This window comes from Cronobacter dublinensis subsp. dublinensis LMG 23823, from assembly GCF_001277235.1.
In the GTDB taxonomy this organism is placed as follows: Bacteria; Pseudomonadota; Gammaproteobacteria; order Enterobacterales; family Enterobacteriaceae; genus Cronobacter; species Cronobacter dublinensis.
The window spans coordinates 3,603,528-3,661,050 of sequence record NZ_CP012266.1 but is presented as its reverse complement, the minus strand read 5'-3'; the positions used below and the strand labels follow the sequence as shown (position 1 = coordinate 3,661,050).

Here is a 57,523-nt window from a genome sequence, read left to right as displayed (position 1 = left end):
AGCCGCCTTCTACCTGATGCGCGGCGACCGCGCCGCCCCATAAAAAGTCTTTCGGTAATTTAAGCTGTTTCATCGAGTCATCTCATCGAAAATGAATATTAAAGTTGATTAATAACGATAAATTAATAGAAGCTGACAGCGAGTCTAGCAAAGGGAATACAAAAGTCACGCTATAACAAATAGCGTATGGCGTGACTTGTTACAAATGAAAAACAGGATGTTTTTTTATGCCAGTTTTTTCGCCAGTTTGCGGCCGAGCGTTTCGAGAATATAGATGACGGGGATTTGCGTGGTAATGTCGTACACGCCTGCGATGCGCGTTTGCGGGACATGCCATGAGAGATTGAAATCAGCAAGCTTCGCCAGCGACGAGTTTTCGTGGCTGGTGACAGAGAGCACTTTGCAGCGGTGCAGGCTGAACTGACTGGCGAAACGCAGGATCTCTTCGGTCTCGCCGGAGACGGAAAGCACAATTGCCAGCGCGTTCTTCGCCATATCGTTAGTGACTGGAAAATAAGGATCGTCAATATGATTACTGAATTTCCCGACATTTGAGAAAAAACGCGCGCCATATTTCGCCAGCGCGCCGGATGTGCCCGCGCCAACAAATATAATTCGCTCTGATTCGAGAATAATATCTACTGCTTCTTCAAGTAACGCATCGAATTCATCATTATTGACGCTACGGAAAAAACTAATAATTTCGCTGGCGCCAAAATTCGCCTGCTGCGGTTCATTCTGCTCCAGATATAATTTAAAACGCACGCGGAATTCGGAATAGCCTTCGCAATTCAGCTTGCGGCAGAAACGCAGCACCGTGGTAGTAGAAACGCCCGCTGCGTCCGCCAGTTCGCGGATGGTCATGTACATCACTTTGTCGCGGTTTTTGACCACAAAATTATAAACCATCATCTCAAGATTATTGAGGCTGGCGACAGCGGAGTGGGTAAACATCGTCACGGCGGAACATCCTTTGGTTAATGCTTTCGGGCTCCGGCGCGGTTTTTAAGCGGCGTCGGTTCGTTCATGCTGCCATAAATCGCGGCGGCGCGCGCCACTCTTTATACCCCGCAATGGCGTCTGCCTGCCGCCCGGCTTATGATGGGCCTTTACGTTAACTAAAGACGCGCCATGAAAAACGACATCACTTTTTACTCCCGCTTTCAGCAGGACATTCTTAACGGCACCAAAACCATCACCATCCGTGACGCCAGTGAATCACACTTCATGCCGGGCCAGCGGCTGCGCACCGGGCGCTACGAGGATGACGGCTATTTCTGCACGCTGGAAGTGCTAAGCGTGACGCCGGTAACGCTGGCGCAACTGAATGAAGAACACGCTCGTCAGGAAAACATGACGCTGGACGCGCTGAAAAAGGTCATTGGGGACATTTACCCGGGTCTCGGTGAGTTGTATGTGATTGCTTTTAAAAAGGTTGCCGAATAAAAAACGTGCGTGCGCAGAAGGGCAAAACCGGTGCGGTCTGCCGCTGCGCCAGGCTGTTACGGGCTGTCACAGATTTATTTTAGCGAACAGGTGTTCACTGAAATCATTCTCAGTTAGGCTATGTGGGCTGCGTTTTTTTTATTCAGTTTTACCGGAGTTGCCACATGGTTCGTAAACCATTACTTGCGCAGGGATATTCACTGGCTGAGGAAATAGCCAACAGCATCAGTCACGGAATCGGACTGGTGTTCGGAATTGTCGGGCTGGTGTTATTACTGGTCCAGGCCGTGGACAGCAATGCTGACGTCACCGCCATCACCAGTTACAGCCTTTATGGCGGCAGCATGATCCTGCTGTTTCTCGCCTCGACGCTTTATCACGCCATACCGCACGCGCGGGCCAAAATCTGGCTTAAAAAGTTCGACCACTGCGCCATTTATCTCTTAATTGCAGGCACGTATACGCCGTTTTTGCTGGTCGGGCTTAAGTCGCCGCTGGCGCATGGCTTGATGATAGTTATCTGGGGGCTGGCGCTACTCGGCATCCTCTTTAAGCTCACCATCGCACACCGGTTTAAGGTGTTGTCGCTGGTCACTTACCTGATGATGGGCTGGCTGTCGCTGGTGGTTATCTATCAGATGGTGATGAAGCTCGCGCCTGGCAGCGTGACGCTGCTCGCGGCAGGGGGAATCATCTATTCGCTGGGCGTGATTTTTTACGTCTGCAAACGCATTCCGTACAACCATGCCATCTGGCACGGTTTTGTTCTGGGCGGGAGCGTCTGTCACTTCCTGGCTATCTACCTCTATATCCGCTAACGGCAGCGTTACCGTAAGCGCATCGGTGGGTAGGCTCGCGTAAGACATACGGAATTCCCGCCAGACAGGTGGTTACCGGCCTGGCGGGAATAGTCCATACAATACACGGCGTTTGATGACGCGAAAGCCGTTACGCCTCTTCGAGCGAATAGGGCAGCGGCTCGATGTGCAGCGTGTGCGCGCCGCTCTCTTCACGAACGCGGAACACGGTGTCGGCTTCCAGATCGTTATTCATCACCACCTGCGCCAGCAGACGACCGTCATCCAGTTGCACTGCCGCCAGCACCGTGCCGGTGCGACGCCAGTTCTCGCCCATCTGCATTTCGATATCTTCACCCGCCTCTGGCACGCGGCTGCCTGCCCCGGCCAGAGACCAGAGCGCGCGTTTATTCGCGCCGCGGAATTTCGCTCGCGCCACCATCTCCTGGCCTGCGTAACAGCCTTTTTTAAAGCTGATGCCGCCCAGCGCCTGCATGTTGGTGGCCTGCGGAATAAACTGGTTGCTGTTCGGCGCGTCGATAACGGGCAAACCGGCTTCAATGTCCAGCGCAAGCCACTGCGCGCTCGCGTTCAGCTGCGCTTCGCCACGGAGTTTTTCCGCAAGCTGAGCCGCAGTTTCCTCATTGGTGACTATCAAAAAACGCTCCGCAGGCAGGCCGAGCCACAGGAGCGTGGTGGTGCCGTCTGTCACGCGCTGGTTTTGCTCATCCGGCAGCGAGGCGAAATGGTTCGCCAGCGCCGCGCGCGCCTGGAAACCGGCCACGCCCAGCAGCACCGCATCGTCGGCAGGCGCGAGAGTGACTTTCGAGAAAACCGCATACTTTTTCATTTCAGCCAGTTGCGCGTCGCGCACGCTGCGCCGTTCAATCCAGGCGAAACCGTCACTGTTGCGGAACAGACGCAGGTTGCTCCACATTTTGCCCTTCGCGTCGCAGTGCGCCACCAGCAGATGCTGGTTCTCGCCAAGCTGGGTGACGTCCGCCGTGACCTGGCCCTGAAGATACTTTTCACTGTCCGGGCCGGTTATGGTCGCCAGCGCCCAGTCTTCAAGCGAAATAAGCGTCAGCGGCAGGCGCGCGCTGGCGGCTGGCTGACGGGGAGGAAATGGAGTAAATGCCATAAATAAAGTCCCAATGTGCTATCGCAATAATGGTCCACGCGAGTGGAGAGATAGCTTCATATTGTTAAAGAGCCGCCGGAGTTTGCAAGCCTTTTAGCATCCCCTTTTGTGCCGTTAACGCGTTCTTCGAGACAACTCGCAGGAAAAAATGTCGGTTGCACCCCAAAAGTTATATTCAGGATAACGCCTCGCAATTACTCATATTGGACTCAATGATGTGTGGAAAACGCGTTACACTATCCGCCGTCATTCAACAGTGGTTTAGCAGGTAAGAGACATGGATATTAATAATAAAGCCCGTATTCACTGGGCATGTCGCAGAGGTATGCGTGAGCTGGACATTTCCATCATGCCTTTCTTTGAGCACGACTATGACTCCCTGAGCGAAGAAGACAAACGCGTCTTTGTGCGCCTGCTGGAGTGTGACGATCCTGATTTATTCAACTGGCTGATGAACCACGGCAAACCGGCCGATGCGGAACTGGCGCGGATGGTGCAATTGATCCAACAACGGAATCAGGAACGTGGTCCTGTGGCACTCTGATCTTCGCGTCTCATGGCGCTCGCAGTGGGTGTCGTTGCTGCTGCATGGCGCGGTAGCCGTGATTATTTTGCTGCTTCCGTGGCCGCTGCGGTATCTGCCCGTCTGGATGCTGCTGCTGTCTCTGGTGGTGTTTGACTGCGTTCGCAGCCAGCGGCGTATCAATGCGTTTCACGGAGAGGTCAGCCTGACGGCGGACTATCAGCTACGCTGGCAGGGCGTTGACTGGGAGATCTGCGCGACGCCCTGGATGCTGCGCAGCGGCATGATGCTGCGTCTTCGGCATCCAAAAACGACGCGCAGCCACCATGTGTGGCTGGCATCGGACAGTATGACGGCGAAGGAATGGCGCGATTTGCGTCGGCTTTTACTACAGCAGCCGGTGCGGGGCCGCTGAAGCAGCAGGCAATGCTCAGGAGAAGTGCGTCGCCATTTCGCCGAGGATCTGCTCGCACCAGCTTTCAATGCGGCTATCGCTCAGATCGTACTGGTTGGTTTCATCCAGCGCCAGGCCGACAAACAGCTGGCCATCCGCAATGACAGGTTTTGGGCTTGTAAATTCATAGCCTTCCGTGGGCCAGTAGCCGACAAATTTCACGCCTTTAGGGCTAAGCTTGTCGTGCAGCATGCCGAGTGCGTCAAGGAACCATTCGCCGTAGCCCAGCTGGTCGCCCATGCCGTAAAGCGCCACAATTTTTCCGTCGAGGTTTAACGCGTCCAGTTGATCCCAGATGGCTTCCCAGTCTTCCTGGAGTTCGCCGAAATCCCAGGTCGGAATGCCGAGGATCAGCACATCATACTGCTCCATGAGCGTCGGCGAGTCGTCTTTAAGGTTATGCAGCGTGACCAGTTCAGGACCAATAATATCGCGGATTTTTTCTGCCGCCATTTCGGTGTAACAGGTGCTGGAACCATAAAAAAGACCAATGTTCATAGCGATAACGTCTCATTTCCTATTCTGCAGAACCGCCAGTGTATCAGATCCCGTCTCCAGTCAGGCATAATGCAGCGATGAGGAGCGTATGTGAGGTGGCAATGGAACAGGATTTAGCGCGTATCGAACAATTTCTCGATGCGCTCTGGCTGGAGCGCAACCTGGCCGAGAACAGCCTGAACGCATACCGGCGGGATCTTAAAATGGTGGTGGAGTGGTTGCACCATCGTGGGCTTAGCCTCTCGACCACGCAGAGCGGCGATCTCCAGGCGCTGCTGGCGGAGCGCGTTGAAGGCGGCTACAAAGCCACCAGTACTGCCCGCATGCTGAGCGCCGTGCGCCGGTTGTTTCAGCATCTGTACCGTGAAAAAATTCGCGATGACGACCCCAGCGCGCTGCTGGCGTCGCCAAAGCTGCCGCAACGTCTGCCTAAGGATTTAAGCGAGGCGCAGGTTGAGCGTCTCCTGCAGGCGCCGACGGTCGATCAACCGATTGAACTGCGCGATAAAGCCATGCTGGAAGTGCTATACGCCACGGGGCTGCGCGTTTCTGAGCTGGTCGGATTAACCATGAGCGATGTCAGCCTGCGTCAGGGCGTCGTGCGCGTTATCGGTAAAGGCAACAAAGAGCGGCTGGTGCCGCTTGGCGAAGAGGCCGTCTACTGGCTGGAGCACTACCTTACGCATGGCCGCCCGTGGCTACTTAACGGCCAGTCGCTGGATGTTCTCTTTCCGAGCAACCGCGCTCAGCAGATGACACGACAGACCTTCTGGCATCGCATCAAACATTATGCTCAACTGGCGGGCATCGACAGTGAAAAGCTTTCGCCGCACGTTTTACGCCATGCGTTCGCCACGCATCTGTTAAATCATGGCGCCGATTTGCGCGTGGTGCAGATGCTGCTGGGACACAGCGATCTCTCCACCACGCAAATCTACACGCATGTGGCGACGGAACGATTACGGCAACTTCATCAACAGCACCACCCCAGAGCGTGAGTGCCGAATTTAAGGACACGTTATGAAAAAAACTATTGCGCTGCTCTCCGTTACGCTGGCGGCTTTCTCAGGCTTTGCCCAGGCGGATGACGCGGCCATCAAGCAGTCGCTGACCAAACTGGGCGTGGCGAACGCTGAAATTCAGCCTGCTCCGCTGGCGGGCATGAAAACGGTGCTGACCGAAAGCGGCGTTATCTACGTGACCGAAGACGGTAAACATATCATTCAGGGCCCGCTGTATGACGTCAGCGGCGGGCAGCCGGTCAATGTGACCAACCAGATGCTGATGACCAAACTCAACGCGCTCGACAAAGAGATGATCGTCTACAAAGCGCCGCAGGAGAAGCATGTCATCACCGTCTTCACCGATATCACCTGCGGCTATTGCCACAAGCTGCATGAAGAGATGAAAGACTACAACGCGCTCGGTATTACGGTACGTTACCTGGCCTTCCCGCGTCAGGGGCCGCGCAGTGAGCCGGCAAAAGATATGCAGGCTATCTGGTGCGCGAAAGACCGCAACAAAGCCTTCGATAACGCGATGGGCGGCGGCAAAGTGGCAGCGGCCAGCTGTAATATCGACACCGCGAAACATTACGAGCTCGGCGTGCAGTTTGGGGTACAGGGGACGCCTGCGATTGTCCTGAGCAACGGCGCGATGGTGCCGGGCTATCAGGGACCAAAAGAAATGAAAGCGTTCCTGGATGAGCATCAGAAACAGCTTTCGGCGAGCGGGCAGTAACGAGTGAGCAAACAGACGCAACTTCGCAGGCGTTCGTCAGACGAAGCCATTACCTTGCCGGAGAGTTTACCGCCGCTGCTGCGCAGGCTTTATGCCAGCCGCGGCGTGCGCAGCGCGCAGGAGCTGGAGCGCAGCGTAAAAGGCATGCTGCCCTGGCAACAGCTGTGCGGCATTGAACAGGCGGTCGCGATGCTCCATGACGCCTTGCGTGAAGGGCTGCGCATTATCGTCGTGGGCGATTTCGATGCCGACGGCGCTACCAGTACCGCGTTAAGCGTGCTGGCGCTTCGCGCGCTCGGCGGCGGCAATGTCGCTTATCTGGTGCCTAACCGGTTCGATGACGGCTACGGGCTTAGCCCGGAGGTCGTCGATCAGGCCCACGCGCGCGGCGCGCAGATGATCCTCACCGTCGATAACGGCATCTCATCACATGCAGGCGTTGCGCGCGCGCATGAGCTGGGCATTCCGGTGCTGGTTACCGATCACCATTTACCGGGCGATACGCTGCCCGCCGCGGGCGCTATCATCAACCCGAACCTCGCGGAATGTACGTTTCCGTCGAAATCGCTCGCAGGCGTGGGCGTCGCGTTTTACCTGATGCTTGCCCTGCGCGCGCATCTGCGAAGCGTTGACTGGTTTACGGAAAAAGGCATTCCTGAGCCGAACCTCGCGGAGTTTCTCGACCTGGTGTCGCTTGGCACCGTGGCGGACGTCGTGCCGCTTGATGCCAATAACCGGATTCTTATCTGGCAGGGGCTGAGCCGCATCCGCGCCGGAAAATGCCGTCCCGGCATTCGCGCGCTGCTGGAGATAGCCAACCGCGAGGCGCATCGCCTTACGGCAAGCGATCTCGGCTTTGCGCTCGGCCCGCGGCTCAACGCGGCAGGGCGACTGGATGATATGTCCGTCGGCGTGGCGCTGCTGCTGTGCGATAACATCGGTGAAGCCCGTATGCTCGCGAACGAACTCGACGCGCTGAACCAGACCCGCAAAGAGATTGAGCAGGGGATGCAGGCGGAGGCGCTGACGCTGTGTCAGCAACTGGAGCGTAGCGGCGAAGCCTTGCCGAGCGGCATCGCGATTTTCCATCCTGAATGGCATCAGGGCGTGGTGGGTATTCTCGCCTCGCGCATCAAAGAGCGTTTCCATCGCCCGGTGATTGCCTTCGCGCCAGCGGGCGAGGGCATACTCAAAGGCTCAGGGCGTTCGGTGCAGGGGCTGCATATGCGCGACGCGCTGGAGCGTCTCGACACGCTCTACCCTGGCATGATGCTGAAATTTGGCGGGCACGCGATGGCGGCCGGTTTGTCGCTGGAAGAGGCGCGCTTTCCGGAGTTTCAGGCGCGCTTCGCAGAGCTCGTCAACGCGTGGTTAGATCCGGCGATGTTGCAGGGCGAGATCTGGTCTGACGGCGCGCTCGCCCCGCAGGAGATGACGCTCGACGTGGCAGAAATGCTGCGCGACGCGGGCCCGTGGGGGCAGATGTTCCCGGAGCCGCTGTTCGACGGGCGTTTTCGCATTCTTCAGCAGCGTCTGGTTGGCGAGCGTCATCTGAAGCTGATGCTGGAGCCGGTCGGCGGCGGGCCACTGTTGGATGGCATCGCGTTTAACGTCGACACCACCTGCTGGCCCGATCCGGGTGTGCGCGAAGTGGAGCTCGCCTATAAGCTTGACGTTAACGAGTTTCGCGGCAATCGCAGCCTGCAATTAATTATCGACCATCTCTGGCCCGTTTAGCGCCAGGATGAACTATAAAAGGCGGCGTAAATCCGGTAAACTTTCCGTTTTACGACCGCATTTTGCCCATCTTCATCACTAAAAGATTCTACAGCCATGTTTGAAATTAATCCGGTAAAGAACCGCATTCAGGACCTCACGGAGCGCTCAGACGTTCTTAGGGGGTATCTTTGACTACGATGCCAAGAAAGAGCGTCTTGAAGAAGTAAACGCCGAGCTGGAACAGCCGGACGTCTGGAACGAGCCCGAACGCGCGCAGGCGCTCGGCAAAGAGCGTTCTTCCCTTGAAGCTATCGTCGAGACGCTGGATCAAATGTCTCAGGGCCTCGATGACGTAGCGGGGCTGCTTGAGCTTGCCGTTGAAGCGGACGATGAAGAAACCTTCAATGAAGCGGTGGCCGAGCTGGATCAGCTGGAAGCCAAACTCGCGCAGCTTGAATTCCGCCGCATGTTCTCCGGTGAATATGACAGCGCCGACTGCTACCTGGATATCCAGGCGGGCTCCGGCGGCACCGAGGCACAGGACTGGGCCAGCATGCTGCTGCGTATGTATCTGCGCTGGGCTGAAGCGCGCGGCTTCAAAACCGAAATCATCGAAGAGTCCGAAGGCGAAGTGGCTGGCCTGAAATCCGCCACCATTAAAATCTCCGGCGATTACGCGTTTGGCTGGCTGCGCACGGAAACCGGCGTACACCGCCTGGTCCGTAAGAGCCCGTTCGACTCCGGCGGTCGCCGCCACACCTCTTTCAGCTCTGCGTTTGTGTATCCGGAAGTGGAAGACGATATCGATATCGAAATCAACCCGGCGGATCTGCGTATCGACGTCTATCGCGCGTCGGGCGCGGGCGGTCAGCACGTTAACCGTACGGAATCCGCGGTGCGTATTACCCACATTCCGACCGGTACGGTGACGCAGTGCCAGAACGACCGTTCTCAGCACAAGAACAAAGACCAGGCCATGAAGCAGATGAAGGCGAAGCTGTACGAGCTGGAAATGCAGAAGAAAAATGCTGAGAAGCAGGCGCTGGAAGATAACAAGTCCGACATCGGCTGGGGCAGCCAAATTCGCTCCTACGTACTGGACGATTCCCGTATCAAAGATCTGCGCACCGGCGTTGAAACCCGCAATACCCAGGCGGTGCTGGACGGCGATCTGGATAAATTCATCGAAGCAAGTCTGAAAGCAGGGTTATGAGGAACCAACATGTCTGAACAACAAGCACAAGGCGCAGAAGCGGCGGTCGATCTTAATAACGAACTCAAAACGCGCCGCGAGAAGCTGGCTGCGCTTCGCGAAAACGGCGTCGCATTTCCGAACGATTTTCGTCGCGATCGCACCTCAGACCAACTGCACGCTGACTTCGACGGCAAAGAAAACGAAGAGCTGGAAGTGCTGAACATCGAGGTCTGCGTGGCAGGCCGTATGATGACCCGTCGTATTATGGGTAAAGCGTCTTTCGTGACGCTGCAGGATGTCGGCGGCCGTATTCAGCTGTATGTGGCGCGCGACGATTTGCCGGAAGGCGTCTACAACGAGCAGTTCAAAAAATGGGACCTCGGCGATATCCTGGGCGCGCGCGGCAAGCTGTTTAAAACCAAAACCGGCGAGTTGTCCATCCACTGCACAGAGCTGCGTCTGCTGACCAAAGCGCTGCGCCCGCTACCAGATAAATTCCACGGCCTGCAGGATCAGGAAGCGCGTTACCGTCAGCGTTATCTCGATCTCATCGCGAATGATGAATCCCGCAACACCTTCAAAGTGCGCTCGCAGATCCTCGCGGGGATCCGTCAGTTCATGGTTGGCCGCGGCTTTATGGAAGTTGAAACCCCGATGATGCAGGTGATCCCGGGCGGCGCGTCCGCGCGTCCGTTCGTGACGCATCACAATGCGCTGGATCTCGACATGTACCTGCGTATCGCGCCTGAGCTCTATCTCAAGCGTCTGGTGGTCGGCGGTTTCGAGCGCGTGTTTGAAATCAACCGCAACTTCCGTAACGAAGGCATCTCGGTGCGCCATAACCCTGAGTTCACGATGATGGAACTCTACATGGCGTACGCAGATTACAAAGATCTGATCGAGCTGACCGAATCGCTGTTCCGCACCCTGGCGCAAGAGATTCTTGGCACCACGCAGGTACCTTACGGCGAAGAGACGTTTGATTTCGGCAAGCCGTTTGAAAAACTGACCATGCGCGAAGCCATTAAGAAATATCGCCCGGAAACCGACATGGCGGATCTGGACGATTTCGAGAAGGCGAAAGGCATTGCACAGTCCATCGGCATTAAAGTCGAGAAGAGCTGGGGTCTTGGCCGTCTCGTCACCGAGATCTTCGAAGAAGTGGCTGAAGCGCACCTGATCCAGCCGACTTTCATCACTGAATATCCGGCAGAAGTGTCTCCGCTGGCGCGCCGTAACGACGTTAACCCGGAAATCACTGACCGCTTTGAATTCTTCATCGGCGGCCGTGAAATCGGTAACGGCTTTAGCGAGCTGAACGACGCAGAAGATCAGGCGCAGCGCTTCCAGGATCAGGTGGCCGCGAAAGACGCTGGCGACGACGAAGCGATGTTCTATGACGAAGACTACGTCACCGCGCTGGAGCACGGCCTGCCGCCGACCGCAGGTCTCGGTATCGGTATCGACCGTATGGTGATGCTGTTTACTAACAGCCACACCATTCGCGACGTGATCCTCTTCCCGGCGATGCGTCCGGTGAAATAAACCGTCACGCTGCTCGCAAAGCCGCGCGTTCCGCAGGGAGCGCGCGGCTTTTTCATTTTCGCGAGGCCTGCCGGGTTAGGATGAACGAAACGGAACTGCTAAGATAAGCGCCGTAAAAAAGTTATCGTCTGTCATGAGGAGCCGTTTTGAGCACGGATTGGTCGTCCGCCTTATTAAAAAAGAAAGCGCTTTGCCTTCTGGTTTGCCTGTTTCTCGCCGCCTGCTCCAGCAATAAAGCCGGTGTTTCTAATGCAACCAAAGGAAGCTACAGCGGCCCGACCTATACGGTTAAACGCGGCGACACGCTTTACCGCATCTCCAGGATGACCGGCAGCAGCGTTGGCGAGCTCGCTCGTCTGAACGGCCTTTCTCCTCCTTACACCATCGAAGTTGGCCAGCGGCTCAAAGTGAAAGGCGCGTCGACGCCTGCTAAGAGCTCGACCCGCACCGCTTCCGCCTCGCGCTCCACCCCGGCGAAAACGCTGCCGAAAGTGGCTCCGCCGCCCGCAGGACAACGCTGCTGGCGCTGGCCGACCTCCGGCAAAGTGGTGATGGGCTATTCCGACAGTGACGGCGGCAACAAAGGCATTGATATCGCCGGTAGCCGCGGGCAGCCGATTTACGCTTCGGCAGCGGGCAGGGTGGTCTATGTCGGCAACCAGCTGCGCGGTTACGGTAATCTCATCATGATTAAACATAATGAAGAGTACATCACCGCCTACGCGCACAACGACACCATGTTGGTGAACAACGGCCAGCAGGTAAAAGCCGGGCAGAAAATCGCGACGATGGGCAGTACGGGCGCCGATTCCGTGCGCCTGCACTTCCAGCTACGCTACCGCGCGACGGCTATCGATCCGCTGCGCTATCTGCCGCCGCAGGGCAAATCGCCGTCTTGTTGATGCCTCACCGCCCGTTTGTGCCGCGGGCGGTTGCTTATAAATCCGTCAGTTAGCTTGCCAGGGGCTTGTCAGCGGTCGCCTAACGCCTATAATGCTTAACGCACCTCTTCGCGGGCGTAGTTCAATGGTAGAACGAGAGCTTCCCAAGCTCTATACGAGGGTTCGATTCCCTTCGCCCGCTCCAGAATTCCTTTCAAACCGCACAAAAACGCTTCTGATTATCCCAGGTTTGAATATCAGGCTGACGTTAACTAAGCCCCAATGCATTGCTTATAAATTTAAAAAAGCATCGTTTTATCTTTTTTAGCAGGACAAGATAACGTGCAGGCTACCTGTAGCATTTTAGTTGGTGGCGCATAATCAGCATTCACCGTTGCGCCAGTGTGGACAACCGCCATTCAACCCTCCTTTTAAATCGCAGGCATCTATCGCCCCGATAGAGTGATGATATCGATAAAGCGATTGTGGTATTTAATCGATATTGTGATGATGCATGGCAGATAAAGCGATTAACGCGCCTTCGATATAAGCTGTAAAAGCAACCAAAGCGATAAGCGCGCCGGAAGATAAGCGCGCCCGGCGCAGAGAAGGGTTAACCGTGGAACTTATACGCACGGGACTGGCTGACCAGGACTTTGGCGCGAATATTCAGGCCAGACTCATCAATATCGGTGATGTACCAGGTTTCATATTTTTTGTTATCCGAGATAACCGCCAGACGCTTATGTTGAAGCTGTAAGCGTTTGATATATAGATAGTTATCCAGCGTAAAGATATAGATTCCATCGCCATCGAAAAAATCGACGCTGACGTCAACAAAGATCTGATCGCGCGGCTCGAAGGTGCCGGACATCGAATCGCCATTCACGGCAATCATCTTAATGTGGTCAGCCGGACGGCTGCCGAACAGCGAGCGCGCCTCCTCTGACGAATACTCGATCGATTTGATGGTTTCGACGAACTCGTCGCGGGTGATCACACCACTGCCCGCGCTGGCGCGCACATCGAACACTTCCACGCGGTAGACATCACTGGTGCTGGCCGCGGCAGGTTTGTTTTCCGTCATAAGCGGCTTCATGACGCCCTGTCCATCGGCGAGCCATTCGGCGCTTACGCCGAGTACGCGCGCCAGTGCCACGGTGTTACGCGAGCCATTAGCGCCGTTAAGAAGTTTGTTGACGCTGCTCTGCGCCATGCCGACAGCCTTCGCCAGCGCGCCCTGTGTATACCCTGCGTCTGCCATCGCTTTTGCCAGGCGATCCGAAAAATTCATTATCACGTCCTCGTGGTCTCTCATGTCAGTGTATCGCCTGAGCGATTTTTTAACAATCGATAGATAAGGCTATTGAAAATCGCTAAAGCGATTGATAGAGTGCATTTGTCGACGTCGTAGCGCGTGCAAAAAAGCCTCATCACCGATGCCGCTTTTAGCTCGCCTTGTCGCCGACAACGCGGTATTCAACCACTATCAGCATCGCCTGTGGCTGTAGCGGCCTTTTTATCTTTCTGTCCACGGAAGGAGGCATTTATGCATCCAGGAGAAGGGCATGCCCTGACTTACGGGTGGAGCGTGCTGCTCGGTTTTTTCACTGTGCTTTCGCTTCAGGATGGCGTCTTCATTGTGTGGGCAACACTCAGCGCTTTTTTCACTATTGATACCTATTACGCCAGACGACGCGCGCAACAGGCGCGGCTGGAGGAGGACCGTAAACGCACCGCGCTCCTGCGGTTGTATCTGAAAAGCCCTGGCCCCGGTATTCGTATGCGATGACATCATCGTTTGATTCTGGGGACGCTTTTGGCACAGCCGTATCCAGCACGGATTAATATTTCTTGCTAATGGCACATCTTTATTTTATTGCCGCTTCTTTACAGTAGATCCTCAATTCATCATCCCGTTACGTAACTAACCTCCTGATTGCCGGGCCTGTTTTTCTTCTATAAGCTTTTTCTTTTCGGAGGATAAACATGTCTGTGACTGATGCACTGCTTGCGTATACCCTTGCGGCGACGCTATTAACCCTGACGCCGGGGCTGGATACTGCGCTTATTTTGCGTACCGCGGCGGCGGATGGCGGTAAAAAAGCCGTGCAGGCGGCGCTCGGCATTGATGCCGGCTGCTTTGTCTGGGGCGCGCTGGTGGCGTTTGGTCTGGGGGCGCTGTTCGCGGTGTCTGAAATGGCGTATTCCATTCTGAAATGGTGCGGGGCGGGGTATCTCTGCTGGCTCGGCATTCAGCTTCTGCTGCGCCCGCGCACCACATTTGATACGCAAGACAACAGTAAAGCGCGCGCCAGCAACAGCTTTTTACGCGGTATGCTGGGCAATGTGCTGAACCCGAAAATGGGCGTCTTTTATGTCTCCTTCCTGCCGCAGTTTATTCCGGCGGGACACTCGCCCATGCTCTGGACGTTCCTGCTGGTAGGCATTCATGCGCTCATCGGCACGCTCTGGTCGCTGACGCTTATCGTCGCCACCCGCTATGCGTCGGGCATATTAAAAAAACCGGGCGTGGTGAAATGGATGGATCGCGTGACTGGCGGCGTATTCCTGCTCTTTGCCGTAAAACTGGCATTGAGTAAACGCTGATAGCAACGCCATTCTCGCCACGGTAGTCAGCGTTTTTACCTCCTAAGCTCTTTCTTACATTGATTTATTTTCGCGGCGTCTCATTATTAAAAAATGAGGCGTCGCGCGGCACGGTTTTTACTATGCTGATAGTTAACGTTACTTCTGGCGTGTGCTATTTGCATGGAAACTTATCCACTCCCCGAACGGCCTGAAGAGGCCATTACCCGTCTGATTGCCGCGCTGGAAAACAGCGGCGAGCCGCGCCATTTTGCGAGCGGCGCACCGATTCCCGCACAGCCTGAGAATATTGTCGTAATCCTACAGGGGGCGCTGTCGATGCATCGCGTGATGGACAGTCTGACGATGATAGAGTCGACCCGGCCTCAGCTGCTTGGCGTCACCTACAACAGCCAGTTCAGCCAGCACTTTACGATTAAAGCGGAATCCGCCTGCGAAGCGCGGATCGTTCCCCGTGACGAGTTTGAAGCGGTAATTGAGGCGCAACATCTCTGGCGCGAGTTATTGCAGGTGGTTTCCTGGTATTATGATGTGCTGTACTGGAAGAGCTACCACTTTCTCGGTCGGCAGTCCTATACGCTCATTCGCAACTGTTTAATTGAGCTGGCGGCAAAAGAGGAGCAGGAACGTGACGAGATCAATGCCTGCGATTTTATTCGGAGCAAAACCAATCTTTCCCAGAGTTATATTCTCAAAGTGTTCAGCGATTTAAGAAAAGGCGACTATATCGATATTTCTCGCGGTCGTCTGAAAGCCATTAATAAGCTGCCTGAGCGGTATTAATGGCGGTATCGCGACACCCTGTTTGCCAGGTGCCGCCGCCGCTACTGGCGCGCGGCGCAGATTCCTTGTGATTCCCCTCACCAAATTTTAAACATTTACGAAATCATTCTATAACAAGCGGCTACTATGTCCCGGTTCAATTCCGGAGATAACCATGAAAGATGTCGTCATTGTGGGGGCCGCGCGTACGCCCATCGGCTGTTTTCAGGGCGCGCTGGCGGGCCGCTCTGCGGTGGAGCTCGGCGCGGTCGTCATCGAGGCGCTGCTCTCGCGCACCGGGCTTAACCCGCAGGATGTCGATGAGGTGATCCTGGGCCAGGTGCTGACGGCGGGTGCCGGGCAGAACCCGGCGCGGCAGACCGCGCTTAACAGCGGCCTGCCGTGGTCCGTCTCGGCGATCACCATTAACGATGTCTGCGGCTCCGGGTTAAAGGCGCTACATCTGGCGACGCAGGCTATCCAGTGCGGCGAGGCGGATGTGGTGATTGCGGGTGGCCAGGAGAACATGAGTCGCGCGCCGCATGTGCTGACCGAAGGCCGCACCGGCGCGGCGCCGCAGGATGGTCATATCATTGACAGCCTGGTGCATGACGGGCTGTGGGACGCCTTTAACGATTACCACATGGGCGTGACGGCGGAAAACCTGGCGCGGGAATACAACATCAGCCGTGAACATCAGGACGCCTGGGCGCTGGCTTCGCAGCATAAAGCGCGGGCGGCCATCGACAGCGGCCGGTTTCGTGACGAAATTGTACCGGTGGTGATTGAGCAGTGGGAGGGCGCGCCGCTGGTAGTCGATACCGACGAGCAACCTCGCGCCGACACCAACGCCGAAGCGCTTGCGCGTCTGTCACCTGCGTTTCAACACCTCGGCAGCGTGACGGCGGGCAACGCCTCGTCAATCAATGATGGCGCCGCAGCGGTGCTGATGATGAGCGCCAGCAAGGCGGAAGAGCTTGGACTGCCGGTGCTGGCGCGCATCCGCGCCTTCGCGAGCGTCGGGGTCGACCCGGCGCTGATGGGCATCGCGCCGGTCTACGCCACGCGCCGCTGTCTGGATCGCGCGGGCTGGCGGCTTGACGATATCGACCTTATCGAAGCCAACGAGGCGTTCGCGGCGCAAACTATCTCGGTCGGCAAGCTGCTTGAGTGGGACGAGCGCAGAGTGAACGTCAACGGCGGCGCGATTGCGCTCGGGCATCCGATCGGCGCGTCCGGCTGCCGTATTCTGGTTTCGCTGGTGCATGAGATGGTGAAACGTCAGGCGCGCAAAGGGCTGGCGACCTTATGCATCGGCGGCGGTCAGGGCGTGGCCCTGGCGATAGAGCGCGATTAATTAACCGCGCTTTCCTCCTGCATTTTCCTTTTGCATTTTCATTGTTTCTTTCCTTCCCTTTGTGCGTTGCCGCTGGCGGGCGGTAACGCGCATATCATTGCGCGGCTAATAATCATCAGGGCGTTATTATATCTCCCGAACCGGTTGCCAGGTTGATTATTTAATGGTTTGCGTTAATTCGTAAAATGACGTGCGTGAAAAGCGCGTTGTTATCATTTTATTAAAAACGATTTGTGACTCGAACCGCCTTTTTTCGGCATTTTGCTGGTTTTTTATTGAGCAAAATCACGTGCTTTGTTTTCGTTATTTTTGAAACAAGGTAATACGATCCGGATCACTAAAATATAATTACCTAAAAAATAAAATACAGTTTCATAAAAACGAAACATCATTTTACTTAAGGGTATTTTATGTTTAAGAAAGCACTGGCGCTTGCTGTCCTCTGTGGGTCTACCTTCGCGGTACACGCGGTTACCGTCGATTTACGTCACGAGTATATCGATAGCGGCATTAACGCCGACCGTGTGGCCGTTTCCCACCGTTTTGATAACGGATTCGGTTTTTCCGTTGAGGCGAAATGGAAAACCGGTGGCGACGATCAGTCGCGTCCTTTTAATGAAGTGGTCGGCAATGGCCATGAAGATCAGATTAGCTGGCGCTGGAAGGCGACCGATGCCATCGCCATTACGCCTGCGTTTACCATTGAAAGCGTTGATAGCAAAACGATTTATAAACCTAACATCCACGTGCAGTACAGCTTTGAAAATGGCGTCTACGTGGCTGCCCGCTACCGTTACGAATATACTCGCGTGCCGGAAGGCAAAGACGATGACGATAAAGTGAACCGCGGCGACGCCTGGGTCGGCTTTGCGCTCGGCGACTGGCGTACCGAGCTGAACTATGTTTACGCGCAGAGCGAAGAAGGCTTTACCCGTAATAACGGTAAGAAGTACTCCAACGAATATAACGCCAAAGTGGCTTACAAAATCGATAAAAACTGGTCGCCCTATTTTGAAGTGGGCAATATCGGCGTGAAAGAAACCGATGAGCGTCAGACCCGTTTACGTGTCGGCGTGGCATACAGCTTCTGATATTTTCACCCTCATTTCGCCCCCGCGATGACGGGGGCACCTTATTTTCTTTTGCAATTTCCTGATAGCTTGCTCCTGAGTATAAGCATACCGCCCATGCAGGGGCGGTTTTTTTATGTCCGTCGCCCTTGTGTTATTTCCACATAACCGTGCCGATAGGGCAATTATTATTTACCCGCCGTTTTATTAGCGGCAATACGCGTAAATAAAAAAGCCCTCCAGGAGAGGAGGGCAAGCAGTGATGGAAACAGGACTTTTATTATTATTTAACGCTTAGCATTTCACGCTGTTCGGGCAGTTTCGCGATATAGACCGCAGGTTTGCCGTCTTTATCAGTACTGAAAAGAATGGCATTGCCGTCCGGGGTAAAGGACGGATGCGGATGCGTGACCTGACGACTACCGGCAAACGTATCCCAGGACGTATCGTGACGCGCCACGCGGTAATACGCTTTCTGCGCGACATCAAACACATACAGGTAAGGGTCGTTTTCAATGGTATAGCCGCTCGTGTCTTTTACATCCACCGGCGTGCCGGAACCGTCGCCCACCAGCAGCGTACCGTCGAAGTTGCTCATCAGGTGCGAGCATGCGGGCATTGGCATCACTTCTTCATTGACGCCGCTGTCTGGCAGATAACGATAAATGGTGCGGCCCTGCTGGCCTTTAAGATAGGAAACATAAATCAACGCCGAGCCGTCCGGTACCCAGAATTCATGCGTACAGCTTTCTCCGTCGGCGTGTTCTTTTACCTTGCGCACGTTGCTACCGTCTTCATTGACCATCCACATGCGCGCATCCACCAGATCGTGCGGCCCTTCATGGCAGAACGCGACGGTATTGTCGTCGAACGGGCGGTAAATGGGATGGCCCAGCCAGATTTTCTCTTCGTGGATAGTTTCGCTGGCGCCGGTTTGCAGATCCACACGCAGCAGGCGGCAGTGCGGCCCCTTATGGAAGAAATCGTGGAAGATTTTCCAGTCGCTCAGCGGCACATAATCGCTTTTGGCTATCTCAATGCCGACCAGTTTCGTGCAGTCGCTGTTAGCGACCCAGGTGCCATAGCCGACCCACGCGTCCGGCACGCGGTAGACGTCGCGCTCCGCCTGGGTGGCGAGGTTAACTTCGCGCAGCACGCGATCGTTTTTCACGTAGTAAAGGAATTTGTCGTCCGGTGAGAGGAAGCCGCCAAACGTGTTATCGCCCGCGCCTTCGGTGAGCTGCACGGCTTCGGCCTGTTCCAGGTTCAGCAGGTAGTAGTTCCAGTGTCCGTCGAACTCGCCTGCAAACAGCAGGTGGCTGCCATCGTTAAAAAAGCATTTCTGGTAGAAATAGTTGCGGTGGCAGGTCACTTCCGGTGGGGTTAAACGGGTGATTTCGGCGCCGGTATCCGGGTCGATGCTCACCTGATACTGAAGTTTCACCCGCATGCCTTTGGCCATACTGTGCTCCTTTTATTGCTGGCTGGCGTTCGCTGATTAGGATCTCAAAAACAGAGTCTTAAATTATCAAAACAGCGTTTCAATGTGTGTGATTGCGGACGCACTTTTACCCGGTGCTTTCCAAAAAAAGCGCATTTATGGACATCCAACCGCATAAACATCGGGAAGCTAACGCTTACCTGTTCGTGCTGATGGGGCAGTGCTTCGACGAAACGATGGTTGTTCAGTCTTTATTTATCCTGTTGATATTTATGGCTATGAAAAAAGCGATCAGATGGTGATAGCGCGCCAGACGTGATCGGCTCATCAATTCTGACAATACATTCAATAAAAAATGAAACATTGTTTTATTTAGGATTGAAAACGGGTTTGGCGGAGTTTAAGATGAACACATTGTTGAAAACGAAACGCTGTTTTGCTGTTTGGTTGGCAACCTTTTTTCCCTCCTTATTAACACGCGGTCATTGTGAGATGGCGTAAAGCGACCCGTGCCGGGGCTCCTGAGCGGGGCGTTTTATGGCATCAAACAGCGGTGTTGAAGAGAGGGCGTAAGCGGCGACAGCCTTACCCGGTCACGCCTGCTGAGGCAGGCTCGATTAACAAGGAAACACACATGATTCTGGATGCATTTTCTCTTCAAGGTAAAGTTGCGATCGTTACCGGCTGCGATACCGGCCTCGGTCAGGGAATGGCGCTGGGCCTCGCGCAGGCGGGCTGCGATATCGTGGGCATTAATATCGTTGAGCCGACGGAAACCATCGAGCGCGTTACGGCGCTGGGCCGTCGTTTTCTGAGCCTGACGGCGGATCTGCGTAAGATCGACGCCATTCCTGAGCTTATCGAGCGCGCCGTTGCGGAGTTCGGTCATGTCGATGTGCTGGTGAACAACGCCGGGCTGATCCGTCGCGAAGACGCGATTAACTTCAGCGAGCAGGACTGGGACGACGTGATGAACCTGAACATCAAGAGCGTGTTTTTTATGTCGCAGACCGTGGCGAAACAGTTCATCGCCCAGGGCAACGGCGGCAAAATCATTAATATCGCCTCGATGCTTTCCTTCCAGGGCGGTATCCGCGTGCCGTCTTACACCGCGTCCAAAAGCGGCGTGATGGGCATTACCCGTCTGATGGCGAACGAGTGGGCGAAGCACAACATTAACGTGAACGCTATCGCGCCGGGCTACATGGCGACCAATAACACCCAGCAATTGCGCGCCGATGAGCAGCGCAGCGCCGAGATCCTGGACCGCATCCCGGCGGGCCGTTGGGGCCTGCCGAGCGACCTGATGGGACCGGTGGTGTTCCTGGCGTCCAGCGCGTCAGATTATATTAACGGCTATACCGTCGCCGTCGACGGCGGCTGGCTGGCGCGTTAAGCGCAAGCCAGTTGTGAAAAAGCCTCCCGCGTGGAGGCTTTTTTGTGGGCGGCGTTTAGGGTGGATGCGCGTTGCTTACCCACCCTACGGAATTCACATCGGTTTTTGGTAGGGCGGGTAAGCGAAGCGCCCCCGCCGTTGGCTGAATAACCACGCCATCACACCTTCGCGAGATACAACGCCGGCATGCCTTCCGCATCCGAGGTATAGAGCACCCACTGCTCGTCCGGCGAAAACGACGGGTGCGGGTGCGTCACCTGGCGGTCGCCGTCGAGCACTTTCCATGAGGTGTCGTGGCGGCACAGCGCCCGCTGCGTATTGTCGTGAAGACTGAACAGCCAGATATACGGATCGTTAAGACTGATATCGCCGGTTTTATGCGGCGCGCCGTCGCCCACCACGCGCGAGCCGTCGTGATTGCTCATCAGGTGCGAGCAGGGCGGGATCGCCATCATCTGGCGGTTTTCAAGCGTCGCCGGGTCGGCGGCGTACAGATAGCGCTGCGGGTCGCCCGCCTGATGCGCCACGTAACAGAGCGCCGAGCCGTCCGGCACCCAGAATTCATGGGTGAAACTCTCGCCCGGCCCGTGCTGGCGCACCTGGCGCATTGCGCTGCCGTCTTCGTTAATCAGCCACATGCGCGCGTCGATGACATCGCGCGGGCCCTCGTGGCAAAACGCCACCGTGGCGTCGTCGAACGGGCGATAAATCGGATGCCCCAGCCAGCGTTTTTCCTGCAAAATCACCCGCCGCTCGCCGGTAGTTAAATCGATACGAATCAGCCTGCATTCGGGCTGCGTATAATAAAATTCGCGAAACTTCTGCCAGTCGGTCAGCGGCTGCCAGTCGCGCTTTTTGATCTCAATACCGACGAGCGCGGTGCAGTCGCTGTTCGCGACCCAGGTTCCATACGCCACCCATGCGTCATCCACTTCATACACGACACGCTCTTCAAGGCTTGTCAGGTCGAGCCGGCGCAGTTCGCGCTGGTGTTTCACATACCACAGCGCGCGGTCATCGGCCGATAAAAACCCGCCGAAGGTGTTATCGCCCGCGCCTTCGGTGAGCTGCGTCGCCTCCGCGGCGTCGAGATCCAGCAGGTAGTAGTTCCAGTGCCCGTCAAACGCGCCGCCGAAAATCAGCCTGCGCGCGTCGCGGGTAAAACATTTTTGATAGAAGTAGTTGCGGTGGCAGACGATGTCAGGGGGCGTCAGGCGGATCACGTCGTTGCCGGTGTCGCGGTCGCTGCGGGTGACAAAAGAGAGGGAAATAATGTCGTGTTTAGCCATTGCGCATTCCTTTTACAGGCAAAAAAATACCCCGCCCGTTGGGGCAGGGTAGTGGAGTCAACCGCCTTTAGCGCATCGCGCGTTTCAGGATGCGGTCCGCCTGGCGCTGGAACTCCACGGCGGCGTCTTCAACGGATTTCTGACCGTAATCGATATACTGCAGCGCGGTGCCGAACTGCGACACAATCTGCGGATCGTCAAAGTACGGCGAGACCGCAAGCGTGGTCGGCAGCGACTGCGCGAGTTTCAGCCCGGACACCGACGGATCTTCATCTTTGATAACCCCCGCCCCGGTGAGCTGCGCCACGGCGGCTTTGCTCAGCGGTACGCCGCGCTCAAGGCCAAGCGCCGCCACGCCCTCTTTGCTGTTCAGCAGGAAGTTAATCAGCTGCGCCGCTTCTTTCGGGTTTTTGGTGGATTTGCCGATAGAGAGCATCTGCGCCGGTTTGAAGAACAGGCCCGCGTCTTTCGCCTCCGGCAGCATCGGATAGGCGCCGAGCTCAAGCTTCGCTGGCGGCTTGAGGTTATCGGAGTATTTGGTGATGGTGGAGTTCCACATATAAGTGCCCGCCCATTCGCCCTGGATCCACGGCTTCATTTCATACATGTTGCTCTTGCCGAACGAGGCGTAGTATTTGGTGTCCGGCATTACGTGGCTGTCGATGAGCTTCTTATACATGCCGAAGAATTCGATCCACTGCTCCTTGCTGTACGAGAATTTTTTGGTTTTCTCATCCACCGCAGGAATGTTGTATTTCTGCACCATGTAAGAGTTCAGCAGCGCCAGCACGTCCTGATGTTCCAGCACAACCGGGTAGTACTGTTTGCCGAGTTTCGACTCGAAGGTCTTCCCGGCGGTCATCAGCTCATCCCAGGTTTTCGGGTAGGTGACGCCCGCTTTCTTCCAGGTTTCATTATTGAAATAGAACACGCGCGCGGTCACGGAGATCGGAATGCCGTTCAGCTTGCCGTTGACGGTGGTGGATTTCAGCTCTTTCGGGTCGAACTGGCTTAAATCGATAATGTCTTTGACCTGGTTTAAGTCGTAAAACCCGTCGCCGTTTTTCGAGAAAATCGGCAGCCAGTTCCAGTTCGTCTGCATCACGTCCGGCTCGGTGCCGCCCGCAATCTGGGTGGTGAGACGCGACAGATGGCCGTCCCAGCCGGTGTATTCCGGCTTAACGCTAATCTCCGGGTGCTGTTTGTGAAACTCTTCCAGCGCTTTTAAGGTCACCTGGTGACGGCCATTGCCGCCCCACCAGGACATTCGCAATTCGACGTTTTGCGCCGAGTGCGACGGAAAGGCGCAGAGAGCAAGGGTAGAAGCTAATGCTGTGCTAACGAGGGCTTTTTTCATTATAAGACTCCTGTCAGAGAGAGAGGTTCTGTTCTGTTTTGGCGTCAAAAATATGACACTTATTCATGTCGAACTTAAAATACACCTTGCGGTGAAGGCCCTTTTCAATCATGGGTTTAGCTTCATCGGAAGGGATGCGGCAGGTCATTTCGAAATCTCCGACTTTCAGGTAGACGAAAAATTCGTGACCCATATTCTCCACGCGCACCATCTCGCCGGTGCCGCAGGGTTCGGCGTAAGGGGTATCGGAAATCGAGACATATTCCGGGCGAATGCCGAAGTAGATCTGCTGACCGGCATACCCAGCCACTTTCTCCTGCTGGCGCGGCGTCAGCGCCAGACGGTCATCGCCAATGCACATCAGCAGGCGGCCTGATTCTTCCACCAGCAGGCCGGGTTTAATGTTCATCTCCGGCGCGCCGATAAAGCCCGCCACGAACATGTTTTTCGGGTAGTGGTAGAGGTTATCCGGCGTATCCACCTGCATGATGTGGCCAAGCTTCATCACGCAGATGCGGTCGCCCATGGTCATTGCTTCGGTCTGGTCATGCGTCACGTAGACCGTGGTGGCCGGTTTGCCGCTCTTTTTCAGCTGCTTGTGCAGGTCGGAAATACGGATACGCATCGAGGCGCGCAGCTTGGCGTCGAGGTTTGAGAGCGGTTCGTCAAAGAGAAAGACGTCAGGCTTTTTCACAATCGCGCGGCCCACCGCCACGCGCTGCGCCTGGCCGCCGGAGAGCTGGCGCGGCAGGCGGTCGAGCAACTCTTCGAGCTCCAGGATTTTCGCGGCTTCATCCACCTGGCGGTTAATCTGATCTTTCGGCACCTTGCTGAGCTTTAGGCCGAACGCCAGGTTTTCACGCACCGTCATATGCGGGTAGAGCGCGTAGTTCTGGAACACCATCGCGATGCCGCGCTCTTTCGGCGCGAGGTTGTTCACCAGCTTTTCGCCGATGCGCACTTCGCCGCCGCTGATGGTTTCAAGCCCCGCCAGCATACGCAGCGTGGTGGACTTGGCGCAGCCCGACGGGCCGACGATCACCATAAACTCGCCGTCCGCGATCTTAAGATCGATACCATGAACCGCTTTAAAGCCGTTGGAATAGACTTTTTCTAACTTATTGAAAATAACTTCAGCCATGATATTCCCCTGTTAACCTTTAATTCCGCTGCTGGCCACGCCCTGTACGAAGTAACGCTGGGCCAGGAAGAAGACGATGATGGACGGCAGAATGGAGATGCTCGCCATTGCCAGAATTTCGTTCCACGGCGCGCCTTCGGTCACGTCGATGGACATCTTAAGCGCCAGTGCGATCGGGTATTTATCCACGCTGTAGACGTAAATCAGCGGCCCGATAAAGTCGTTCATCGACCACATAAACTGGAACAGCGCGACCGAAATCATGGCGGGTTTGAGGATCGGCACAAGCACATACCACAGCACCTGGAACGAGTTGCAGCCGTCAATCTGCGCCGCTTCTTCCATGTCGCGCGGTACGCCGCGCAGGAACTGAATCAGCATAAAGACGAAGAACCCCTGGGTGGCGAAGGCCATCGGTAGCCAGAGCGGCAGATAGCTGTTGAGCATGCCCATCTCGCGAAACATCAGATACTGCGGGATCAACAGCACGGTGCTCGGCAGCAGCATGGTGGCGATAAGCGTGGCGAACCAGAATTTCTTCCAGGGGATCTCAAAGCGCGCGAAGCCATACGCCACGATGGTGGAGGAGATAACGGTCAGCACCACTTTGGGGATCACATACTTGAACGTGTTCATCATGTAATGCCCGAAGTTATATTCGGTGCCGGTTTTCCAGCCGTTGATAAAGCCATCCCAGGTGGCGTGCGTCGGCCACAGGCCGAGCGTCGTGAAAATCTCGTGGTTGGGCTTAAACGACGCCGAGAACATCCACGCCAGCGGGTAGAGCATCAGCAGGCCGACAAACAGCAAAATCACATAGCGGATGGCCCGACTGACTTTTTCGCGTCGCAGGGTGCGCGCCACTTCACGGTCGGCGGCGCTCATGCCGGTGCGCGGCGTCAGTTGCTCCTGTTGGATATCAGCCATTTTTGCCTCCCTTATCGGCAGAGTAGAAGACCCAGTATTTCGAAGACTTAAAGGCGATGGAGGCGAAGAGCGCCACGACCAGGAACAGCACCCACGCCAGCGCCGCGCCGTAGCCCATATCGAAATATTTAAAGGCGGTATCGTAGATGTAGAGCGAGAACAGGTAGGTGTAGTAGGTCGGGCCGCCGCCGGTAATGACGTAAGGGCCGGTAAACTCCTGGAACGCCTGGGTGGTCTGCATAATGAAATTAAAGAAGATAACCGGCGTAATCAGCGGCACCGTGACCTTCATAAACATCTGCCACTTCGACGCGCCGTCGATCATCGCCGCCTCATACTGCGACTGCGGCACGTTTTGCAGCGCGGCCAGGAAAATCACCATCGCCGAGCCGAATTGCCAGACGCGCAGCAGCGTCACCGACATCAGCGCCAGCGACGGCTCGCCAAGCCAGTTCACCGGGTCTAAGCCAAACACGCCGATAAAGCTGTTCAGCAGGCCGTCGATGGCGAACAGCGCGCGCCACAGCACGGCGATAGCAACCGAGCTGCCGAGAATCGAGGGAATGTAATAGGCGGTGCGAAAGAAGCCGATGCCGCGCAGTTTGAAATTGAGCACAAACGCGATGCCGAGCGCGAAGGCGAGCTTCAGCGGAATGGTCAGGAACACGTAGGCGAAGGTGACGCCCATCGATTTCCAGAACAGATCGTCATCCATCAGCATATAACGGTAGTTTTCGATACCGTTAAACACCGGCGGATTCATCAAATCGTACTCGGTAAAGCTGAGCGCGAAAGAGGAAACAAAAGGGAAGGCCGTAAAGACTATCAACCCGATAATATAGGGTGATATCCAGGCCAGACCCAGGAGCTTGTTTTCATTCATACATACCTACCTGGCATTCAAGGGTTCATTAATCGGATCGGATTCGGGTCGCGCAAACCGCGCCAGCGAAGACCTCAGGCCCGCAAATACGAGGCCGGGCGGCCTGACAGTCGCGCTGTGAATAATGTGTCGTGATGAAAATGCGCGACCGTAATGTGATAGAGATCGCGACTTTTATATTTTATTGAACCGTTGTTTCTTGTTTCTAAAACAGCGTTTTAATTTATTTTATTGCTATTTATTTCGCCGTCATTCGATAAATGGCGGAAATGTGATCGTGGTCGAAACGCTGTTCCGGTTTTTTGACGCCGCGCGGTTTTCCGGGGGCACGGGGCGAGACAATGTCTGTCAGGGAAAGCGGGGAAAAAGGCGGGCCAGATGAGACAGACGCCTCCCTTTTTGCCTGTATTTCCAATGAATGTCAAAGCGATACGCCACCGCCAGCGGCTGCCTGCGGCACGCGATCTCTGAAATATTCCAGCGCAATATGATTGCCTGGCTAATAGTTTCTCTGCGGGGTGGGAAATATCGTGTCATTCACCGGAATGATAAAACGAAATAAAAACGCGCCAGGGAGATGCCAGAAACAAAAAAGCCGCCCGGAGAGGCGGCTTTTTTATTAGGGCACGGTTATTTCAGGAAATCTTCCCGCACCGGGGTGAAGGTATCCAGCAGCGTGCCGGGCGTAATACAGACGCAGCCGTGCATGATATTCGGCTTTTTATAGAGCGTGTCGCCCGCGCTGACGCGGTGCGTTTCTTCGCCGATGGTGAATTCGAATTCACCGGAGAGCACATAGGTCAGCTGCTCATGCGGGTGGCAATGCATCGGGCCGACAGCGCCCGCGTCGAAGTTGACCTCGACCGCCATCATTTTGCCGTCGTGCGCCAGAATGCGGCGGGTCACGCCGTTGCCTAAATCTTCCAGCGTGGTCTCGTTGTGATAGATAAACATGGCTCGCCTCTGATATGTGAAACGTTGTTTCATTTAATCTATCCTGGTGGAAAAAAGAAAAGAACGCGCCGCGCCGGGAAATGGCGGGCGGATCACATTTGTTCACTCTGGCAGGCGTGCTATAACCCGGTGTGGGCACAAGGAGGCAACGATGAAAACTGTAGGCTTGCTGGGCGGAATGAGCTGGGAATCCACTATCCCGTATTACCGGTTAATCAATGAAGGCGTGCGCGACCGTCTGGGCGGACTGCACTCGGCGCAACTGCTGCTGCACAGCGTCGATTTCCACGAGATAGAAGCCTGTCAGGCAAGCGGCGAGTGGGAAAAGGCGGGCGACAGGCTGGCGCAGGCGGCGCTGGGGCTTGAACGCGCGGGCGCGCAGGCGATTGTGCTGTGTACCAACACGATGCATAAGGTGGCGCACCAGATAGAAGCGCGCTGTTCACTGCCGTTTTTGCACATCGCCGACGCCACGGGCCGCGCCATAAAAGCCGCGGGGCTCGCGCAGGTGGCGCTGCTCGGCACGCGCTATACCATGGAGCAGGATTTCTACCGCGCGCGGCTCAGCGAGGGTTTTGGCGTACAGACGCTTATTCCTGACGAACCGGCGCGGGCGCGCATCAATCAGATTATTTTCGAAGAGCTGTGTCTTGGGAAAATCACCGCAGGATCCAAACGCTATTTTCAGCAGCAGATCGACATTCTCGCCGCTGACGGCGCGCAGGGCGTGATTTTTGGCTGCACCGAAATCGGCCTGCTGCTGGGTGCGCAGGATTGCCCGCTGCCGGTTTTCGACACCGCCGCGCTGCATGCCGCCGACGCGGTGAATTTTATGCTGGGCGAGCAGGGCTAGCCAGCATTGCCTCAAGCGTGGCGGCAAGCCCGCTCATCTGCTGCTGCAAATGGCGGCTGAACGTCTCCACCAGCGCGGAAGCGGGACGGTGCAGCGGGCGGATCAGGCTCACCGTAAACGGCACCGCCACGCTGAAACGGCGCACCACGATGCCCGTCGCCGCGTAATCCAGCGCGGTGAGCGGGTTGACTATCGACACCCCGACGCCCGCGCGCACCATCGCGCAGACCGACGCGGCGCTGTGGGTCTCCAGCACCATGCGCCGCTGCACGTTGTGCTCCTGAAACAGAGAATCGAGCAGCTGCCGATAGCTGTCGGTGCGTGACAGGCTGATGTAATTTTCACCCGCGAAATCCTGCGGCGTAAGCTGCGGTTTCTCCGCCAGGCGGTGGCCTGCGGGCAGGACGCACACTTCGTTTAAGGTCAGCAGCGTCTGGCGCTCGGTGCCTGCGGGCGTCGCGGTGTTTTCCGTTATCCCTAAATCGTGACGCTGGGCGGAGAGCCACTCTTCCAGCAGCGGCGACTCCTGCGGCACGATATTCAGGCTCACTTCCGGGTAGTTATCCAGAAACGGCTTTAGGAGCAGCGGCAGCAGCGACTGCGAGAAGACAGGCAGACAGGCGACCGAGAGCTCGCCCTGGCGGAACTGGCGCAGGCTCTCCGCCGCGCTGACGATGCGGTCAAGTCCGTACCAGGAGCGCTGGACCTCTTCGAACAGGCGCAGACCCTGCACCGTCGGGTGCAGCCGCCCGCGCGCGCGGGTGAAGAGCGAGAGGCCAATCAGCTTTTCAAATCGCGCCAGCTCGCGGCTGACGGTGGGCTGCGAGGTGCGCAGCAATGCCGCCGCTTCCGTGACGTTGCCCGCGGTCATCACCGCGTGAAAGATTTCGATATGGCGAAGCGTGACGTCTGGCATAGGGTTCCTTTTGATGATGACGCTCATGGCGGGTGTGTGTCGCCCTCCCCAAAACCATATCATATTTGCATAGACTCACGAGAAATCGATATTTTTTCTTCGCTAAAGGCTGTGGCGTAATAGGGGTATCAGCTTAAGGAGTCTTGCCATGCCACGTTCCCTGTACAACACCGACAGTGCCCTGAATGCCGCTAACCTGCTGCCGCTGCCCGCGCAATTCGGCGGCCCGGTCTGGGTCTATGACGCTACTATCATCCGCGCGCAGATCGACCGCCTGCGCCAGTTCGACGTGATTCGTTTCGCCCAGAAAGCCTGCTCGAATATTCACATTCTGCGCCTGATGCGCGAGGCGGGCGTCAAGGTGGATTCCGTGTCGCTCGGCGAGATCGAACGCGCCGTCGCGGCGGGTTACGATCCGCGTCAGAACCCGGACGACATCGTGTTTACGGCGGATGTACTCGACGACGCGACCATCGCCCGCGTGCATGAACTGGGCGTGCCGGTTAACGCGGGCTCGGTGGATATGCTGGAGCAGCTCGGCGCGGTATCGCCGGGGCACCGCGTCTGGCTGCGCATCAATCCGGGGTTTGGTCACGGCCACAGCCAGAAAACCAATACCGGCGGCGAAAACAGCAAACACGGCATCTGGTACAGCGATCTCCCGGCGGCGCTGGCGGTGATGCAGCGTTATCAGCTGAAGCTGGTCGGCATACATATGCATATCGGCTCCGGCGTTGACTATGGTCATCTGGAGCAGGTGTGCGGCGCGATGGTAAGTCAGGTGATTGAATTTGGTCAGGATCTGGAGGCTATCTCCGCAGGCGGCGGGCTCTCTATTCCTTACCGCGACGGCGACGAGACTATCGATACCGACCACTATTTCGGCCTCTGGAATCGCGCGCGCGAGCAGATCGCCGCGCATTTTGGTCACCCGATCAAGCTTGAGATCGAGCCGGGCCGTTTTCTGGTGGCGGAGGCGGGCGTGCTGGTGGCGCAGGTGCGCAGCGTAAAAGAGATGGGATCGCGCCATTTCGTGTTGATCGACGCGGGCTTTAACGATCTGATGCGCCCGTCGATGTACGGCAGCTATCACCATATCTCGGCGTTGGCGGCGGACGGACGCGATCTGCGCGACGCGCCAGTACTCGACACCGTAGTCGCCGGGCCGCTGTGCGAATCAGGCGATGTCTTTACCCAGCAGGAAGGCGGCAAAGTGGAGACGCGCGCGCTGCCGGCGGTGCGTCCGGGCGATTATCTGGTGCTGCACGATACCGGTGCGTATGGCGCGTCGATGTCTTCAAACTACAACAGCCGCCCGCTGCTGCCGGAAGTGCTGCTGGAAAACGGCGAGGCGCGCACCATTCGCCGCCGTCAGACGATTGACGAGTTACTGGCGCTTGAGCGCTTTTAACGGCGTGGCGGCGTAAGGGCCTGGTGCTACGGAGTCTCGCAGCACCAACGTGCCGGTAAACGGGGGAATGGCGGTCAGCGGCTCGTCGCGCGCCAGCCGGATAGCGCTCTCGATAGCGGTAGTTATCATATCTTCAATCGGCAGGCAGACCGTCGAGAGCCCCGGCTCAAGCCAGGCGGCGCTCGGCGCGTCGTCAAAGCCGAACAGCGACACATCCTGCGGAATGCGCAGCCCCGCCCGGTAAAGCGCCTTCGACGCGCCCAGCGCCATATCATCATTACAGGCGAAAAGCGCGCTGAAGCGCGCGCCGCTCTCCAGCAGCTCCCTGCAACGCGCATGGCCGCCGCGCATAGTGGAATCGCCGTTTTTAATCAGCGCCTCGTTCCCGGCGATACCGTGCTTTTCGAGCGCCCGGCGGTAGCCCAGCAGGCGCGCCTGGCCGGTGGGCGTGGCGAGCGACACCGTGATGCAGGCAATCTCCCTGTGCCCCTGCTCAATCAGATATTCCACGGCCTGGAACGCAGCATCCTGCTGCTCGAAGAAGACGCAGCGCTCGCGCGCCTGGCTGACGTCGCGGTTGATGATGACCAGCGGCACGGCGGTATGCTGGAGAAGCTCCATAATCGCCTCTTCGCTCATATGGCGGGTATAGAGCACGATGGCGTCGCACTGGCGGTCCGCCAGCATCTGCACGGCTTCCAGCTCGCGGGCGGGCGTGTCATGCCCGTCGGTGACAATCAGCTGTTTGCCATGCATTTCAGTGCGCCGCGATGCCTGCTGCAACAGACGACCGAAGTAAAAGCCGTCAAAACTTGAGACCACCAGGCCAATGCTGTTGCTGGTGCGGTGCGCGAGTGAGCGGGCCAGCAGGTTAGGGCGGTATCCCAGCTCTTCCATCGCCCGGAAAACCTGCGCGCGGGTGCTTTCTTTGACCTGGCCTGTGTTGTTCAGCACGCGTGAAACGGTCGCTTTGGAAACGCCAGCCCGCAGTGAAACATCCCGCATTGTCACCATTCCCTTTCGCTCCCGTAGTCATCGTTACTGGATGGAGTTTAACACACAAGCCTGGCGGTAAAGCGGGGCAGCGCGCGGCTGCGCATCGCCAGGTGCTCGATCGGATTTTATTTATTTCTGGTATGCCAAATTGACTGGTTTTAATTATTTGGAATACCAATGTCTGTTTGTGAGAGCAGGGTCACAGATAACTGCGCCCGCAGATCCTATTTTTGGCATACCAAAAAAGGTATTCAGCGGTAACCTTTCCGATAAAAAAGCCACATCCGATGAGGGCAAACCCTATGGCATTCCAGGAAAAGTTGATCGATTCTCTGGGCAGTTTCGCAACCAAATTCAACAGTTACCGCTATATCATGGCTATCAAGGCGTCGTTTATTACGCTGATGCCGGTCATTATCGTCGGCGCGTTTTCGGTGCTGATCTCCAATATGGTGCTGGATCCGAAGAACGGGCTGGCGAGCTTCCAGGCGCTGTCGTTTCTGGCGGCGCTCAAACCCATCACCAGCGCCATCAACTACGCGACGCTGAATTTCTTAAACATCGGCGCAGTGTTTTTAATCGGTATTGAGCTTGGGCGCATCAACGGCATTAAGACGCTGTTCCCCGGCCTGCTGGCGGTGATCTGCTTCATCTGCGTCACGCCCACCACGGTCGAGATGCTGGTGGATGGCGAGATGCACGTGGTGAAAGACGTGCTGCTGCGCCAGTTCTCCGATACCCGCAGCCTGTTCCTCGGCATGTTTATCGCGATCCTGTCTGTCGAGATTTACACCTGGCTTGAGCATCGCGACGGGCTGAAAATCAAAATGCCCGACACCGTGCCGCCCAATGTCTCCGCCTCATTCTCAGCGCTGATCCCGGCCATCATCACGACAACGGCTATCGCGACGTTCGGTTTTGTGTTCCATCAGGTGACCGGCATGTACCTCTACGACGCGGTGTATCAGGTGGTGCAACAGCCGCTGGAGCGCGTGGTGCAGAGCCTGCCGGGCATCCTGCTGCTGATGTTCGTCGCCCAGCTGTTCTGGGTGATCGGCATTCACGGCAACCAGATGATTAAGCCTATTCGCGAGCCGCTTCTGCTGGGCGCGATTACCGTCAATATGAGCGCGTTTGAGCAGGGCAAAGAGGTGCCGAACATCATCACGATGCCGTTCTGGGATGTGTACATGAGCATCGGCGGCTCCGGGTTGACCATCGGCCTGCTGATTGCCGTGATGATCGCCACCAAGCGCAAAGAGATGAAAGAAATCGCCAAGCTGTCGTTCGGGCCAGGCATTTTCAATATCAACGAGCCGGTGATTTTCGGCATGCCCATTATGCTCAACCCGATCCTCGCGGTGCCGTTTATCATCACACCGCTGGTCACGGGCTCCATCGGCTATTTCGCGACCGTCATGGGCTTTGCCGGTAAAGCCGTGGTGATGGTGCCCTGGACCACGCCGCCTTTGATCAACGCCTGGCTTTCTACTGCGGGCTCGATGGGCGCGGTCGTCACCCAACTGATCTGCATTCTGGTTTCCATTCTTATCTATCTGCCGTTCGTGAAGATAGCCTCGCGCCGCGCTGAGCAGGCGCAGCTCCAGGCCGCCAGCGTCGAAACGGCCAAAAACGCATGAGGCACCCATGAGCGAAAAAACTCTCGTCATCCCGCCGGATTTCATTCTGGGTGCGGCATCGTCCGCGTGGCAGACCGAAGGATGGAGCGGTAAAAAGCCGGGCCAGGACTCCTGGCTCGATCTCTGGTATCAGAACGATCGCCACGTCTGGCATGACGGCTACGGTCCTGCGGGCGCAACCGATCTTATCAACCGCTACGAGGAAGACGTGGCGCTGATGAAACAGGCGGGGTTGACGCACTACCGCACGTCGATCAACTGGTCGCGCTTCTTCACCGATTATGAAAAAGGTATCGTCGATGAAGAGTACGCGGCGTATTACGACCGCTTCCTGGATGCCATCCGCGCGGCGGGCGTCGAGCCGATGATCTGCCTTGAGCATTACGAGCTGCCAGGCTATCTCTTTGAAACCTACGGTGGCTGGTCGTCCAAAAAGGTGGTCGAACTGTTCGTGCTCTACGCCGAAAAAGTGTTCGAGCGTTACCACCACAAAGTGTCGCGCTGGTTTACCTTCAACGAGCCGATTGTGGTGCAGACCCGCGTTTACCTCGACGCGCTGCGCTGGCCGTATGAGCAGAACACCGCCACCTGGATGCAATGGAACCACCATAAAACGCTCGCCACCGCCAAAGTGGTGCGGCTGTTTCGCGAAAAAGGCTATACGGGCAGCGTGGGCGTGATTCTGAACCCGGAAGTGACCTATCCGCGCTCGCGCGCGCCGCATGATGTCCGCGCCGCGGAAATCTACGATCTCTTCTACAACCGCGTTTTCCTCGACCCGCTCGTCAACGGCGACTATCCGCCCGAGCTGGTGCAACTGCTTGAGAAACACGGCGTGGCGTGGGAGTACAGCGAAGAAGAGCTGGCGATTATCCGCGCCAATACCGTCGATGAGCTTGGCATTAACCTCTATTACCCGCATCGCGTTAAAGCGCCGTCGCGCGCCTGGCATCCGGATACGCCGTTTCATCCGGCGTATTACTACGAGCCCTTTGAGCTGCCGGGGCGGCGGATGAATAAATCGCGCGGCTGGGAAATCTATCCGCGCATCATTTACGACATGGCGATGCGCATTAAAAACGACTACGGCAACCTCCCGTGGTTTGTGGCGGAAAGCGGGATGGGGGTGGAAAACGAAGCGCAGTTTCGCAACGCCGATGGCGTGATTGAAGATGACTACCGCATCGCGTTTATCGGCGAGCATCTGTACCAGACGCTGCTGGCGCGCGAGGCGGGCGCGAACTGTCAGGGCTATATGCTATGGGCGTTTACCGACAATGTCTCGCCGATGAACGCGTTTAAAAACCGCTACGGGCTGGTGGAGATCGATTTACAGCACCAGCGCGCCAGACGCGCGAAAAAATCGCTGCGCTGGTATCAGCGCCTGAGCGCGTCGCGCAGCCTGACGCTCACGATTGATGATGAATGGAAATAAGGAGCTGCCAATGAAACGTATCGTCCTGTGCTGTTCTGCCGGTATGTCCACCTCGCTTGTGGTCACGAAAATGGCAAAAACCGCCGCTGAGCGCGGGCTTGAGCTTAACATCTACGCCATTCCCGAGCAGAACCTGCGCGATGAACTGGATCTGCATGGCCGCGATATCCAGGCGGTGCTGCTGGGGCCGCAGGTGCGCTTTAAGCTTGCGGAAAATAAAAAGCTCACCGACGCGCATGAAATCCCGATCGCGGTCATTGATTCTGTCGCCTATGGCACGCTTAACGGCGCGAAAGTTCTCGATCAGGCGTTATCTCTGGTAATCTAACGCGCCTTTCCGCCGCCAGGCGGTAAGCTATATTGGGTCCATTCAGAGCACAGGTGATCACGTGGAGAAGGCTGTCGTTCCGCCGGAGAAAAAGCAGTATCAGGAGATTGGTGAGGATCTGCGCGCGCAAATTATCCAGGGCCACTACCCGGTCGGCTCCCGTCTTCCGCCGGAGCGCAACATTGCCGAAAAATATGGCGTCAGCCGCACCATCGTGCGCGAGGCGTTGCTGATGCTAGAGCTCCAGGGCACGGTGGATATCCGCCAGGGCTCCGGCGTATATGTGATGCGTATTCCGGCAGAGCATGAAGCCGAAGAGGAGCGTTTTTTCTCAAACGATATCGGCCCGTTTGAAATGCTACAGGCGCGGCAACTTCTGGAGAGTAATATCGCCGCGTTCGCGGCCAAAATGGCGACCAAAGCGGATATCGACAACCTCAAGCGCATTCTGGAGCAGGAGCAGCGCGCCATCGCCATGAATGACACCACCCAGGATAACAACAAACTGTTTCATCTGGTGCTGGCGGGTGCGTCGCAGAACCAGATGCTGCTGGCGACGGTGGAAAGTATCTGGCATCACATGGACAGCAGCCCGCTCTGGCAGCAGCTGCGCGCCCATATCGAAACCCGCGCCCATCGCCTGAAATGGCTTGGCGACTATCAGACTCTGCTGGCGGCGCTGCGCCGCCGCGACGTCATGGGCGCCTGGCAGGCGATGTGGCAGCATCTGGAGAACGTCAAAAACAGCCTGATGGAGCTTTCCGACGCTGACGCGCCCGATTTCGACGGCTATCTCTTCGAGTCGGTGCCGATTTTCCAGGGGAAACTGCAATGAGCGCAGTGCAAAACGTTAACATCGTGCCGTTATATGAGGCTCCGCAGCATGCGGAGCAGGTGACTGACTGGCTGTGGCAGGCGTTCGGCGCGTCAATGCCGCGCGCGTTTTTTGCAAGCATCGTGACGCACAGCCAGCGGCCCGGCCAGCTGCCGCTCACGTTCGTGGCGCTTGAGGGCGAAACGCTGCTCGGCACCGTCGGGCTGTGGCGCTGTGATTTGATAAGCCGTCAGGATCTCTTTCCGTGGCTGGCGGCGCTCTATATCGACGAGGCGCAGCGCGGTAAAGGGCTTGGCGGGGCGTTACAGCGCGCGGTTATCGACTACGCGCGCGATAATGGGTTTCCGGCGCTGTTTCTCTACTCCGCCTGCCGCGATTATTACGAGCGTTTCGGCTGGGCGTATATCGGCGACGGCCTGGACTACCCGGACCAGACCGTGCATCTCTATCGCTATGATTTATCCGATTCCGCCGGTGCCACTACCGAGTGACGGCGTACCAGCGTCGGGGTGAAGAGATTGGTGATTTCCGGCGCCGGGCGATTATCCGCCAGCGCTAACGCCAGCTCCGCCGCCTGCGTCGCCATCGTGACTATCGGATAGCGGATCGTGGTCAACCGCGGACGCACATAGCGCGACACCAGCACATCATCAAACCCAATCAGCGAAATCGTCTGCGGCACCGCAATACCGTTATCGTTCAACACGCCCATCGCGCCCGCCGCCATCGAGTCGTTATAACAGGCCACGGCGGTGAACTGTTTCCCCTGGCCGAGCAGTTCGGTCATCGCCTGTTCGCCGCCGCTTTCATCGGGTTCAGCCCAGGCGACCAGCCGGTCGTTGCACGGCAGGTCGTGCTCGCGCAGCGCGTCGTAATACCCTTGCAGGCGGTCGTCGGCATCGGAAATCGCATGATTCGAGCACAGATAGCCGATGCGCGTGTGGCCCTGCTGTATGAGATGCCGGGTGGCGAGCCACGCGCCGTAGCGGTCGTCGAGCGCCACGCAGCGCGCTTCAAAACCGGGCAGGATGCGGTTAATCAGCACCATGCCGGGGATCTGTTTCATCAGCGGGATAAGATCCGCGTCGGGGATCATTTTGGTATGTACCACCAGCGCCGCGCAGCGGTGGCGGATCAGCTGTTCAATCGCCTGACGCTCTTTCTGCTCGCTATGGTAGCCGTTGCCGATAAGCAGGAAATTGCCGGTGTGGTAGGCCACTTGCTCTACCGCTTTGACCATCGCCCCAAAGAACGGGTCGGAGACATCGCCCACCACGAGGCCGATGGTTTCGGTCGTCTGCTGCGCCAGCGCGCGGGCGTTGGCGTTGGGGTGGTAGTTGAGCTGCTCCATCGCGCTCAGCACCGCCTGACGTGAGGCGTCGCTGGCTTTGGGAGAATCATTAATCACGCGGGAGACCGTGGCGACAGAGACTCCTGCCAGTCGCGCAACATCCTTAATCGTCGCCATTCAATACCTTCAGGGTAAGCGTTTACACAGCATTTAGTGTTACGGAAAAGCGCAGCCACTTCAAGCCGCATGCCGGACGGGCGGGCGATTGCTCACAAAAGCCTGCGCCGCAATGAAAGAGGAAAAGCGCGCGGATGTAACCAGAAAAAGGCAAATAATTTCAGATAAAACCTTTAGTTACACTTTGCGAAGGGCTGTTGCGATTGGTGGCTGGCGGGCAGTGTGGACGGGTTGCTACATTTGAGATCCCAGAGGTATTGATAGGTGAAGTCAGCAACTTAGCTGATCACAACACTTACACCAACCTGCGCGGATGCGCAGGTTTTTTTTTGCCTCTTTTTCGCTCCGCGCGACCCTTTCGCCGCTCCATTCTACCGCTGCCGTGACGCCCGGCGCCTGCCCTGCCAATTTCTCCTGTCGCCCCTGTCCGCCGAGTCGTGTAATCTGCGCTAACTATACTTACCCCCCGCTAAAGGAAAACAAAGGGCGTTGATATGGTTTTAAAATTCTTTCGTTGGCTGTTCCGTTTGCTCTTTCGTATCCAGGTATATGGAGATACCGGGCCGCTGAGTCAGGAGCGCGTACTCATCACGCCAAACCACGTCTCGTTTCTCGACGGCGCGCTGATGGCGCTGTTCCTGCCTGTGCGGCCGGTATTCGCGGTCTATAGCGCTATCAGCGAGCAGTGGTATATGCGCGCGCTGAAGCCGATTATCGACTTCGTCCCGCTCGACCCGACCAAACCGATGTCGGTGAAGCAGCTGGTGCGTCTCGTCGGGCAGGGGCGTCCGGTCGTGATTTTCCCGGAAGGCCGTATCTCCATCAGCGGCTCGCTGATGAAAATCTACGACGGCGCGGGGTTTGTCGCGGCGAAATCGCAGGCGACGGTGATCCCGGTGCGTATCGAAGGCGCGGAGCTGACGTTTTTCAGCCGCCTGAAAGGCCTTGTGAAACGCCGCGTCTTCCCGCGTATCTCTATCCACATTCTGCCGCCGACGTCCATTCCGATGCCCGACGCGCCGAAAGCGCGCGACCGCCGCAAAATGGCGGGCGAGATGCTGCATCAGGTGATGATGGAAGCGCGCATGGCGGCGCGCCCGCGTGAAACGCTGTTTGAGGCGCTCATCAACGCGCAAAAGCGCTACGGCGAGAGCAAAAACTGTCTGGAAGATATCAACTTCAAGCCGGACACCTACCGTAGCCTGATGATGAAAACGCTGTTTGTCGGGCGCATTCTCGATAAATACAGCGCGCCGCGCGAGGCCATCGGTTTAATGCTGCCGAACGCCAGCATCAGCGCCGCGGTGATTTTCGGCGCGGTGATGCGCGGGCGGATCCCGGCGATGATGAACTACACGGCGGGCGTGCAGGGGCTGACCAGCGCCATCACGGCGGCGCAGATCAAAACCATTTTCACCTCGCGCCAGTTCCTGGATAAAGGCAAGCTCTGGCATCTGCCGGAGCAGATAACCTCTGTGCGCTGGGTTTTCCTCGAAGATCTGAAAGGCGAAGTCACGGCGAAGGACAAAGCGTGGATCTTCGCGCATCTGCTGATGCCGCGCCTGGCCCAGGTGGAGCAACAGCCGGAAGACGCGGCGCTGATCCTTTTTACCTCGGGCTCGGAAGGCAACCCGAAAGGCGTGGTGCACAGCCACAAGAGCCTGCTGGCGAACGTCGAGCAGATCCGCACCATCGCGGATTTCACCGCCGACGACAAATTTATGTCGGCGCTGCCGCTGTTCCACTCCTTCGGCCTGACGGTCGGGCTTCTCACGCCGCTGCTGACTGGCGCGGAAGTCTTCCTCTACCCGAGCCCGCTGCATTACCGCGTGGTGCCGGAGCTGGTGTATGACCGCAACTGTACGGTGATTTTCGGCACCTCGACGTTCCTCGGCCACTACGCGCGCTTTGCGCATCCGTATGATTTCCATATGGTGCGCTACGTCGTGGCCGGGGCGGAAAAGCTTCAGGAAAGCACCAAACGCATCTGGCAGGACAAATTCGGCCTGCGCATTCTCGAAGGCTACGGCGTGACCGAGTGCGCGCCGGTGGTGTCCATTAACGTGCCGATGGCGGCGAAACCAGGCACGGTCGGGCGCATTCTGCCCGCGATGGACGCGCGTCTTGTCGAGGTGCCGGGCATTGAGCAAGGCGGACGTTTGCAGCTCAAAGGCCCGAACATCATGAAAGGCTATCTGCGCGTGGAAAACCCTGGCGTGCTGGAAGCGCCGGCGGCGGAAAACGCGCAGGGCGTCAGCGAACCGGGCTGGTACGATACCGGCGATATCGTCGCGTTCGACGAACAGGGTTTCGTACAGATCCAGGGGCGCGCCAAACGCTTTGCGAAAATCGCGGGCGAGATGGTGTCGCTTGAGATGGTCGAAGGCCTGGCGCTGGCCGTCTCGCCGGAGAAAATGCACGCCACCGCCATTAAGCACGACGCCGCGAAAGGTGAAGCGCTGGTGCTCTTTACGACCGATCCTGAGCTGAGCCGCGAAAAACTGGCGCAGCAGGCGCGCAGCAGCGGCGTGCCGGAGCTGGCGGTGCCGCGCGATATCCGCTTCCTCAAACAGCTGCCGTTACTGGGCAGCGGCAAGCCTGATTTCGTGTCGCTGAAGAAAATCGTCGACGAGGAAGAGGCCCACCATGCCTGATTCGCATAGCCACAACGGCTCGCTGTTTTCGCGGGGAATGATGGCGGTGATCGCCGCCCAGTTTCTCTCGGCCTTCGGCGATAACGCGCTGCTGTTTGCCACGCTCGCGCTGCTCAAGCAACAGCTCTACCCGGACTGGAGCCAGCCGGTGCTGCAGATGGTCTTCGTCTGCGCCTATATCCTGCTGGCGCCGTTTGTCGGCCAGGTGGCGGACAGCTTCTCGAAAGGGCGCGTGATGATGGTCGCCAACGGCCTGAAGCTCCTCGGCGCGGCGCTTATCGTTTTTGGCGTCAACCCGTTTGCTGGTTATACGCTGGTGGGCGTCGGCGCGGCGGCGTACTCGCCCGCCAAATACGGCATTCTTGGCGAGATTACGACCGGCGATCGGCTGGTGAAAGCGAACGGGTTGATGGAGTCATCGACCATCGCGGCCATCCTGATTGGCTCGATGGCGGGCGGTATGCTGGCGGACTGGCACGTCGGGGCTGCGCTCGGCGTTTGCGCGCTGGCCTATGCGGGCGCGGTGGCGGCGAACTTCCTTATCCCGGCGCTCGGTGCCGCGCGCCCAGGGCAATCCTGGCGTTTCGGCCCGATGACGCGCAGCTTCTTTAACGCCTGTCGCGAACTGTGGCATAACGACGAAACGCGCTTCTCGCTGGTGGGCACCAGCATGTTCTGGGGCGCGGGGGTGACGCTGCGTTTTCTGCTGGTGTTGTGGGTGCCTGTCGCGCTCGGCATTACGGATAACGCCACGCCGACGTATCTTAACGCGATGGTGGCGGTCGGTATCGTGGTGGGCGCGGGCGCGGCGGCGAAGCTGGTCACGCTTGAGCGCGTATCGCGCTGCATGCCTGCGGGCATTCTGATTGGCGTCGCGGTTATCTTTTTCTCGCTCCAGCAGGCGGCGCTGCCGGCCTATCTGTTGCTGCTGCTGATAGGCTTTTTCGGTGGTTTCTTCGTGGTGCCGCTCAACGCGCTGTTGCAGGAGCGCGGCAAGCGCTCTGTCGGCGCAGGCAATGCGATTGCGGTGCAAAACCTCGGCGAGAACACCGCGATGCTGCTGATGCTGGGCCTCTATTCGCTGGCGGTGAAACTCTCGCTGCCGGTGGTGGGGATTGGCGTCGGCTTTGGCGCGATTTTCGCGCTGGCCATCGCCGGGCTCTGGCTGTGGCGGCGTAAACAGTAAAAAAAAGACCCGCTCAGGCGGGTCTTTTTACTAATGGCGATGACGTCTTACGGCGCCGGATAGGTATAGATCTGATGCACCGCTTCCAGCTCCGCCAACACCTCTTCATTCAGTGTCAGATGCAGACTTTCGACGTTGGTTTTCAGCTGTTCCATTGTCGTCGCGCCGAGCAGCGTACTGGCCACAAAGGCCTGCTGGCGCACGAACGCCAGCGCCATCTGCGCCGGATCCAGCCCGTGTCGTTTCGCCACGTCCACATAAGCGGCGACCGCTTTCTGCGACTGCTCGCTGCTGTAGCGCGTAAAGCGGCTAAAGAGCGTATTGCGCGCGCCAGCGGGTTTCGCGCCGTTCAGGTATTTCCCGGTCAGCGTGCCGAACGCCAGCGCAGAATAGGCCAGCAGCTCCACGCCTTCATACTGGCTCACTTCCGCCAGTCCCACCTCAAAGCTGCGGTTCAGCAGGCTGTACGGATTCTGGATGGTGACGATGCGCGGCAGATCGTGTTTATCCGCCAGGTGCAGGTAGCGCATCACGCCAAACGCGGTTTCGTTGGAGACGCCGATATAGCGGATTTTCCCGGCGCGCTGGAATTCCGCCAGCGCTTCGAGGGTTTCCAGCAGCGTGACGACCGGCGTGCTGTCAGTCCAACTGTAGCCGAGCTTGCCGAAGCAGTTGGTCGGGCGCTGCGGCCAGTGCACCTGATAAAGATCGAGGTAGTCAGTCTGTAAACGTTTCAGGCTGGCGTCGAGCGCGTCGCGGATATTTTTGCGATCCAGCGCCTGGTTAGGCCGGATGCCGCTGTCGCTGTTGCGGCTCGGGCCGCTGACCTTCGAGGCGATAATCAGCTTTTCGCGATTGGCGCGTTTTTTCAGCCAGTTGCCGACATAGGTTTCCGTCAGGCCCTGGGTTTCCGGGCGCGGCGGGACGGGATACATTTCGGCGACATCAATCAGGTTTATGCCCTGGCTTACGGCGTAATCGAGCTGTTCATGGGCGTCGGCTTCGCTGTTTTGTTCACCAAAAGTCATGGTTCCCAGCCCCAGCGTGCTGACTTCAAGTGAGCTATGAGGGATACGGTGATAATGCATAGCCAGCCTACCTTCTGTTGTTCAGTCCGCGTCAGGCCATTCCTGACAAAGGAATATAAACATGGCAGAGGGGAGACAAAAGGAAAAGAGGGAAGGGAGAAAAAACCAAAAGGTCAGCGCGATGCTGACCTTTTATTTAGCGCTCAATGATTTGCGAAACCTGATCGCGGTTAATCTGCATCTCGTTGCCCTGCGGGTCGCGATAGCTCACCAGCCCGGTTTCGTCATCCACCTGCGGTTTACCTTCGGTCAGGATCATACGGCCATCTTTGGTCGCCATGACGTAATCACTGCTACAGCCTGAAACCGCGAAGGCCAATCCGACGGCAGAAATTGCTACAGCCCATTTATTCATTGTTTTTCGCCTCATCAGGAAGGGGTCCACGTAGAGTCTAGTAAAAAACAGCGAGGCGACGCGAAAAAGCGGCAAATTCTTAAAAGCACAGGGGAATAAACAAAAACGCTCCCGAAGGAGCGTCTGTGTTACAGCGGTTTTTTCTTGTTGCGCAGCAGATTGAGGCTTTCCACCGCGATAGAGAAAAACATCGCGAAGTAGATGTAGCCTTTCGGCACGTGAATATCGAAACTTTCCAGCATCAGGGTGAAGCCCACCAGGATCAGGAAGGAGAGCGCCAGCATTTTTACCGAAGGGTGCCGTTCGACAAACTCGCCGATAGGGCGCGCGGCAAACATCATGACGCCTACGGCAATCACTACCGCCGCCATCATGATAAACAGATGATCGGAGAGGCCCACTGCGGTAATGACGGAATCCAGACTGAAGATAATATCCAGCAGCATGATCTGGACGATGGCGCCGAAGAAAGAGTGAACGTTGGTTTTTAGCCCTTCCTCTTCGCCCTCGATCGTTTCGTGGATCTCTTTACTGGCCTTCCAGATGAGGAACAGGCCGCCCAGCAGCAGGATCAGATCCCGCATCGAAATGGCCTGATCGAACACCGTAAACAGCGGATTGGTAAGCCGCACCACCCAGGCGATCGACGCCAGCAGCGCGAGGCGCATGATCATCGCGGCGCCGAGGCCCAGCTTGCGCGCCAGCGCCTGCTGCGATTTCGGCAGCTTCGCCACAACAAGCGAGAGAAAAATAATATTGTCGATCCCCAGTACAATCTCCAGCAGCGTCAGCGTACCGAGCGCCAGCCAGGCATTAGGATCGGTTATCCATGCAAACAACATTCAAAAAGTCCTGCTCAAAGAAACAAAACGCTAATTATATGCGTCTGAGGCAGGCTGTTGACAAAAATTTAAGGTGTTTATAACAAAAAATGACGCGCCAGCAGGGCGGCGGTGAAGTTCTTCTTCAGATAAAAGCCGCGCGGCAACGTCATGATGGGCTCGCCGTGGACGCCGAACGCTGGCGTCAGCGCTTTACTGTTGGCGGCTTTCGGGCGCAGCTGTAGCACTTCGCCGTGGCGGGCAGTAATGCGCTCTACCTGACCTAAAACAATGAGATCCATTAATTCTTCCCAGTCGCGGCGCAGCTGTTCTTCTTCCTGCGCCGACGGGCTCCAGAGCAGCGGCGCGCCGACGCGGCGCTCGCCGAGGGGGATCGCGCGCTCGCCTTCCACCGGCACCCACAGGACGCGCTTAAGCTTATGGCGCACGTGGCTCGTTTCCCACGTCACGCCGGTGTTGCCGGTGAGCGGCGCGACACAGACAAAAGTGGTTTCAAGCGGGCGTCCCTGGCGGTCTACGGGGATCGTTTTCAGTTCCACGCCGATAGCGGCGAAATCCTGTTCCGGTTTGCTGCCTGCGCTGGCACCGAGCCAGCGTTCCAGCAGAACGCCCGTCCAGCCTTTATCGCGCCGCAAATCCGCTGGCGTTTCGAGCCCCGCCAGCGCCGCCAGCTCACCAAGCGTTAGCCCGGCCAGCTGCTGCGCCTGGCCCAGCAGCTGCGCTTCATCTTCGGGCGGCCGGGCGAGGGGAGCGAGAGAAACCATAAAAAACACCTTCTGTTTAAAAAATGAACAGCAAAAAGCCTGCTTGTGGAAAGAGTTTATCTGCTTGTGAGCAAACAAGACAATGCTATGATTTAAAATGATTTTTAACGTTAAGAAAGAAATTTCTCGCGTCGAAAACCGAGGTTGTTCAAATCTGGTCACCGACAATAAACAGGATCTTACACCAGTTTATCCACAGAAAAATGGGATAACTGTGTAAATCCCCCACTACTGTTTCGATTTACAGCCTTGACGACAGGGGAAAACCGTCTTTTTCCGCAAATTGTGTCTAACTTATTGGCATAATCTGTGGATAAAAACGACGCTGGTCGATCTTTCATCAGAGTAAGGATCTCCAGTGTGACGATCGTCACATTGCGCAGTGAGTATCATGCTTTTTTAAATTTAATCTTTTGAATAGCAATACAATTTTATCTATAAGAATTATCCTTGGTTCAGGGTTGTTTTGGGTTTTCCCTGGGTAATAAGCTACTTCTTCACAAAGATATCCACAGAAAAAGTGAATAAAAGCCAGGTTCATCCCTGCTACCTGTTTATAACCCCGCATATTTTTGTGAGTTATTCAAATGTTATTCCTGTTCACACCCGCTAACAGAGTGGTTTACCGTCAATGAGGAGTATGAAACAATCGTTACTATCCAGGTTTATTTTGAGGTAGTCCGGTGATCGATGATGATGGCTACCGCCCGAATGTTGGTATCGTGATCTGTAATCGTCAGGGGCAGGTAATGTGGGCCAGACGTTTTGGTCAGCACTCCTGGCAATTTCCGCAAGGCGGCATTAATCCTGGCGAGTCGGCGGAGCAGGCGATGTACCGCGAGCTTTTCGAAGAGGTCGGCTTACAGCGAAAAGATGTGCGTATCCTTGCCACAACCCGAAACTGGTTACGTTACAAATTACCAAAACGTTTGGTGCGTTGGGACACAAAGCCGGTATGTATCGGCCAGAAACAAAAGTGGTTTCTTCTGCAGTTAATGAGCAACGATGCCGATATCAACATGCAAACCAGCAGTACGCCAGAATTTGACGGCTGGCGGTGGGTGAGCTTCTGGTATCCGGTGCGCCAGGTCGTCTCCTTTAAGCGCGATGTTTATCGTCGGGTCATGAAGGAGTTCGCAAGCGTAGTGATGCCGATGCAGGAGAGCGCGCCACCGCAGCGTAATCCTTCGCCTGCCTGGCGACGTAAAAGAGGTTAAGCCACGCAAATTATGCTCACCCGGTTGCGAGAAATAGTCGAGAAAGTTGCCAGCGCCCCGCGCCTCAACGAGGCGCTGGATATTCTTGTCACGGATATTTGCCTTGCGATGGATACCGAAGTCTGTTCGGTTTATCTCGCCGACCACGACCGGCGTTGCTATTACCTGATGGCGACCCGGGGGCTTAAAAAACCGCGCGGGCGTACCGTCACGCTTGCCTTCGACGAGGGCATCGTCGGGCTGGTCGGTCGCCTCGCCGAGCCGATTAACCTCGCGGACGCGCAAAAACACCCCAGCTTTAAATACATTCCTTCCGTGCGCGAAGAACGCTTTCGCGCCTTTCTCGGCGTGCCGATTATTCAGCGCCGCCAGCTGCTTGGCGTATTAGTCGTCCAGCAGCGCGAGCTGCGTCAGTACGACGAGAGCGAAGAGTCATTCCTGGTAACGCTCGCCACCCAGATGGCGGCCATTCTGTCGCAGTCGCAGCTTACCGCGCTGTTTGGTCAGTACCGCCAGACCCGTATTCGCGCGCTGCCGGCTTCGCCGGGAGTGGCGATAGCCCAGGGCTGGATGGACGCCACGTTGCCGCTCATGGAGCAAGTGTACGAAGCCTCCACGCTCGACACGGGGCTTGAGCGTGAACGTCTCACCACCGCGCTGGAAGAGGCCGCAGGCGAATTTCGTCGCTACAGTAAACGCTTTGCCGCCGGTGCACAGAAAGAGACAGCGGCGATTTTCGATCTCTACTCGCACCTGTTATCGGACGCGCGGCTGCGTCGTGAACTCTACGACGAGGTGGATAAAGGCTCGGTCGCCGAGTGGGCGGTGAAAAAGGTCATTGAGAAATTCGCCGAGCAGTTTGCCGCGCTCAATGATGGTTATCTCAAAGAGCGCGCCGGCGATCTGCGCACGCTCGGGCAGCGCCTGCTGTTCCACCTTGACGATAACATCCAGAGCCCCAACACCTGGCCTGAGCGCTTCGTGCTGGTGGCGGACGAACTTTCCGCGACCACGCTTGCCGAACTGCCGCATGACCGGTTAATGGGCGTCGTGGTACGCGACGGAGCGGCGAACTCCCATGCCGCCATTATGGTGCGCGCGATGGGCATCCCGACCGTCATGGGCGCGGATATCCAGCCTTCGGTGCTGCATCACCGTATGCTGGTGGTGGATGGCTACCGCGGCGAGTTGCTGGTCGACCCGAGCCCGGTATTGTTACATGAATATCAGCGGCTCATCAGCGAAGAGAACGAGCTTAGCCGCCTCGCGGAAGACTACGTCGACCAGCCTGCCTGTCTTAAAAGCGGCGAGCGGGTGCAGGTCATGCTGAATGCGGGCCTGAGCCCGGAGCATGAAGAGAAGCTCGGCAGCCGTATCGACGGGATTGGTCTCTACCGCACTGAAATCCCTTTCATGTTGCAAAGCGGCTTTCCGTCGGAAGAAGAGCAGGTGGCGCAGTATCAGGGCATGTTGCAGATGTTTAACGACAAGCCGGTAACGCTGCGCACGCTGGACGTCGGCGCTGATAAACAGCTGCCTTATATGCCTATAAGCGAAGAAAACCCGTGTCTCGGCTGGCGCGGCATTCGTATTACGCTCGATCAGCCTGAGATCTTTTTGATCCAGGTGCGCGCCATGCTGCGTGCTAACGCGGCGACGGGTAACCTCAGTATTCTGCTGCCGATGATCACCAGCATCGATGAAGTGGACGAAGCGCGTCGGCTCATCGATCGCGCGGGTCGCGAAATGGAAGAGATGCTCGGCTATGAGATCCCCAAACCCCGGCTCGGCGTGATGGTGGAAGTCCCGTCGATGCTCTTTATGCTGCCTCACCTGGCCCGCCGCATTGACTTCATCTCCGTCGGCACCAATGACCTAACCCAGTATCTGCTGGCGGTAGACCGCAACAATACGCGTGTCGCCAGCCTGTATGACAGCCTGCATCCGGCGATGCTGCGCGCGCTGAAGATGATTGCGCTTGAGGCGCAGCGTCTCGGCATTGATCTCTGCCTGTGCGGCGAAATGGCAGGCGACCCGATGTGCGTCGCGCTGCTGGTCGGCATGGGCTATCACCATCTTTCCATGAACGGCCGCTCGGTCGCCCGTGTTAAGTACCTGCTACGCCATATCACCCTGGAAGAAGCCGAGACGCTGAGCGGTCGCAGCCTCGAATCCCAGTCGGCTACCGAAGTGCGCCATCAGGTGGCGGCGTTTATGGAACGTCGCGGCATGGGCGGCTTGATCCGCGGCGGTCTGTAACGCCGCGACAGCGCATGCTCTTACACATCTTTTACAACTTCCTGACCTCGCCCACGCTGGGCTTTATGCTATGATTCGCTGCCTCAGGAGCGTCCGGAAAAGGGCGCAGCATCTCACCCGCTGTCCACTTTCAGCGGGATAACAACAGGTTTTGGTGACAGATGAATAGTGGCTATCTGCATTTTCCCGATTTTGATCCGGTAATTTTCTCGCTTGGGCCGGTTTCGCTTCACTGGTACGGACTGATGTATCTGGTGGGCTTTGTCTTCGCCATGTGGCTCGCCGTTCGTCGCGCGAATCGTCCCGGCAGCGGCTGGACGAAAAACGAAGTTGAAAACCTGCTGTACGCGGGCTTCCTCGGCGTTTTCCTCGGTGGCCGTATCGGTTACGTGCTGTTTTATAACCTGCCGCTGTTCCTTGAAAACCCGCTCTATCTGTTCCGCGTCTGGGATGGCGGGATGTCCTTCCACGGCGGGCTTATCGGCGTTATCTGCGTCATGATCTGGTTTGCGAAGCGTACTAAACGTAACTTCTTCCAGGTTTCCGATTTTATCGCGCCGCTGATCCCGTTTGGGCTTGGCGCGGGCCGCCTGGGCAACTTTATCAACGGTGAACTGTGGGGCCGCGTCGATCCCGGCTTCCCTTACGCCATGCTTTTCCCTGGCTCGCGCAGCGAAGATATCAGCCTGCTGGCCACACATCCGGAATGGCAATCGCTGTTTAATACTTACGGCGTGCTGCCGCGTCACCCGTCGCAGCTTTATGAGCTGTTCCTGGAAGGCATCGTGCTCTTCATCATCCTTAACCTGTTTATCCGCAAGCCGCGCCCGATGGGGGCTGTTTCCGGTCTGTTCCTGATAGGTTATGGCGCTTTCCGCATTATCGTTGAATTTTTCCGTCAGCCGGACGCGCAGTTTACCGGCGAGTGGGTGCAGTACATCAGCATGGGGCAGATTCTCTCCATTCCGATGATTGTCGCAGGCGCAGCCATGATGGTCTGGGCTTATCGCCGCCGCCCACAGCAGCAACTTTCGTGAGATGCCATGAAACAGTACCTTGAACTGATGAACAAAGTGCTCCATGAGGGAGCACAAAAAGATGACCGTACCGGCACCGGTACGCTCTCTATTTTCGGCCACCAGATGCGTTTTAACTTGCAGGAAGGCTTCCCGCTGGTTACCACAAAACGTTGTCATTTACGCTCCATCATCCATGAGCTGCTCTGGTTTCTGAAAGGCGATACCAACATCGCCTATCTACATGAAAACAATGTTACCATCTGGGACGAGTGGGCAGACGAAAACGGCGATCTGGGCCCGGTTTACGGCAAACAGTGGCGTTCATGGGCTGCGCCTGATGGTCGCCATATCGACCAGCTTGAGACAGTGCTGAATCAACTGAAAAACGATCCCGATTCGCGCCGTATTATCGTGTCCGCCTGGAACGTGGGCGAACTGGATAAAATGGCGCTGGCGCCTTGCCACGCGTTTTTCCAGTTCTACGTGGCGAATGGCAAGCTCTCCTGCCAGCTTTATCAGCGCTCCTGCGACGTCTTCCTCGGCCTGCCTTTCAACATCGCCAGCTATGCGCTTCTGGTGCACATGATGGCGCAGCAGTGCGATCTTGAACCCGGCGATTTCGTCTGGACGGGCGGGGATACGCACCTCTACAGCAACCATCTGGAGCAGGCGCGTCTGCAACTTACCCGTGAGCCGCGTCCGCTGCCGAAGCTGGTTATCAAGCGTAAACCGGAATCGCTCTTTGACTACCGATTCGAGGATTTCGAACTGGAAGGCTATGATCCTCATCCGGCTATCAAAGCGCCTGTCGCGATCTAACGCTACCCTGCCATAACCGACGCCAGCGCGCGTCGGTTTTTTTATCCCTGTTGTCGATTTTTCGGCACATCTTCCGCCGCTTTTGCAACCCCGTGCAATATGGCGAATTTCTTTCGAGACGTCTTCCGGTTCTGTTTATCAATGCTGGTCACTATTAACCGTGGTGGCACACTTGCGCCATGAACAGAAAACAGCAGGGCTACAGCCTCATTGAAGTCATGGTGGTGCTGGTCATCGTTATCAGCATGAGCGCGGCGGGCGTTTACGGCTGGCAGCGCTGGCAACAGCAGCAGCGCTTATGGCAGACCGCACAGCAAACGCGTGATTTCCTTGAACAGCTCAGGGAGGATGCTAACTGGCGTAACGTAGACTACAAGCTCTGGTTGCAGCGCGAGCCGCAGGGCTGGTGTCTCGGGACGCAGGCAAGTGGAGAGCAAACGTGCCGCAAGGGTACAAAAAATCAGTTCTCGCCTCCCTGGCCGGAGGTGGACATCAGCGAGATGACGCCGGGGCTGGCTTTTTTTGGCTTACGGAATACGGCCTGGCCCGGTCATCTCATTTTGCGTAATGGTGCGGGCGAATGGCGGATCATTATTTCTGTCTGGGGACGTATCCGGTTGTGTGAGCCGGGCGAGGGAACGTCATGCATCTGAACGAGAAAGGGTTTTCGCTGCTTGAGATGCTCATTGCTCTTGGGATCAGCAGCGTGCTGCTAACCGGCGCCGCCAGACTGTTACCGGCGCTGCAGCTCGGCGTATTGCGCCAGGCCCAGCAAACGCTTTTGCAGGAAGAGCTCTGGCAGCTGGCTTTTACGGTGGGTAAACAGATACAGCGGGCCGGTTATTGTAACGGCACCTGCCAGGGCAATGCGCTGCAACTTAACAGCGACGGCACCTGTTTACTGGTGCAGTGGGATGCTAACAGTAACGGCCGTTTTGAAGGTGCCCCTTCAACTGACGCAGAGCAGACCGGATACCGCCTGCGTGAAGGCAGTCTGGAAACGCAGCGCGGCGCGGCCTCTTGCGAAGGTAAAGGATGGGAGAAAATGACTAATCCCGCCATGGTGCGAATCGATAGGTTTCAGGTGCAGGAAAAACGCCGGCCCGGTTACGCGCCGCTGTTTTTAGTGAAATTAAGGGCAACGGTGCTGCGCTATCACGGCGAGTCGGTATTGGTTGAGCATAGCGTTAGCGGATTTAACCTCTGAATGCAGGGAGACAAGGATGTCCACCATTTCTATGGTTCTGGCTTTTCTGCTGTTGGGCAGCCTCCTGCTGGGTGGATTGCAGCAGCAGCTCGATAGCCGTTTTGGCCGGGCAGCAAACGAAAGCGCAGCAATCAAAGCGTTCAATGCTTCGCTCTCGGCCCAGGCGCTGTCGCAGTACCGGCGCTGGCAATTCACGCCGCAGTGGCAATGTCAGCCGTTGCCTGAAGTGGGCGGCAGGGCCTGCGTCAGGCAGACAGAAACGCACGTGTTGGTCGCGTCACAGGGGGCGCAGGAGAGTGCTGTACCCATCACGCTCTGGCGCTGGGCGCAGGCCGACGGAGAGACGCTGCGCTTTATACCGCGTGGCTGGAGCGATTTTTGTCCGCTGGCAGAGATTAAACAATGCCAGCTGCCATGAAGCCATCCCGCCAGGCCGGGTTTAGCCTGCCGGAAGTTCTGGTTTCGCTGGTTCTGTTTATCATCGTCATCGGCGCGTTAACCGGTTACTACCAGACGCTGGCGCAGGGGTTCCTTTACCAGTGGCACTATCGGCAGCTCTGGCGTTTTGCGAGCCAGCAGGCAGAAATTAGCCCGCCGCCCCTGGCGGAGGGCTGGAAAGCGACGCGGGTGGAGACTTCCGTAGCGGGATGTGTCAGCATTTCGGTTATTGTGTCGAGCCCTGGGGGCAGGCAAGGGCAGCTCAGGCGTTTACATTGCCCTACTGAAAAGTAGTAGTCAGGAGTCACTATGTTACGGGTTTATCACTCCAACCGGCTTGATGTGTTGGAGGCGATCATGGAGTTCATTGTTGAACAACAGCCGCTTCCCGATCCTTTCGAGCCCGAAATCGTCCTGGTGCAGAGCACCGGCATGGCGCAGTGGTTGCAGATGAGCCTGGCACAGAAATTCGGCATCGCCGCGAATATTGAGTTTCCGCTTCCGGCAAGTTTCATCTGGGACATGTTCGTTCGCGTATTGCGTGATATTCCGCAGGAAAGCGCCTTTACCAAGCAAAATATGAGCTGGAAGCTGATGAAGCTGCTGCCGGGCATGCTCGCATCGCCAGATTTCGACATGCTGCGTCACTACCTTCACGATGACGAAGACAAGCGTAAGCTCTTCCAGCTCGCTTCACGCGTGGCCGATCTCTACGATCAATATCTGGTGTATCGCCCGGAATGGCTGACGCGGTGGGAAGCGGGTGATATGGTCGATGGTCTCGGCGAGCCGCAGCGCTGGCAGGCGCCGCTCTGGCAGGCATTGGTGCAGCATACCGCAGCGTTGGGGCAGCCGCAGTGGCATCGCGCCAACCTGTATCAGCGTTTTATTAATACGCTTGAAAACGCGCAATCCTGCCCGGAAGGGCTTCCCGCGCGCGTGTTCATCTGCGGCATTTCGGCGCTACCGCCGGTTTATTTACAGGCGCTACAGGCGTTGGGCAAACATATCGATGTCCACCTGCTCTTCACAAACCCGTGCCGTTATTACTGGGGCGACATTCAGGATCCCGCCTTCCTCGCGCGCCTGTTAAGCCGCCAGCGTAAGCTGCATGCGCGGGAAGGCACCGCGCCGCTTTTCAAAAATAGCGAAGCGGCGCCCGCCTTGTTTAATGAAGAAGGCGAACAGGAGGTAGGGAACCCGCTGTTAGCCTCCTGGGGCAAGCTGGGCCGCGATTATACCTATCTGCTTTCCGGCCTTGAGCGGTTCGAAGAGATGGATGTGTTTGTTGATATCGAACCCGACAATCTGCTGCACAGCCTGCAATTTGATCTGCTGGAGCTGCGCAATCAGGCGCTGGCGGGCGTGACGCTCGAAGAGTTTGAGCGCAGCGACGCAAAACGCTGTCTCCATCCAGAAGATCGCAGCATTACCGTGCATGTTTGCCACAGCCCGCAGCGGGAAGTCGAAATCCTGCACGATCAGCTGTTGCAAATGCTGGAGGCGGATCCGCAGCTCACGCCGCGCGACATCATCGTGATGGTCGCGGATATCGACAGCTACAGCCCTTTTATCCAGGCCGTCTTTGGCAGCGCAAGCCAGGAGCGCTATCTGCCATTCGCCATTTCAGATCGCCGCGCCCGCCAGGCGCACCCGGCGCTGCAGGCGTTTATTACGCTGCTCTCACTGCCTGACAGCCGCTTTGTATCGGAAGACGTACTGGCATTGCTTGAAGTGCCGTCGCTCTCCGCCCGCTTTAATATCAGCGAAGAAGGGCTGCGTTTCCTGCGCCAGTGGGTCAATGAATCCGGGGTGCGTTGGGGTATGGATGACGACAACGTGCGTGAACTGGAACTGCCTGCGACGGGCCAGCACACCTGGCAGTTCGGTCTTACTCGTATGCTGCTGGGCTATGCCATGGAAAGCCATCTTGGCGAATGGCAATCGGTACTGCCCTATGATGAATCCAGCGGGCTGATTGCCGAGCTGGTCGGCCACCTTGCCGAACTTTTGATGCAGCTTAATCTCTGGCGCAAGGGGCTCTCGCAGGCGCGGCCGCTGGCCGAGTGGCTGCCGGTTTGCCGCGAGATGCTGGACAGCTTTTTCGCGCCGGATGCCGAAACCGAAGCCGCGCTGGCGCTTATTGAGCAGCAGTGGCAGGCCATAATCGAACAGGGCATTGGCGCGCACTATGAAGACGAGGTGCCGCTTAATTTACTGCGCGACGAGCTTTCGAAAATGCTCGATCAGGAACGCATCAGCCAGCGTTTTCTCGCCGGGCCGGTCAACTTCTGCACCCTGATGCCGATGCGGTCTATTCCGTTCAAAGTGGTGTGCCTGCTCGGGATGAACGACGGCGTTTATCCGCGGGCACTCGCACCGTTAGGGTTTGATCTGATGAGCCAGAAGCCGCAGCGCGGGGATCGCAGCCGACGTGACGACGACCGCTATCTCTTCCTTGAGGCGCTGATCTCCGCCCAGCAGCAGCTTTATATCAGCTACATTGGGCGCTCCATTCAGGATAACAGCGAGAAGTACCCATCGGTGCTGGTGCAGGAGCTGGTGGATTACCTGGCCCAGAGCCATTATCTGCCAGGCGACGAGTCGCTTAACTGCGACGACAGCGCGCAAAAGGTGAAAGCCCACCTGATGCGGCTCTACCCCCGCACGCCTTTCGATGCGGAAAACTTTCAGCCTGCCAGAGAGATCCAGAGTTACGCACGCGAGTGGCTGCCTGCCGCCAGCGAGCAGGGCGAAGCGCACCCGGAATTTATCAAACCGCTGGAGCCAATTACGCTGGAAGAGCTGCCGTTTGAGCAGTTTCAACGTTTCTGGCGTCACCCGGTACGGGCGTTTTTCCAGCTACGGCTGAAGGTCAATTTCCGCACGGAAGAAAGCGAACTCCCGGATGCCGAGCCTTTTACGCTTGATAGTCTGGGACGCTATCACATGAACCAGCAACTGCTGAACACGCTGGTGGAGCAGAAGGACCCCGAAGCGCTCTACCGGCGCTACCGGGCGGCAGGAGAACTCCCCTATGGCGCCTTCGGCGAACTGTTCTGGGAAAGCCAGTTACAGGAGATGCAGGTACTGGCGGATCGGGTGCTTGCCGAGCGCCATAGCGGTGAAAGCCGGGAGATAGCGCTTGAGCTTGGCAACGTAGAAATGACCGGCTGGCTGCAACATGTGCAGCCGGATGGCCTGTTGCGCTGGCGTCCTTCTCTGCTGCGCGTTGAACACGGAATGCAACTTTGGCTTGAGCATCTGGTCTACTGTGCCTGCGGAGGCGAAGGAACCAGCCGGCTTTATGGTCGAAAAGACAGCTGCTGGCGTTTTCCACCGGTGCCGCGCGAGCAGGCGGAACATTACCTGTGCGAACTCATCGCAGGCTTCCAGCAGGGGATGCGCGAGCCCCTGATTCTTTTGCCCCAGAGCGGAGGCGAGTGGCTAAAAGCCTGTTACGACGTGAAAAACGACGCCATTTTGTGGGATGAAGAAACCCAGCAGAAGGCGCGCAATAAGCTGATTCAGGCCTGGACGGGCAACCAGATGGTGGAAGGTGAGGGCACGGATATCTGGTATCAGCGTCTGTGGCGCAACCTTGAGCCTGAGTATTACGAGGCCATTATCCATGAAGCCCAGCGTTACCTGTTGCCGCTGTTTCGCCATCACCAGCCCGGTTAAACCTGGCTCAGGCTACCAGCGCACTACCCCACAGAAGGGTTGTAGCCGCACGCTGCCTTGTTAATGATGAATAGCATAAGTAGTAAATGAGAGGTTTATAGATGCCTGGATGTGGTAACTGGTACAAAGCACTGTTGATCTGTATGGCCTTCTGGGCGCCGTTGTCTCAGGCCGATACCGGCTGGCAACCGCTGAAAGACACGATCCGTAAAAGCGATCGTGATAACCGGGAATATCAGGCTATCCGGCTCGACAACGGCATGGTGGTATTACTGGTGTCCGATCCGCAGGCCGTAAAATCGCTCTCGGCGCTGGTGCTGCCGGTGGGCTCGCTTGAGGATCCCGACGATCATCTGGGCCTTGCTCATTATCTCGAACATATGACGCTGATGGGCTCGCAAAAATATCCGGAGCCCGACAGCCTGGCGGAATATCTCAAACTGCACGGCGGAAGCCATAACGCCAGTACCGCGCCGTACCGCACGGCCTGGTATCTTGAAGTCGAAAACGATGCGCTTGAGGGCGCGATGGACCGTCTCGCCGATGCCATCGCCGCGCCAAAGCTTGATAAAACCTATGCTGAGCGCGAACGTAACGCCGTGAATGCGGAGTTAACCATGGCCCGTGCGCGCGACGGCATGCGCATGGCGCAGGTGAGCGCCGAAACGCTAAACCCGGCGCATCCCGGCTCGCGTTTCTCCGGCGGCAATCTGGAGACGCTACGCGACAAACCGGGCAGCCCGCTGCACCAGGCGCTGGTGGACTTTCGCGATAAATACTACTCCGCCAATCTTATGAAAGCGGTCGTCTACAGTAACCGTCCGTTGCCGGAGCTGGCGCGTATGGCGGCAGCCACATGGGGGCGCGTGCCGAATAAAAATCTGGCGGCGCCACAGGTCACTACGCCTGTCGTGACACCCGCACAGCAGGGCATTTTTATTCATTACGTGCCGGTACAACCCCTTAAGGCGTTGCGCGTCGAGTTTCGCATTGAAAACAACAGCGATAAGTTTCGCAGCAAAACTGATGAGCTCATCAGCTATATGATTGGCAACCGCAGCCCCGGCACGCTGTCCGACTGGCTGCAAAAAGAGGGGCTCGCCGAAAGTGTCAGAGCTGACTCCGATCCGGTCGTGGCCGGTAACAGCGGCGTTATGGTGATTTCGGTATCGCTGACTGATAAAGGCCTCGCGCAGCGCGATGAAGTCGTAGCCGCTGTTTTCCGCTATCTCGGGACATTACGTGACAAGGGCATCGACAAGCGCTACTTCACCGAGCTGTCACATGTGCTGGATCTCGATTTCCGTTACCCCTCCATCACGCGCGATATGAACTATGTCGAGTGGCTGGCGGACAGCATGCTGCGCGTGCCGGTTGAGCATACGCTGGATGTCGTCAATATTGCCGACCAGTTCGATCCTGAGGCGGTGAAATCACGCCTTGCGATGATGACGCCGGAAAACGCGCGCATCTGGTATATCAGCCCGGACGAGCCGCACAATAAAAAAGCCTATTTTGTTGAGGCGCCTTATCAGGTCGAGAAAATCCCGACCGCCACGCTACAACAGTGGCAGACGCTGGGTCAGCAGATTGCGCTCACGCTTCCTGCGCCTAATCCTTATATTCCGAGCGATTTCAGCCTGATTAAGCCGCAAAAGCCATATTCGCACCCGCAACTGCTGGTTTCGGAGCCTGCTCTGCGCGCGCTCTATATGCCAAGCCGCTATTTCGCAAACGAACCGAGAGCGGATATCACGCTGGTGCTGCGTAACGAAGAGGCAATGAATAGCGCGAAAAATCAGGTGCTATTTGCGCTTAATGACTACCTCGCTGGCCTGGCGCTCGATCAACTGAGCAATCAGGCGTCAGTCGGCGGTATCGGCTTTTCCAGCAGCGCTAACAGTGGGCTGATGATCAGCGCGAACGGCTACACCCAGCATTTGCGTAAGCTGTTTCTGACGCTGCTGGATGGCTACTTCAGCTATGAACCGACGCAGGAGCAACTGGCGCAGGCCAAATCCTGGTACAAGCAGATGCTGGACTCCGCCGAGAAAGGCAAAGCTTACGACCAGGCTATCATGCCGGTGCAGATGGTTTCACAGGTGCCTTATTTCCAGCGCGAGGCGCGCCGTGCACTGCTGCCTGATATCACGCTTGAGGAGATCCTTGCCTATCGTGACCGCCTCAAAACGCACGCCCGGGCGGAGTTTTTAGTCGTGGGTAATATGTCGCCTGAGCAGGTGAAGAATTTTGCGCAGGATGCCAAACGCCATCTTGGGCTCGAAGGGAAAAGCTGGACGCGCACTAAAGATGTCAGCGTGGAAAAAACGCAGCAGGCCATTTTTAACAAAGCCGGGAGCAGTACCGATTCCGCGCTGGCCGCGCTGTTTGTGCCGGTCGGGTATAACGAGGCGACCAGCACCGCCTGTAGCGCCATGCTGGGCCAGATTATTTCGCCCTGGTTTTATAATCAGCTGCGTACTCAGGAGCAGCTGGGCTATGCCGTTTTTGCCTTCCCGATGCCGGTAGGGCGTCAGTGGGGGATTGGCTTCCTGCTACAAAGCAGTGAAAAACAGCCCGATTTCCTCTGGAAGCGCTATCAGGCCTTTTTCCCGGAGGTGGAGTCTCGATTACGCTCGCTGAACGCGCAGGATTTTGCGCATATTCAGCAAAGCATCATCAATGACATGCTTCAGGCCCCGCAGACGTTGGGCGAAGAGGCGTCGCAGGTCAGCAAAGACTTCGACCGGGATAATTTAAAATTCGATTCTCGTGATAAAGTTGTCGCCGAAATCAAACAGCTGACGCCGCAAAAACTGGCCGATTTTTTCCACCAGGCTGTGCTTGCCCGACAGGGCATGACAATCCTCTCGCAGGTCTCCGGGAGTCAGAGCGCGCAGGCCCATTATGCCGCGCCTGAAGGATGGCCGGTTTATCAAAGCGTCAGCACCCTGCAACAATCCTTACCGCTTTTGAGTAATAC

The 57,523-nt window shown here is 56.9% G+C and carries 54 protein-coding genes and 1 tRNA gene (2 of these 55 only partly in view); 36 read left to right on the top strand and 19 right to left on the bottom strand.

Going from position 1 to position 57,523, the window contains the following annotated elements; all coding sequences use genetic code 11:
• Positions 1-73: the 5' end (the start) of a 6-phospho-beta-glucosidase gene (locus AFK67_RS16920; RefSeq protein ID WP_038884463.1), read on the bottom strand. The gene continues 1,361 nt to the left of window position 1, outside the view; the window shows 73 of its 1,434 coding nt (coding positions 1-73); it begins with the start codon at positions 71-73; its stop codon lies beyond the left edge, outside the window.
• A 152-nt stretch (positions 74-225) separates the two neighbouring features.
• On the bottom strand, positions 226-954 hold the full coding sequence (locus AFK67_RS16915; RefSeq protein WP_032967003.1) for a MurR/RpiR family transcriptional regulator: 729 nt from the start codon (positions 952-954) through the stop codon (positions 226-228).
• 177 nt (positions 955-1,131) lie between these two features.
• Here AFK67_RS16915 and yqfB point away from each other — a divergent pair, with 177 nt between their 5' ends.
• A complete protein-coding gene (yqfB, locus tag AFK67_RS16910) occupies positions 1,132-1,446 on the top strand; it encodes a N(4)-acetylcytidine aminohydrolase (protein ID WP_007718961.1) in 315 nt (104 codons plus the stop codon).
• Positions 1,447-1,610: 164 nt separating this feature from the next.
• Positions 1,611-2,264, top strand: a complete 654-nt coding sequence (gene trhA / locus AFK67_RS16905) for a PAQR family membrane homeostasis protein TrhA (protein WP_007718962.1) — start codon at positions 1,611-1,613, stop codon at positions 2,262-2,264.
• A 130-nt stretch (positions 2,265-2,394) separates the two neighbouring features.
• On the opposite strand, the gene ygfZ is transcribed toward trhA, so the two are convergent.
• Positions 2,395-3,384 (bottom strand): tRNA-modifying protein YgfZ, encoded by a 990-nt coding sequence (gene ygfZ / locus AFK67_RS16900; protein ID WP_007718964.1) that lies wholly within the window; start codon positions 3,382-3,384, stop codon positions 2,395-2,397.
• A 277-nt stretch (positions 3,385-3,661) separates the two neighbouring features.
• Between ygfZ and sdhE the strand changes: the two genes are divergently transcribed.
• Complete coding sequence (gene sdhE, locus AFK67_RS16895) at positions 3,662-3,928, top strand: FAD assembly factor SdhE (protein ID WP_007718966.1); 267 nt, start codon at positions 3,662-3,664, stop codon at positions 3,926-3,928.
• A complete protein-coding gene (locus AFK67_RS16890; protein ID WP_032967004.1) occupies positions 3,909-4,322 on the top strand; it encodes a protein YgfX in 414 nt (137 codons plus the stop codon). The genes sdhE and AFK67_RS16890 overlap by 20 nt, the downstream gene beginning before the upstream one ends.
• 15 nt (positions 4,323-4,337) lie before the next feature.
• Here AFK67_RS16890 and fldB read toward each other — a convergent pair whose 3' ends face one another.
• Complete coding sequence (gene fldB / locus AFK67_RS16885) at positions 4,338-4,859, bottom strand: flavodoxin FldB (protein WP_007718971.1); 522 nt, start codon at positions 4,857-4,859, stop codon at positions 4,338-4,340.
• A 101-nt stretch (positions 4,860-4,960) separates the two neighbouring features.
• Here fldB and xerD point away from each other — a divergent pair, with 101 nt between their 5' ends.
• The 7 genes from xerD (at position 4,961) to AFK67_RS16850 (ending at position 12,144) form a co-directional block, all read left to right on the top strand.
• A complete protein-coding gene (xerD, locus tag AFK67_RS16880) occupies positions 4,961-5,857 on the top strand; it encodes a site-specific tyrosine recombinase XerD (RefSeq protein WP_032967006.1) in 897 nt (298 codons plus the stop codon).
• 22 nt (positions 5,858-5,879) lie between these two features.
• Complete coding sequence (dsbC, locus tag AFK67_RS16875; protein WP_007752085.1) at positions 5,880-6,599, top strand: bifunctional protein-disulfide isomerase/oxidoreductase DsbC; 720 nt, start codon at positions 5,880-5,882, stop codon at positions 6,597-6,599.
• A 3-nt stretch (positions 6,600-6,602) separates the two neighbouring features.
• On the top strand, positions 6,603-8,336 hold the full coding sequence (recJ, locus tag AFK67_RS16870) for a single-stranded-DNA-specific exonuclease RecJ (protein WP_007718979.1): 1,734 nt from the start codon (positions 6,603-6,605) through the stop codon (positions 8,334-8,336).
• 96 nt (positions 8,337-8,432) lie between these two features.
• Positions 8,433-9,531, top strand: a protein-coding gene (prfB, locus tag AFK67_RS16865) for a peptide chain release factor 2 (RefSeq protein ID WP_097564053.1) whose coding sequence is annotated in 2 segments (ribosomal slippage) — positions 8,433-8,507 and positions 8,509-9,531 — 1,098 coding nt in all. Because the reading frame shifts where the segments join, the coding sequence is not laid out codon by codon here.
• Between the two features lie 9 nt (positions 9,532-9,540).
• The gene (gene lysS / locus AFK67_RS16860; RefSeq protein WP_007718984.1) at positions 9,541-11,058 is read left to right on the top strand and encodes a lysine--tRNA ligase; all 1,518 of its coding nucleotides are present in this window, start codon (positions 9,541-9,543) and stop codon (positions 11,056-11,058) included.
• A gap of 146 nt (positions 11,059-11,204) precedes the next feature.
• On the top strand, positions 11,205-11,960 hold the full coding sequence (gene actS, locus AFK67_RS16855; RefSeq protein WP_007718986.1) for an amidase activator ActS: 756 nt from the start codon (positions 11,205-11,207) through the stop codon (positions 11,958-11,960).
• A gap of 110 nt (positions 11,961-12,070) precedes the next feature.
• A tRNA-Gly gene (locus AFK67_RS16850) sits at positions 12,071-12,144 on the top strand.
• 408 nt (positions 12,145-12,552) lie between these two features.
• Here the strand turns inward: AFK67_RS16850 and AFK67_RS16845 are convergent.
• Positions 12,553-13,233: a LexA family transcriptional regulator gene (locus tag AFK67_RS16845; protein WP_007718991.1), complete on the bottom strand. Its 681-nt coding sequence runs from the start codon at positions 13,231-13,233 to the stop codon at positions 12,553-12,555.
• Positions 13,234-13,488: 255 nt separating this feature from the next.
• Here AFK67_RS16845 and AFK67_RS16840 point away from each other — a divergent pair, with 255 nt between their 5' ends.
• From AFK67_RS16840 to AFK67_RS16820, 5 genes are all read left to right on the top strand, one after another.
• The gene (locus tag AFK67_RS16840) at positions 13,489-13,731 is read left to right on the top strand and encodes a hypothetical protein (protein WP_007718993.1); all 243 of its coding nucleotides are present in this window, start codon (positions 13,489-13,491) and stop codon (positions 13,729-13,731) included.
• 197 nt (positions 13,732-13,928) lie between these two features.
• Complete coding sequence (locus AFK67_RS16835) at positions 13,929-14,549, top strand: LysE family translocator (protein ID WP_038884457.1); 621 nt, start codon at positions 13,929-13,931, stop codon at positions 14,547-14,549.
• Positions 14,550-14,711: 162 nt separating this feature from the next.
• A complete protein-coding gene (locus tag AFK67_RS16830; protein WP_007719002.1) occupies positions 14,712-15,332 on the top strand; it encodes a helix-turn-helix domain-containing protein in 621 nt (206 codons plus the stop codon).
• A 154-nt stretch (positions 15,333-15,486) separates the two neighbouring features.
• Entirely contained in the window at positions 15,487-16,668 is a 1,182-nt protein-coding gene (locus AFK67_RS16825; RefSeq protein ID WP_007719004.1) for an acetyl-CoA C-acetyltransferase, read from the top strand.
• A gap of 410 nt (positions 16,669-17,078) precedes the next feature.
• Complete coding sequence (locus AFK67_RS16820) at positions 17,079-17,759, top strand: oligogalacturonate-specific porin KdgM family protein (RefSeq protein WP_007719008.1); 681 nt, start codon at positions 17,079-17,081, stop codon at positions 17,757-17,759.
• A 262-nt stretch (positions 17,760-18,021) separates the two neighbouring features.
• Here the strand turns inward: AFK67_RS16820 and AFK67_RS16815 are convergent, their stop codons facing one another.
• The gene (locus tag AFK67_RS16815; protein WP_007719011.1) at positions 18,022-19,200 is read right to left on the bottom strand and encodes an oligogalacturonate lyase family protein; all 1,179 of its coding nucleotides are present in this window, start codon (positions 19,198-19,200) and stop codon (positions 18,022-18,024) included.
• Between the two features lie 613 nt (positions 19,201-19,813).
• Here AFK67_RS16815 and kduD point away from each other — a divergent pair.
• The gene (kduD, locus tag AFK67_RS16805) at positions 19,814-20,575 is read left to right on the top strand and encodes a 2-dehydro-3-deoxy-D-gluconate 5-dehydrogenase KduD (protein WP_007719014.1); all 762 of its coding nucleotides are present in this window, start codon (positions 19,814-19,816) and stop codon (positions 20,573-20,575) included.
• A 158-nt stretch (positions 20,576-20,733) separates the two neighbouring features.
• Here kduD and AFK67_RS16800 read toward each other — a convergent pair whose 3' ends face one another.
• The 6 genes from AFK67_RS16800 to AFK67_RS16775 form a co-directional block, all read right to left on the bottom strand.
• Positions 20,734-21,864 carry an oligogalacturonate lyase family protein gene (locus AFK67_RS16800; protein ID WP_007719016.1) on the bottom strand — a complete coding sequence of 377 codons (1,131 nt, stop codon included), beginning with the start codon at positions 21,862-21,864 and terminating at the stop codon, positions 20,734-20,736.
• Between the two features lie 67 nt (positions 21,865-21,931).
• Positions 21,932-23,221 (bottom strand): ABC transporter substrate-binding protein, encoded by a 1,290-nt coding sequence (locus AFK67_RS16795; RefSeq protein ID WP_007719018.1) that lies wholly within the window; start codon positions 23,219-23,221, stop codon positions 21,932-21,934.
• A gap of 13 nt (positions 23,222-23,234) precedes the next feature.
• On the bottom strand, positions 23,235-24,362 hold the full coding sequence (locus AFK67_RS16790) for an ABC transporter ATP-binding protein (RefSeq protein WP_038884456.1): 1,128 nt from the start codon (positions 24,360-24,362) through the stop codon (positions 23,235-23,237).
• 12 nt (positions 24,363-24,374) lie between these two features.
• Positions 24,375-25,289, bottom strand: coding sequence for a carbohydrate ABC transporter permease (locus AFK67_RS16785; RefSeq protein WP_007719026.1), 915 nt, complete (start codon positions 25,287-25,289; stop codon positions 24,375-24,377).
• Complete coding sequence (locus AFK67_RS16780; RefSeq protein ID WP_004385692.1) at positions 25,282-26,172, bottom strand: carbohydrate ABC transporter permease; 891 nt, start codon at positions 26,170-26,172, stop codon at positions 25,282-25,284. The genes AFK67_RS16785 and AFK67_RS16780 overlap by 8 nt, the downstream gene beginning before the upstream one ends.
• Positions 26,173-26,802: 630 nt before the next feature.
• Complete coding sequence (locus tag AFK67_RS16775; protein ID WP_007719029.1) at positions 26,803-27,126, bottom strand: cupin domain-containing protein; 324 nt, start codon at positions 27,124-27,126, stop codon at positions 26,803-26,805.
• Positions 27,127-27,277: 151 nt separating this feature from the next.
• On the opposite strand from AFK67_RS16775, the gene AFK67_RS16770 reads away from it, so the two are divergent.
• Entirely contained in the window at positions 27,278-27,979 is a 702-nt protein-coding gene (locus AFK67_RS16770; protein ID WP_007719031.1) for an aspartate/glutamate racemase, read from the top strand.
• Here the strand turns inward: AFK67_RS16770 and AFK67_RS16765 are convergent.
• Entirely contained in the window at positions 27,957-28,895 is a 939-nt protein-coding gene (locus AFK67_RS16765; RefSeq protein ID WP_038869577.1) for a LysR family transcriptional regulator, read from the bottom strand. The two genes, AFK67_RS16770 and AFK67_RS16765, sit on opposite strands and share 23 nt — an antisense overlap.
• A gap of 148 nt (positions 28,896-29,043) precedes the next feature.
• On the opposite strand from AFK67_RS16765, the gene lysA reads away from it, so the two are divergent.
• Entirely contained in the window at positions 29,044-30,306 is a 1,263-nt protein-coding gene (gene lysA / locus AFK67_RS16760) for a diaminopimelate decarboxylase (protein ID WP_007724376.1), read from the top strand.
• On the opposite strand, the gene AFK67_RS16755 is transcribed toward lysA, so the two are convergent.
• Positions 30,283-31,311 (bottom strand): LacI family DNA-binding transcriptional regulator, encoded by a 1,029-nt coding sequence (locus AFK67_RS16755; RefSeq protein WP_162140669.1) that lies wholly within the window; start codon positions 31,309-31,311, stop codon positions 30,283-30,285. The two genes, lysA and AFK67_RS16755, sit on opposite strands and share 24 nt — an antisense overlap.
• Positions 31,312-31,604: 293 nt before the next feature.
• Between AFK67_RS16755 and AFK67_RS16750 the strand changes: the two genes are divergently transcribed.
• From AFK67_RS16750 to AFK67_RS16730, 5 genes are all read left to right on the top strand, one after another.
• Positions 31,605-32,942 carry a PTS sugar transporter subunit IIC gene (locus tag AFK67_RS16750; protein ID WP_007724382.1) on the top strand — a complete coding sequence of 446 codons (1,338 nt, stop codon included), beginning with the start codon at positions 31,605-31,607 and terminating at the stop codon, positions 32,940-32,942.
• 7 nt (positions 32,943-32,949) lie between these two features.
• The gene (locus AFK67_RS16745; protein ID WP_038884453.1) at positions 32,950-34,377 is read left to right on the top strand and encodes a glycoside hydrolase family 1 protein; all 1,428 of its coding nucleotides are present in this window, start codon (positions 32,950-32,952) and stop codon (positions 34,375-34,377) included.
• A 10-nt stretch (positions 34,378-34,387) separates the two neighbouring features.
• On the top strand, positions 34,388-34,705 hold the full coding sequence (locus tag AFK67_RS16740) for a PTS sugar transporter subunit IIB (RefSeq protein WP_007724389.1): 318 nt from the start codon (positions 34,388-34,390) through the stop codon (positions 34,703-34,705).
• 61 nt (positions 34,706-34,766) lie between these two features.
• Entirely contained in the window at positions 34,767-35,540 is a 774-nt protein-coding gene (locus tag AFK67_RS16735) for an FCD domain-containing protein (protein WP_007724392.1), read from the top strand.
• Positions 35,537-36,031, top strand: a complete 495-nt coding sequence (locus AFK67_RS16730; protein WP_007724396.1) for a GNAT family N-acetyltransferase — start codon at positions 35,537-35,539, stop codon at positions 36,029-36,031. Before AFK67_RS16735 ends, AFK67_RS16730 begins: the two co-directional genes overlap by 4 nt.
• Here AFK67_RS16730 and galR read toward each other — a convergent pair.
• Positions 35,992-37,008 (bottom strand): HTH-type transcriptional regulator GalR, encoded by a 1,017-nt coding sequence (galR, locus tag AFK67_RS16725; protein ID WP_007724399.1) that lies wholly within the window; start codon positions 37,006-37,008, stop codon positions 35,992-35,994. The genes AFK67_RS16730 and galR overlap by 40 nt on opposite strands.
• Before the next feature lie 494 nt (positions 37,009-37,502).
• Between galR and aas the strand changes: the two genes are divergently transcribed.
• On the top strand, positions 37,503-39,662 hold the full coding sequence (gene aas, locus AFK67_RS16720) for a bifunctional acyl-ACP--phospholipid O-acyltransferase/long-chain-fatty-acid--ACP ligase (RefSeq protein WP_007724405.1): 2,160 nt from the start codon (positions 37,503-37,505) through the stop codon (positions 39,660-39,662).
• The gene (gene lplT / locus AFK67_RS16715) at positions 39,655-40,848 is read left to right on the top strand and encodes a lysophospholipid transporter LplT (protein ID WP_007724408.1); all 1,194 of its coding nucleotides are present in this window, start codon (positions 39,655-39,657) and stop codon (positions 40,846-40,848) included. The genes aas and lplT overlap by 8 nt, the downstream gene beginning before the upstream one ends.
• A gap of 47 nt (positions 40,849-40,895) precedes the next feature.
• On the opposite strand, the gene AFK67_RS16710 is transcribed toward lplT, so the two are convergent.
• The 4 genes from AFK67_RS16710 to mutH all read right to left on the bottom strand — a co-directional run bounded on the left by AFK67_RS16710 (position 40,896) and on the right by mutH (position 43,897).
• Positions 40,896-41,936, bottom strand: coding sequence for an NADP(H)-dependent aldo-keto reductase (locus AFK67_RS16710; protein WP_007724411.1), 1,041 nt, complete (start codon positions 41,934-41,936; stop codon positions 40,896-40,898).
• A gap of 136 nt (positions 41,937-42,072) precedes the next feature.
• Positions 42,073-42,291: a YgdI/YgdR family lipoprotein gene (locus AFK67_RS16705; protein ID WP_004385948.1), complete on the bottom strand. Its 219-nt coding sequence runs from the start codon at positions 42,289-42,291 to the stop codon at positions 42,073-42,075.
• Between the two features lie 128 nt (positions 42,292-42,419).
• Positions 42,420-43,133: a TerC family protein gene (locus AFK67_RS16700; RefSeq protein WP_007724415.1), complete on the bottom strand. Its 714-nt coding sequence runs from the start codon at positions 43,131-43,133 to the stop codon at positions 42,420-42,422.
• Between the two features lie 77 nt (positions 43,134-43,210).
• On the bottom strand, positions 43,211-43,897 hold the full coding sequence (mutH, locus tag AFK67_RS16695) for a DNA mismatch repair endonuclease MutH (RefSeq protein WP_038884449.1): 687 nt from the start codon (positions 43,895-43,897) through the stop codon (positions 43,211-43,213).
• Between the two features lie 683 nt (positions 43,898-44,580).
• Here mutH and rppH point away from each other — a divergent pair.
• From rppH to ptrA, 10 genes are all read left to right on the top strand, one after another.
• Positions 44,581-45,114 (top strand): RNA pyrophosphohydrolase, encoded by a 534-nt coding sequence (gene rppH / locus AFK67_RS16690; RefSeq protein ID WP_007724422.1) that lies wholly within the window; start codon positions 44,581-44,583, stop codon positions 45,112-45,114.
• A gap of 12 nt (positions 45,115-45,126) precedes the next feature.
• A complete protein-coding gene (ptsP, locus tag AFK67_RS16685) occupies positions 45,127-47,373 on the top strand; it encodes a phosphoenolpyruvate--protein phosphotransferase (protein ID WP_007724427.1) in 2,247 nt (748 codons plus the stop codon).
• Between the two features lie 161 nt (positions 47,374-47,534).
• Positions 47,535-48,410, top strand: coding sequence for a prolipoprotein diacylglyceryl transferase (gene lgt, locus AFK67_RS16680; protein ID WP_007724430.1), 876 nt, complete (start codon positions 47,535-47,537; stop codon positions 48,408-48,410).
• A gap of 6 nt (positions 48,411-48,416) precedes the next feature.
• Entirely contained in the window at positions 48,417-49,211 is a 795-nt protein-coding gene (gene thyA / locus AFK67_RS16675; RefSeq protein ID WP_007724433.1) for a thymidylate synthase, read from the top strand.
• Positions 49,212-49,390: 179 nt separating this feature from the next.
• Positions 49,391-49,864, top strand: a complete 474-nt coding sequence (locus AFK67_RS16670; RefSeq protein WP_007724436.1) for a prepilin peptidase-dependent protein — start codon at positions 49,391-49,393, stop codon at positions 49,862-49,864.
• Entirely contained in the window at positions 49,855-50,418 is a 564-nt protein-coding gene (locus AFK67_RS16665; protein ID WP_007724439.1) for a prepilin peptidase-dependent protein, read from the top strand. The genes AFK67_RS16670 and AFK67_RS16665 overlap by 10 nt, the downstream gene beginning before the upstream one ends.
• 16 nt (positions 50,419-50,434) lie before the next feature.
• Positions 50,435-50,836: a DUF2509 family protein gene (locus AFK67_RS16660; protein WP_007724441.1), complete on the top strand. Its 402-nt coding sequence runs from the start codon at positions 50,435-50,437 to the stop codon at positions 50,834-50,836.
• Entirely contained in the window at positions 50,833-51,150 is a 318-nt protein-coding gene (locus AFK67_RS16655; protein WP_007751988.1) for a prepilin-type N-terminal cleavage/methylation domain-containing protein, read from the top strand. Before AFK67_RS16660 ends, AFK67_RS16655 begins: the two co-directional genes overlap by 4 nt.
• A gap of 15 nt (positions 51,151-51,165) precedes the next feature.
• The gene (recC, locus tag AFK67_RS16650; protein ID WP_007724443.1) at positions 51,166-54,540 is read left to right on the top strand and encodes an exodeoxyribonuclease V subunit gamma; all 3,375 of its coding nucleotides are present in this window, start codon (positions 51,166-51,168) and stop codon (positions 54,538-54,540) included.
• 101 nt (positions 54,541-54,641) lie between these two features.
• Positions 54,642-57,523, top strand: the 5' portion of a protein-coding gene (gene ptrA, locus AFK67_RS16645; RefSeq protein ID WP_032967356.1) for a pitrilysin. Its footprint extends 7 nt past the window's final position; the window shows 2,882 of its 2,889 coding nt (coding positions 1-2,882); it begins with the start codon at positions 54,642-54,644; the stop codon falls past the right edge of the window.

Coding starts and splice junctions, on each gene's coding strand:
- AFK67_RS16915 (WP_032967003.1), bottom strand. CDS start 954: ATGTTTACCCACTCCGCTGTCGCCAGCCTCAATAATCTTGAGATGATG.
- yqfB (WP_007718961.1), top strand. CDS start 1,132: ATGAAAAACGACATCACTTTTTACTCCCGCTTTCAGCAGGACATTCTT.
- trhA (WP_007718962.1), top strand. CDS start 1,611: ATGGTTCGTAAACCATTACTTGCGCAGGGATATTCACTGGCTGAGGAA.
- ygfZ (WP_007718964.1), bottom strand. CDS start 3,384: ATGGCATTTACTCCATTTCCTCCCCGTCAGCCAGCCGCCAGCGCGCGC.
- sdhE (WP_007718966.1), top strand. CDS start 3,662: ATGGATATTAATAATAAAGCCCGTATTCACTGGGCATGTCGCAGAGGT.
- fldB (WP_007718971.1), bottom strand. CDS start 4,859: ATGAACATTGGTCTTTTTTATGGTTCCAGCACCTGTTACACCGAAATG.
- xerD (WP_032967006.1), top strand. CDS start 4,961: ATGGAACAGGATTTAGCGCGTATCGAACAATTTCTCGATGCGCTCTGG.
- dsbC (WP_007752085.1), top strand. CDS start 5,880: ATGAAAAAAACTATTGCGCTGCTCTCCGTTACGCTGGCGGCTTTCTCA.
- lysS (WP_007718984.1), top strand. CDS start 9,541: ATGTCTGAACAACAAGCACAAGGCGCAGAAGCGGCGGTCGATCTTAAT.
- AFK67_RS16845 (WP_007718991.1), bottom strand. CDS start 13,233: ATGAATTTTTCGGATCGCCTGGCAAAAGCGATGGCAGACGCAGGGTAT.
- AFK67_RS16840 (WP_007718993.1), top strand. CDS start 13,489: ATGCATCCAGGAGAAGGGCATGCCCTGACTTACGGGTGGAGCGTGCTG.
- AFK67_RS16835 (WP_038884457.1), top strand. CDS start 13,929: ATGTCTGTGACTGATGCACTGCTTGCGTATACCCTTGCGGCGACGCTA.
- AFK67_RS16830 (WP_007719002.1), top strand. CDS start 14,712: ATGGAAACTTATCCACTCCCCGAACGGCCTGAAGAGGCCATTACCCGT.
- AFK67_RS16825 (WP_007719004.1), top strand. CDS start 15,487: ATGAAAGATGTCGTCATTGTGGGGGCCGCGCGTACGCCCATCGGCTGT.
- AFK67_RS16820 (WP_007719008.1), top strand. CDS start 17,079: ATGTTTAAGAAAGCACTGGCGCTTGCTGTCCTCTGTGGGTCTACCTTC.
- AFK67_RS16815 (WP_007719011.1), bottom strand. CDS start 19,200: ATGGCCAAAGGCATGCGGGTGAAACTTCAGTATCAGGTGAGCATCGAC.
- kduD (WP_007719014.1), top strand. CDS start 19,814: ATGATTCTGGATGCATTTTCTCTTCAAGGTAAAGTTGCGATCGTTACC.
- AFK67_RS16800 (WP_007719016.1), bottom strand. CDS start 21,864: ATGGCTAAACACGACATTATTTCCCTCTCTTTTGTCACCCGCAGCGAC.
- AFK67_RS16795 (WP_007719018.1), bottom strand. CDS start 23,221: ATGAAAAAAGCCCTCGTTAGCACAGCATTAGCTTCTACCCTTGCTCTC.
- AFK67_RS16790 (WP_038884456.1), bottom strand. CDS start 24,362: ATGGCTGAAGTTATTTTCAATAAGTTAGAAAAAGTCTATTCCAACGGC.
- AFK67_RS16785 (WP_007719026.1), bottom strand. CDS start 25,289: ATGGCTGATATCCAACAGGAGCAACTGACGCCGCGCACCGGCATGAGC.
- AFK67_RS16780 (WP_004385692.1), bottom strand. CDS start 26,172: ATGAATGAAAACAAGCTCCTGGGTCTGGCCTGGATATCACCCTATATT.
- AFK67_RS16775 (WP_007719029.1), bottom strand. CDS start 27,126: ATGTTTATCTATCACAACGAGACCACGCTGGAAGATTTAGGCAACGGC.
- AFK67_RS16770 (WP_007719031.1), top strand. CDS start 27,278: ATGAAAACTGTAGGCTTGCTGGGCGGAATGAGCTGGGAATCCACTATC.
- AFK67_RS16765 (WP_038869577.1), bottom strand. CDS start 28,895: ATGCCAGACGTCACGCTTCGCCATATCGAAATCTTTCACGCGGTGATG.
- lysA (WP_007724376.1), top strand. CDS start 29,044: ATGCCACGTTCCCTGTACAACACCGACAGTGCCCTGAATGCCGCTAAC.
- AFK67_RS16755 (WP_162140669.1), bottom strand. CDS start 31,311: ATGCGGGATGTTTCACTGCGGGCTGGCGTTTCCAAAGCGACCGTTTCA.
- AFK67_RS16750 (WP_007724382.1), top strand. CDS start 31,605: ATGGCATTCCAGGAAAAGTTGATCGATTCTCTGGGCAGTTTCGCAACC.
- AFK67_RS16745 (WP_038884453.1), top strand. CDS start 32,950: ATGAGCGAAAAAACTCTCGTCATCCCGCCGGATTTCATTCTGGGTGCG.
- AFK67_RS16740 (WP_007724389.1), top strand. CDS start 34,388: ATGAAACGTATCGTCCTGTGCTGTTCTGCCGGTATGTCCACCTCGCTT.
- AFK67_RS16730 (WP_007724396.1), top strand. CDS start 35,537: ATGAGCGCAGTGCAAAACGTTAACATCGTGCCGTTATATGAGGCTCCG.
- galR (WP_007724399.1), bottom strand. CDS start 37,008: ATGGCGACGATTAAGGATGTTGCGCGACTGGCAGGAGTCTCTGTCGCC.
- aas (WP_007724405.1), top strand. CDS start 37,503: ATGGTTTTAAAATTCTTTCGTTGGCTGTTCCGTTTGCTCTTTCGTATC.
- lplT (WP_007724408.1), top strand. CDS start 39,655: ATGCCTGATTCGCATAGCCACAACGGCTCGCTGTTTTCGCGGGGAATG.
- AFK67_RS16710 (WP_007724411.1), bottom strand. CDS start 41,936: ATGCATTATCACCGTATCCCTCATAGCTCACTTGAAGTCAGCACGCTG.
- AFK67_RS16705 (WP_004385948.1), bottom strand. CDS start 42,291: ATGAATAAATGGGCTGTAGCAATTTCTGCCGTCGGATTGGCCTTCGCG.
- AFK67_RS16700 (WP_007724415.1), bottom strand. CDS start 43,133: ATGTTGTTTGCATGGATAACCGATCCTAATGCCTGGCTGGCGCTCGGT.
- mutH (WP_038884449.1), bottom strand. CDS start 43,897: ATGGTTTCTCTCGCTCCCCTCGCCCGGCCGCCCGAAGATGAAGCGCAG.
- ptsP (WP_007724427.1), top strand. CDS start 45,127: ATGCTCACCCGGTTGCGAGAAATAGTCGAGAAAGTTGCCAGCGCCCCG.
- lgt (WP_007724430.1), top strand. CDS start 47,535: ATGAATAGTGGCTATCTGCATTTTCCCGATTTTGATCCGGTAATTTTC.
- thyA (WP_007724433.1), top strand. CDS start 48,417: ATGAAACAGTACCTTGAACTGATGAACAAAGTGCTCCATGAGGGAGCA.
- AFK67_RS16670 (WP_007724436.1), top strand. CDS start 49,391: ATGAACAGAAAACAGCAGGGCTACAGCCTCATTGAAGTCATGGTGGTG.
- AFK67_RS16665 (WP_007724439.1), top strand. CDS start 49,855: ATGCATCTGAACGAGAAAGGGTTTTCGCTGCTTGAGATGCTCATTGCT.
- AFK67_RS16660 (WP_007724441.1), top strand. CDS start 50,435: ATGTCCACCATTTCTATGGTTCTGGCTTTTCTGCTGTTGGGCAGCCTC.
- AFK67_RS16655 (WP_007751988.1), top strand. CDS start 50,833: ATGAAGCCATCCCGCCAGGCCGGGTTTAGCCTGCCGGAAGTTCTGGTT.
- recC (WP_007724443.1), top strand. CDS start 51,166: ATGTTACGGGTTTATCACTCCAACCGGCTTGATGTGTTGGAGGCGATC.